Raw genomic sequence first — 42,601 nt, 5'->3', positions numbered from 1 at the left:
GCACCGGCCCCGCACGGCGCCCTGTGGGGCTGGTGGGGGGCGCGAGACCGGGCGGCCGCTCCTCACCAGGAGCGGCCGCCCGTTCACCGGCCTGTGCCGGGGCTGGCTCGTCGTGGGTGCGAGATTCAGCGCTCTTCTTCGGAAGCGGTGCCGGGAGCGGACGTCAGCCGCTCCGTCTCGTCCTGTATCTCAGCGGCGATCTTCTTGAGTTCCGGCTCGAACTTGCGACCGTGGTGGGCGCAGAAGAGCAGTTCTCCGCCGCTGAGCAGGACCACGCGCAGGTATGCCTGGGCGCCGCAGCGGTCGCAGCGATCGGCGGCCGTCAGCGGGCTCGCGGGGGTCAGAACAGTAGTCACGTCGCCTCTTCTCTAGCTCGACGAGCTGTCGTACCAGGGTCAACATCCAACCAGCCCGAAAACGTTCCCGCTCGTGGCTTTTCCTCGAAAGAATCTTTCCGGGGGCGGCTGTCTGCTGCCGGTTGGCGGCGAATGTGCCGTAGTGCGTCTCTTGTGTACTTACGGGTTCGCGCGGTTTTCGGTTCACATCCTCCCGGCTGGGTTGCCGGTTGTTCATGAGGACGTGCCCGGAGCCTAAATGGTTCATGCCTCCAAGGGAACGTGATATGTACTTCACTCCATCGAGGGATCGAACATGCATGCGAGCGTGGACTAGGCTGCGTTCATGACGAGGGTGGCGTTACAACGGCTCTACCAGGCCTCGGTACCCTCTGAGCGGCGACCGAAGCCGCCCCCTTACCCACGAGGGGGTTATCTGAAATTCAGCGAGGAGCGAACCGCGTGACCGCCGATACGTCCGTGCCGTCCACAGCGCTGCTGGCAGGAGCAGACCGGGACGGTTCCAACTACACCGCGCGGCACCTGCTCGTCCTCGAGGGGCTCGAGGCCGTGCGCAAGCGCCCGGGCATGTACATCGGCTCGACCGACAGCCGCGGCCTGATGCACTGCCTGTGGGAGATCATCGACAACTCCGTGGACGAGGCCCTGGGGGGCTTCTGCGACCACATCGAGGTGATCCTCCACGACGACGGGTCCGTCGAGGTGCGGGACAACGGCCGCGGCATCCCCGTGGACGTGGAACCCAAGACCGGCCTGTCCGGCGTCGAGGTCGTCATGACCAAGCTCCACGCCGGCGGCAAGTTCGGAGGCGGCTCGTATGCCGCCTCCGGCGGTCTGCACGGTGTCGGTGCCTCCGTGGTCAATGCGCTCTCGTCCCGTGTCGACATCGAGGTGGACCGCGGCGGCCACACCCATGCCATCAGCTTCCGGCGCGGTGTGCCGGGCGCTTTCCAGGGCGAGGGGCCGAACGCGAAGTTCGAGGCCAGGAGCGGCCTGGTCAAGGCCAAGAAGATCCCCAAGACCCGCAGCGGCACGCGCACGCGGTACTGGGCCGACCGGCAGATCTTCCTCAAGGACGCCAAGCTCGCCCTGGAGACGCTGCACCAGCGCGCGCGGCAGACTGCGTTCCTGGTGCCGGGCCTCACGATCGTCGTCCGTGACGAGTTCGGGCTCGGCGAGGGCGGCAGCAAGGGCGAGGAGTCGTTCCGCTTCGACGGGGGCATCAGCGAATTCTGCGAGTACCTCGCGACCGACAAGCCGGTCTGTGATGTCCTCCGCTTCTCGGGGCAGGGCACCTTCAAGGAGACCGTCCCGGTCCTGGACGAACACGGCCAGATGACGCCCACCGAGGTCACGCGCGAGCTGGGCGTGGACGTGGCGATGCGCTGGGGCACCGGCTACGACACCACCCTGCGCTCCTTCGTGAACATCATCGCCACCCCCAAGGGCGGCACCCACATGGCCGGGTTCGAGCAGGCCGTCACCAAGACGCTGCTCGAGACGGTGCGCGCCAAGAAGCTGCTGCGCGTGGCCGAGGACGACATCGCCAAGGACGACGCCCTGGAGGGCCTGACCGCGGTCGTCACCGTGCGCCTGGCCGAGCCGCAGTTCGAGGGCCAGACCAAGGAGGTGCTCGGCACCTCGGCGGCCCGCCGTATCGTGCTCAACGTGATCTCCAAGGAACTCAAGGCGTTCCTGACGAGCACGAAGCGCGACGCGGCGGCGCAGGCGCGGGTCGTGATGGAGAAGGTGGTCGCCGCTGCCCGCACCCGCGTCGCGGCGCGCCAGCACAAGGACGCCCAGCGGCGGAAGACCGCACTGGAGTCCTCGTCCCTGCCGGCCAAGCTCGCCGACTGCCGCAGCGACGACGTCGACCGCAGCGAGCTGTTCATCGTCGAGGGCGACTCCGCGCTCGGTACGGCGAAGCTCGCGCGGAACTCCGAGTTCCAGGCGCTGTTGCCGATCCGGGGCAAGATCCTCAATGTGCAGCGGTCGTCGGTGACCGACATGCTCAAGAACGCCGAGTGCGGCGCGATCATCCAGGTCATAGGAGCGGGGTCGGGCCGTACGTTCGACATCGACCAGGCGCGGTACGGCAAGATCATCATGATGACCGATGCCGATGTGGACGGCTCCCACATCCGGTGTCTGCTGCTGACGCTGTTCCAGCGCTACATGCGGCCCATGGTCGAGGCGGGCCGGGTCTTCGCCGCGGTGCCGCCGCTGCACCGCGTCGAGATCATCCAGCCCAAGAAGGGCCAGGACAAGTACGTCTACACGTACTCGGACCGTGAGCTGCGCGACAAGCTCATGGAGTTCCAGAGCAAGGGCGTCCGGTACAAGGACTCCATCCAGCGCTACAAGGGTCTGGGCGAGATGGACGCAGACCAGCTGGCCGAGACCACGATGGACCCGCGCCACCGCACCCTGCGCCGGATCAACCTCTCGGACCTGGAAGCCGCCGAGCAGGTCTTCGATCTGCTCATGGGCAACGACGTCGCTCCCCGCAAGGAGTTCATCTCCAGCTCGGCGGCGACGCTGGACCGGTCCCGCATCGACGCGTAGCCGAAGCGCCGGCTCGGGCCGACCTGACTGCCCGCTGGAAGCGGTCAGGTCGGTCGCGGGTGTTGGGCGCGCGATCCGGGGCTACGGCGGGGGCGTGAGCGGTCCTTGCGCCTGCCGACGGGCTCGGGGCGCGATTGTGATGCGCAGGTTGCGGCTGGCCGGGAAGAGCCGGCAGCCCGGCCCAGTGTTCACCAGCGACCGGCCCTGGTCGGCCGTGGTCCCCCGTGAGCACGTAAACCCGTATTGCACCGAGCAGCGGCAAGCACGTCGCCCGCGTCGCCCGTGTGGCTCGTCGGCGGTCTGTCCACCCGTGGGTGGAGGCGGACCACCTGCAGGGTTCCACCCGCGATCCACCCCGGCTCCGATCTCCTGACCTGCGAATTTCCGTAGCTTCGAAGGTGTCGGGCAGCGCTCGCTCCCGACGCCCCTTCTCGCTCACGGAGGCCGTGATGTCCGGGCTCGTCAACGTGTTGGTGACCGTGGCCGTGGTCGCCATAGTGATCGTGCGCCAGTTTCGCGCCCGTGCGATCGACACCGACCGGCGCTGGTGGCTGCTGCCCCTGATCCTCGGGGGCCTGGCCCTGCGCGAGCCCGGCATACTCGACGCCCACCACCGCATCGAATCCGCGGTGCTGCTCTCCGTGGAGGTGCTCATCGGCCTGGCCACCGGCGCCGGCTGGGCCTGGACCACGCGTATCTGGACTGGGCCGGACGGCGTCGTGTGGACCAAGAGCACCAAGGCGAGCGCCGCCGTATGGGCAGGCGGCATAGCCCTGCGGGTCGGCGTCTTCGCCCTCGGCATCCTGCTCGGTGTGCACCAGGACAGCTCGGCAATGATGCTCGGCCTGGCCGGTACCCTGCTCGTCCGGTCCGGGATCCTGGCCTGGCGGGCACAGTCCATCGGCTCCGCGAGCCGTCCCGCCCCGGCGTACGGTGACGGCATGGGGTCGGCGTGGAAGGAGCGCGTGTGACGGAGAACGCCTGGACGCGCTGGCCGTCACGAGAGGCGCTCGGCCGTGCGGGAACCCCCCGGCCCCGGCGCCTGCTCGCCTGGGCCATCAGGGTGCTGGTGCTCGCTCTGCTTCTCTGGGGGGCCTTCAGCCAGAAGCACGTCGGCATCTGGGCCGCGCTCGCGGCCGCAGCCGCGGTCCTGCTGGCCGCCTTCGTCTCCTGGGCCTTCTTCCGCAGCACCTACGAGCACCGGCTGGTGCTCTCCCTGGCGCTCATGAGTGTGCTCCTCGCCATCGCGGTCGCGGCCCAGGCCACGGGGTTCAGCGGACCGGCCCTGGTGATCTGGTGCGGCTGCGGGATCTCCGCCCTGGAGCGGCTGCCCCTGGGGGCGGCCCTGCCCGTGACGTCGGTGGCGCTGGCCTCGTACTCCGCGTTCAACAACGATGTGTGGCTGACCACCGCCGCCACGGTGGGGGGCATGGCCCTGGCCGGATACGTCATGCGGCTGGACGCGGAGGCCCGGGGGAGCGCACAGCGGCTGCTCGCCCAGGAGCGGGCCGCGAGGACCGCCGAGGCGGAGTCGGCGGCGCTGGCCGAGCGGGCGAGGATCGCCCGGGAGATCCACGACGTGCTCGCCCACAGCCTCTCCGCGCAGCTGGTGCACCTGGAGGCGGCCCGGCTGCTCATCGAGCGCGGCGCCGACCGGGAGCAGATCCTGGAACGGGTGGTGGCCGCCCGGGGCATGGCCCGTGACGGCCTCGCCGAGACCCGGCAGGCGCTGTCCGCGCTCCGTGGGGATCTGACCCCGCTGGAGGACTACCTGAGCGAACTCGTCAGTGCGGCCGACGGCGCCGAGGTCACCGTCACGGGTGAGCGCAGGCCCCTGTCGGCCGAGGCGTCCCAGGCCGTGCGCCGGGTGGCGCAGGAGGCGCTGACGAACGTCCGCAAGCACGCCCACGGCGCCAAGGTGCACCTGCGACTCGACTACGGCGAGCAGGAAGTGATGCTGGACGTGCGGGACTCGGGCGGTCGGCCGGGCGAACTCACGGGGGCGGGCGCCGGGTACGGTCTGCTGGGGATGCGGGAGCGCGCCGAACTGCTGGGCGGCTCGCTGGACGCCGGGCCGGACGAGGAGGGGTTCGTGGTGACGTTGAAGGTGCCTGTATGACGGAGACCGAAGGGGAGAAGAAGCCCGCGCGCGTGGTGGTAGCCGACGACCAGACCGTGGTCCGGGAAGGGATCGTGATGCTGCTCGGGCTGCTGCCCGGTGTGGAGGTCGTGGGCTCGGCGGGGGACGGCGAGGAGGCGGTGCGGCTGGTCGGGGAACTCGACCCCGACGTGGTGCTGATGGACCTGCGGATGCCCCGCTGCGACGGCGTGGAGGCCACGCGGCGGATCCGGGCGACGTATCCGGGGACCCAGGTCGTGGTGCTCACCACGTACGCGGACGACGAGTCCCTGTTCCCCGCGCTGCGTGCAGGAGCCCGGGGCTATCTCACCAAGGACGCCGGCGGCGACGAGATCGTGCGCGCGGTGGAGAGTGTCCTGTCGGGGGAGGCGGGGTTGTCGCCGAGCGTCCAGCGCCGGTTGCTGGAGAGGCTGTCGGAGCCGGAGCCCGCACCGGCGGCTGCCGAGGCGCCCGACGGGCTGACGGCGCGGGAGACCGAGGTCCTGGTACTGATCGCCGAGGGCCTGAGCAATCAGGAGATCGCCCGGGCACTGCATGTCTCCACCGCGACCGTGAAGACCCACATCAACAACCTCTTCGCCAAGACGGGCCTCAAGGACCGGGCGCAGGCGGTGCGTTACGCCTACGGAAAGGGGCTGGTGCGGCCGCCCGGGGAGTGAGTCACCTGATGGGGTGAAGAGCCCGGGGAAGAAGAGTCAGAGATCTTCCCGATCTGTCCATCCTTGGGCATGCAGTCAAGCGATGGTCGTTCCCGTGAAGCGGGGGACGGTCCCGGGAGTTCGGCCGCCAGGCGGGAAGAGCACGGAGTGCCCTCCCGCGACGCACGGTACGAGGACCCTTGGTACGACGCACTGGCCTCCGGCTGGGGCGAGGTGGACGGCACCGGGATGCCGGCGCGGGCTGTACCGTCCGCGCGCGGGGAGCAGGACGGGGCAGCTGTTCGTGCCCGCGACGTGTATACCGAGGTGCAGCGCAGCGAGGCTTTTCAGGAGGTGCGCAGCCGGTACCGGAGGTTCGTGGTGCCGGGAGTCGCCGCCTTCCTCGTCTGGTACGTGGGCTACGTGGTCGCCGCGACGACCGCGCCCACGCTCATGGCCCGTCCCGTGGCCGGGGCGGTGAACGTGGCGATGCTCGCGGGGCTCGGGCAGTTCCTCACCACCTTCCTGTTCACCTGGGCCTACGCCCGGCATGCGCGGCTGCGCCGGGACCGGGCCGCGCTGGAACTGCGCTGGGACACGCAGGAACTGACCCGCGGAGTCCAGGGAGGCGCCTCGTGACCGGTGGACATCAGACGCTGGCGCTTTTGCTGTTCAGCGGGTTCGTGGCCGTGACCCTGGGGATCACGACATGGGTGAGCCGCAGGCGGCACGGTTCGGCAGAGGAGTTCTATGCCGGAGGGCGGCTCTTCTCCCCGATGGAGAATGGTTTTGCCATCGCGGGGGACTACATGTCGGCGGCCTCCTTCCTCGGGGTCACGGGCCTCATCGCGCTCTACGGCTACGACGGGCTGCTGTATGTGGTGGGCTTCCTGGTGGCCTGGCTGGTCGTGCTGTTCCTGGTGGCGGAACTGGTGCGCAACTGCGGGCGGTTCACCCTGGCCGACGTGGTGGCCGCGAGGATGAGGGAGCGGCCGGTGCGGATCGCCGCGGGAACGTCCTCGGTGACGGTGTCCGTTCTGTATCTGGTGGCGCAGATGGTGGGCGCGGGCAGCCTGGTGGCGTTGCTGCTGGGGCGGACGAGCGGGACGGCCCAGGCCTGGACGGTCATCGGGGTCGGTGCCCTGATGGTGATCTATGTGTCGCTCGGCGGGATGCGGGCCACCACATGGATCCAGATCGTGAAGGCGGTCCTGCTGCTCGGCGGGACGGTCGTGCTGACCGTGCTGGTGCTGGTGCGGTTCCACGGCGACATCGACCGGCTGCTGGTGGCGGCCGCGGACCGCAGCGGTCACGGGAGCGCGTTTCTGGCGCCGGGACTGAAGTACGGCGGGAGCTGGACCGCTCGCCTGGACTTCATCAGCCTGGGAATCGCGCTGGTGTTGGGCACGGCAGGGCTGCCGCACATCCTGTCCCGCTTCTACACCGTGCCGACCGCGCGGGCGGCACGGCGTTCGGCCGTGTGGTCCATCGGGCTGATCGGCGGCTTCTACCTGATGACGATCGTCCTCGGGTTCGGGGCCGCCGCCGTGGTCGGGCCGGAGGCCGTGCGCGGCTCGAACGCGGCCGGGAACACAGCGGTGCCCCTGCTCGCCCTCGACCTGGGCGGCGGCGCCGGTTCCACTGGTGGAACGGTTCTGTTCGCCATCGTCGCCGCCGTCGCCTTCGCCACGATCCTCGCGGTGGTCGCCGGGATCACGCTCGCCTCCTCGGCATCCGTGGCCCACGACCTGTATGCGTCCCTGCGTCGGCCCCAGGGCAAGGCGCGCAGCGAGGTGAAGGCGCGCAGCGAGGTGGCGGTGGCGCGCATCGCGGCGGTCGGCATCGGGGTCGTCGCGATCGCGCTGGGCCTGCTGGCCCGCGACCTCAACGTCGCCTTCCTGGTCGGCCTCGCCTTCGCGGTGGCCGCGTCGGCGAACCTGCCGGTGCTGCTGTACTCGCTGTTCTGGCGCGGCTTCACGACGCGTGGCGCAGTGTGGGCCGTATACGGCGGGCTGATCCCCGCGCTCGGGCTGGTGCTGCTCTCCCCGGTGGTCTCCGGCAGCCCGGACTCGCTCTTCCCGGACGTCGACTTCCAGTACTTCCCGTTGCAGAACCCGGGCATCGTGTCCATCCCTCTCGGCTTCCTCGCCGGTTGGTTGGGCACGGTCACTTCGGACGAGGTCGCGGACGAGGCCAAGTACGCGGAGACCGAGGTGCGGTCGCTGACGGGCGCGGGGGCCGTGTAGCCGGCTCGGTGGGGCGTGCCGGGACAGGAGGACCGCCCTCAGGGGGCCACCCACGCGTACCGGTGCTCGGGGCGGCCGGTGTCGCCGTACTTCAGGGAGAGGCGGAGGCGGCCCGCCTGTTCCAGGGTGCGCAGGTAGCGCTGAGCCGTGGAGCGGCTCAGGCCGGTCTCGGCCGCGACCTCGTGGGCGGACAACGGGTGGTCCGCGCGATGCAGGACACCGCAGATGAGATCGGTCGTGGGCTCCGACTGGCCGCCGGGCAGGCCCGGCGCGGACGGTGCGGGGGCCGTGCGCAGGGCTCCGAAGATCCGGTCGACCTGCTCCTGGCCCGTCAGCCCCCGGCCGCCCACCCGGTCGACGGTGCGGCGCAGAGCGGCATAGGAGTCCAGACGGGTGCGCAGGGCGGCGAAGGTGAAGGGCTTGACGAGGTAGTGCAGCGCGCCGAGGCGCATCGCCCGCTGGACGGTCGTCACGTCGCTGGCGGCCGTGATCATGATGACATCGGTGCCGTGGCCCTGCTCCCGCATGCGGTGGACGAGTTCGAGGCCGGTCTGGTCCGGCAGGTAGTGGTCGAGCAGGACCAGGTCGATGGCGCCGCGCTCGACGGCGGCCAGCGCCTGGGCGGCGCTGTGCGCGCGGGCGGTCACCCGGAAGCCGGGAACCTTTCCCACGTACTTGGCGTTTATCTCTGCGACGCGGAAGTCGTCGTCCACGACCAGGACGTCAATCATCAGGCCTCTCCTTCAAGGCCGGCGAGCGTTAAGCCCGTGTTTCGTGCTCCGCAGTTGTAGCGCGAGCAAAATGAGCACAACAGGCCCTTGCGAGCAAAAGAACGGCTTGTGCTCACAAGACTGCTGCTGTGGCCGGCGCCACACCTACCGTCCCGGCCCATGAGCGCAGACACCAGCCCCGCCATCGAGCTACGGGGCGCGAGCAAAACCTTCAGGACCCCGTCCGGGGGTCTGCACACCGCCGTCCGGAACCTGGACCTCACCGTCGGACGCGGTGAGTTCGTGGCCGTCGTCGGCCCGACCGGCTGTGGCAAGTCCACCACGCTGACCCTGGTCAGCGGCCTGGAGGAGCCCACCGAGGGCGAGGTGCTGGTGGCCGGTGAGCCGGTCGACGGCGTCGGCGGCAAGGTCGGTTTCGTCTTCCAGCAGGACGCCACCTTCCCCTGGCGGACGGTCCTGTCCAACGTCATGGCGGGCCCGCGATTCCGCGGCGTGCCCAAGGCGGAGGCCAGGCAGAAGGCCCGCGAGTGGCTGGCCCGGGTCGGCCTCGCGGCCTTCGAGGACCGCTATCCGCACCAGCTCTCCGGCGGCCAGCGCAAGCGTGTCGCCCTCGCTGCCACCTTCGTCAACGACCCCGAGATCCTGCTCATGGACGAGCCGTTCTCGGCGCTCGACGTGCAGACCCGGGCGCTGATGTCGGACGAGCTGCTGGAGCTGTGGGAGGGCACCGGCGCCTCCGTCGTCTTCGTCACCCACGACCTGGAGGAGTCCATCGCGCTGGCCGACAGGGTCGTCGTGATGACCGCAGGACCGGCCACCGTGAAGCAGGTCTTCGACATCGACCTGCCCCGGCCGCGCAAGGTCGAGTCGGTGCGCCTGGAACCGCGGTTCATCGAGATCTACCGCGAGATCTGGGAGTCGCTCGGCGAAGAGGTCCGCATCACCCGCGAAAGAGGTGCCGCTCATGTCGCCTGACGTCCTCAGCACCCCGGTCGTGGAGACCGCCAAGACCACCCCGGACCGTGCGCGGACCCGCGCACAGGCCGCCCGCCGCCGCAAGATCGTCGTCATGGCCGCGCGCGTGCTGCTCCTGGTGGCCGTCCTCGGGCTGTGGGAGGGGCTGTCCCGGGCGAAGGTCATCGACCCGTTCAACTTCTCCATGCCCTCGAAGATCTGGGACCAGATCTACACCTGGGTGATGCACGGAACCGCGCTCGGTTCCCTCGGGGAGCAGATCTGGTACACGCTGTACGAGGCGCTGCTCGGGTGGGTCATCGGTGTGATCGCCGGTGTCCTCCTCGGTATCGCGTTCGGGCGGATCACCTTGCTCGCCGAGGTTCTTGGTCCATACATCAAGGTGCTCAACTCGATCCCCAGGATCGTCCTGGCGCCCATCTTCCTGATCTGGTTCGGGCTCGGCCCGTCCTCCAAGGTGGCCTCCGCCGTCGTGCTCGTCTTCTTCCCGGTGTTCTTCAACGCCTTCCAGGGCGCCCGCGAGGTGGACCGCAACCTGGTGGCCAACGCCCGCATCCTGGGTGCGAGCGACCGCAGGGTGACCCTTCAGGTCGTCATCCCGTCGGCGACCTCCTGGATCTTCACCAGCCTGCACGTCAGCTTCGGCTTCGCCCTGATCGGCGCGATCGTCGGCGAGTACATCGGCGCCACCAAGGGCATTGGCCTGCTCGTCGCGCAGTCGCAGAACACCTTCAACGCCGCCGGCGTGTACGCCGCGATGGTCATCCTCGCGGTGGTCGCCCTGGTCGCCGAAGGGCTGCTGACCTTCGCCGAGCGCCGCATCTTCCGCTGGAAGCCCGCCGGTTCCGACAGCTGATCCGCCTGTCCCGGCCCCCACTCGACCCTTCTCCCTGCCGCTCTTCGACAAGGACGTGAACCGCCATGCGCAAGACCGCCAGATACGCCTCGCTCGCCCTCTCGGGCCTGCTCGCCCTCTCCTCGCTCACCGCCTGCGCCAATGACGCGGCCAGCTCGACCGCCGACACCGGCAGCGGCGGGGGCGGCGGCAAGGGTGAGACCGTCAAGATCATGGTCGGCGGCCTGGACAAGGTCATCTACCTGCCCGCGATGCTCACCCAGCGGCTCGGCTACTTCCGGGCGGAGGGGCTGAACGTCCAGCTCCTGAGCGAGCCCGCCGGCGTGCAGGCCGCGACCGCGCTCGTCTCCGGCCAGGTGCAGGGAGCGGTCGGCTTCTACGACCACACCCTCGACCTCCAGGTGAAGGGCAAGTCGGTGGAGTCGGTCGTGCAGTTCTCGCACGCGCCCGGTGAGGTGGAGGTCGTCTCGGACAAGGCGGCGGGCGACCTCACCTCGCCCAAGGACTTCAAGGGCAGGAAGCTGGGCGTGACCGGCCTCGGTTCCTCGACCGACTTCCTGACCAAGTACCTCGCGGTCAAGAACGGTGTGAACGTCAGCGAGTTCACCCCGGTCGCGGTCGGGGCGGGACCGACGTTCATCGCGGCGCTCCAGAAGGGCGCGATCGACGGCGGCATGACCACCGATCCGACCGTCGCCACCGTCCTGGACAAGAAGGCCGGGAAGGTCCTCATCGACATGCGCACCCCCGAGGGCTCGCAGCAGGCGCTGGGCGGGCCGTACCCGTCGTCCAGTCTGTACATGCAGACGGACTGGGTGAACGGACACAAGGACACGGTCCAGAAGTTGGCCAATGCATTCGTCAAGACGCTCAAGTGGATGTCCACCCACAGCGCCTCGGAGATCGCAGCCAAGATGCCCGCCGACTACTCCCAGGGCGACAAGACGCTCTACGCGCAGGCCGTCAGGAGCACGCTGCCGATGTTCACCAAGGACGGCGTCATGCCCAAGGGCGGACCCGAGACCGTCGAGAAGGTGCTCAAGGCGTTCAACCCCAACATCAAGAACGCCAAGGTGGACCTGAGCAGGACGTACACGACCGAGTTCGTCGACAAGGCCGCCCAATGACCGATTGCTGAAGCCCGCTCAGGCGCGGGTCGCCCACACGTAACGGTGTTCCGGGCGGCCCGCGTCGCCGTACTTCAGGGTCAGCCGGGCCCGTCCGGTGCGCTCCAGGAGCTTGAGATAGCGCTGGGCGGTCTGGCGGCTCACCCCTGTCCGCTCGGCGACGTCCTGCGCGGACAGCGGCCCCTCGGCACGCATCAGGGACTGGCGCACCAACTCGGCCGTGGTGGGGGAGTGACCCTTGGGCAGTCCGGGCTCCGAGGGCGCGGAGAGGGCGCCGAAGATGCGGTCCACCTCCGCCTGCTCGGCCTCGCCGCCGCCGTCCAGTGTGCGGCGCAGCTCCGCGTACGCCTCCAGCTTGGCGCGCAGCCCGGCGAAGGCGAACGGCTTCACCAGGTACTGCAGCACGCCGTGCCGCATGGCCGCCTGGACGATCGACACGTCCCGCGCGGCAGTCACCATGATCACGTCGGTCCGGTGGCCGCGGCGGCGCATCTCCTGCACGACCGCGAGCCCTGTGTCGTCGGGCAGATAGTGGTCCATGAGGACCAGGTCGAGCCCCGGCATCGTCTCCAGCCGCTGCAGCGCCTCGGCCGCGTTGTGCGCCTCGCCGGCCACGTGGAAACCGGGCACCTTCTCGACGTAGGCGGCGTTGACCCGGGCGACCCGGGTGTCGTCGTCCACGACCAGGACCTCGATCATCGCCCGTCCTCCTCGGCGGGGTTCGGAATGTGTGCAGGGGCCGTGGCATCCGGTTCCGTGGATCCGGTGAGCGCGGGCTCCAGCTCCGGCTCGGTCAGTGCCTCGGGCAGGACGACGGTGAACTCCGCGCCCCCGCCGTCCGCCGCGCCCACGGCCGCGCTCCCGCCCTGCCGCTCGGCGAGCCGGCGCACCAGCGAGAGCCCGAGCCCCCGCTTGCCGTGCGCGGGCGGCTTCTTGGTGGACCACCCCTCCGTGAAGATCGACTCCCGCTGGTCCTCGGGCACTCCGGGGCCGGTGTCGCACACCCGGAGGACGACGGTACGTCCCTCGGTGCGCAACTCGACCTCCACGCGCGCGTGCGGGGTGCCACCGACCGCGTCGAGGGCGTTGTCGACGAGGTTGCCCACGACCGTGACCAGACCCCGGGGATCGATCAACCGGTCGGGGAGCCGGGTGCGTTCCGACACCCACAGGGCGACGCCGCGTTCGGCCGCCACGGTCGCCTTGCCGACCAGCAGGGCGGCGAGCAGCGGGTCCTGGATCTTCTCGGTGACCTGTTCGGCCGTGACCCGGTGGTCCCCGACGACCTCGCCGACGAACTCCACGGCGTCGTCGTACATCTCCAGCTCCAGCAGGCCCAGCAGGGTGTGCATGCGGTTGGCGTGTTCGTGGTCCTGGGCGCGCAGGGCGTCGATCAGGCCGCGTGTGGAGTCGAGTTCGCGGCCCAGCTGCTCCAGTTCCGTGCGGTCGCGCAGGGTGGCCACGGCGCCGCCGTCGTCGGTGGGCATCCGGTTGGCGACCAGGACGCGCTGGCCGCGTACGGTCAGCAGGTCGGTGCCGGTCACGCGCCCGGCCAGGACGTCCGTCGTACGGCCCTCGCCGAGTGCCTCGTCGGGGGACCGCCCGACGGCCTCGTCGCCGATGCCGAGCAGCCGCCGTGCCTCGTCGTTGAGCAGGCGGATGCGGCCGCCGTGGTCGAGGGCGACCACGCCCTCCCGGATGCCGTGCAGCATCGCCTCCCGCTCGGAGAGCAGCGCGGAGATGTCGGAGAACGCCAGATCCCGGGTCTGCCGCTGCACCCGGCGGGAGATCAGCCAGGCGGCCAGCGCGCCCACCGCGAGGGCACCGCCGGCGTACGCGAACAGCCCCGGGATCGCGCTGATCAGCCGGGCGCGCACGCTGTCGTACGCGATACCGACCGAGACGGCCCCGATGATCCGGTGGTCGGCGTCGTACAGGGGCACCTTGCCGCGGGCCGAGCGGCCCAGGGTGCCCTTGTCGATCTCCATGACCTCCCTGCCTCTCAGGGCGTCGCGGGGATCGGTGGAGACCGGGCGGCCGATCTCGCCAGGGGTGGGGTGCGACCAGCGGATCCATCGCCGGTCCAGCACCACGATGTACTCGGCGTGGGTGGCGTGACGGATCCGCTCGGCCTCCTTCTGCACCGGGCCGTTCCTGGTCGGCGGGGTGTCCCGGACGCCTTCGGCGATCTGCGGGTCCTGCGCCGTGGTCTGGGCGATGGCCAGGGCGCGGCGCATCGCCTCCTGGTCCAGCTGCTTGCTCAGCGGCGCCAGGAAGAGTCCGGTCGCGAGCACCGCCACTCCCGCCGCGATGGCCACCTGCATCAGCAGCACCTGCGAGAACATCCGCCGGGGCAGACCGAGACGCAGGCGGCGTGCGGGGGCAGTGGGGCGCATACCCACGACGGTACGTGGGCGGCCGGCGGCCACCGAAGGGATGTGGCATGGATCTCTTGACCAGTTCTTGAAGAATCGGGACCGCCCCGCGGCACCGCAGGGAGCCCGGCTCGGCTCGCCGGTGCCGCCGTCCGCAGCCGAGGGAACCCGGATCAGCTCGCCAGCGCCGCCGTCCGCAGCTCGTGCACCGCCACCACGTCCATCCGCGCCGGTGCCCCGAGCACCGTCGCCCCGCAGCTCTCCGGGCGCGGTGGCAGGGACGTGCCCTGCGCCACCGTGACGCGCCAGCAGCGCCCGTCGGTGTGGGCGACCGTGACCTCCCAGCGCGGGGCCCTGCCCTCGGTCCGCAGGACGCGCAGCGTGCCGGCCGTGTACTCGGCCGCCGTCGAGCGCACGGCCAGCTCGGCCGCCTGGCCGGGCCTCTCCCAGGCGGAGCACCCGCGGCATCCCTCGACCGCCACGCGCCCCTCCTGGACCGCGTGCAGGGCCTCCTTGACCGTGTGCGCCTCCGCGCGGCCGTACGCGTAGCCGTACGGCAGGACGAGCACGGTGGGCGAGAAGCGATGACCACCCAGATGGGTGACTTCCCAGACGCCGTGCACCCCCGATGCGGCCAGCTCGGCGGCGAGGGGGCGGCCCAGGAGGGCGCAGCAGCGGTCGCGCTTGCCGTTGGTGCACACGAGCGCGAGCGGGTCGCCCGTGTGCGGCCGGCCGTCGAGCGCCGCGTCGAAGGAGCGGGGGTCGCCCGCGCCGAGAGCTGCGAAGTCGAGGCCGAGCAGCAGCTGCGGATCGAGGGTGGTGGCGCTGTGCAGCCAGACGTTGCCGGGGACGGTGTGGGCCACGTACACCTGCCGGAGCGTGGCCGTGCCGGGGTCCGCGTGGCGGCCGGGGCGGCGGATGAGCGCGACGCGGACGCCGGTGCCCTCGGCGGCGGCCTCCAGGGCACGGCCCAGCGCGGGGTCGAGATGGCTCGACGTGAGCGCCTTGACACCCCATGGGCCGGGCTGTTCCAGCAGCAGCCAGGTCGTCGCCGTGGCAGCCGTGCCGGAAACGGGCTCGTCGAGGCTGCGGGAGACGGTTGCGCACCTACTCACAGAGGTGAGCCTAACCTGACTTTCCCCGGGGGTGACTTCCGGCCGTCCGGTTTTCCTACCCCGGCAGGGGCTGCGGAGGGCGCGGACCGACATAGTGACCGCTGGGGCGCATGCGCAGCGGACGCTCCCCGTACTCCTCCAGGACATGGGCGATCCAGCCCGCCGTCCGGGCGACGGCGAAGATGGTCTCACCGGCCGTGGCGGGCATGCCGCAGGAGGCGGTGAACACGGCCAGGGCCATGTCCACGTTGGCGTGTAGCGGGGTGTGGCGGGCGGCGGTGGCCACGATGTCGCGGGCCGCGAGCAGGGCGGGCTCCGCGCGCGGGAGCTGCTCCAGAAGCGCGAACAGCGCCTGCGCGCGCGGGTCCTCGCCGGAGTAGAGCCGGTGACCGAGTCCGGGGATACGACGCCCCGCACGCAGCTCGTCCGCGATCACCGGGACCGCGGTGCCCTGGTCGAGCACGTCCAGCAGCATCCGGTGGGCCAGGCCGCTGGCGGCGCCGTGCAGCGGGCCCTCCAGGACGCCGAGCCCGGCCGACACGGCCGCGTAGGCGTGCGCGCGGGCCGAGGCGGCGACGCGGACGGCGAGCGTGGAGGCGGCGAGGTCGTGGTCGACCAGCAGCGCGAGAGCGGTGTCCAGGACGCGCAGCGACTCCTCGTCGGCGGGTCGGCCGGTCAGCCGGCCCCACAGGCGGCGGGCCAGCGGGCCGTCGTCCTCGGGGGCGTGCAGGACCGGCGGCAGTGCGGCGACGAGCGTGGGGATGAGGATGCGCGCCGTGCTCAGCACGGCCTCCTCGGACAGGTCGAAGCGCAGCGGATCCTCGGCCGCCGCGGCGATCGCGGCCACCCGCAGCCGGTCGGTGGGGGAGGTGTGCTCGGGCAGGGCGTTCACGGCGTGGCGGGCGACCTCGACGGTGGTCCCGGGCGCGGTGAAGGTCACTCCCGGGGTCATCGTGCCGGTCCAGAGCCACTCCGCGACCTCCTCGTAGGAGTGGCGGGCGGCCAGCTCGGTGGCGTCGACGCCCCGGAAGTAGTAGCGGTCCTTGTCGATCAGTGTGATCCGGGTCCGCACGGACAGCTCCCCGCCGGAGCCCGGAGTCCCCGCCGCTTCCCGCCGGTTGCGCCGGGCGAGGGCTTCGACCTCCCGCGCCTCGAAGGTGCTGGCGCGGCCGCCCGGTTCGCGCCTGCTGCTGAGCAGGCCGCGGCTCACGTAGGCGTACACCGTCTCGGGCTTCACGCCCAGCAGTTCGGCGGTCTCCTTGGTGCTCAGCCTTCGCCCGGGACGGTCGGGAGCGGGTTCGTGATCGCGCATGGAGGCCACCGTAGCCCTCTCCGGACATGTTGATGGCTGCATATTGATTCAATCAATATTGACAGGCATCTGGTCAAGCATGGACAGTCGGATCAAGTTCAGGGAGGAAAGAGCATGTCCATCAACAGGACCGCACCCGTCGTCGACGTACCGCGTGGCCTCGCGGGGGTCGTCGTCACCGACACCGAGGTCGGAGACGTCCGCGGGCTTGAGGGCTTCTACCACTACCGCCAGTACTCGGCCGTCGAACTCGCGCGGACCCGAGGCTTCGAAGACGTCTGGCACCTCCTCGTGCACGGCACGCTCCCGGACGCGGAGCGCCGCGCCGCCTTCGCCGCCGAGACCGCTGCGCTGCGCCGGCTGCCCGCGGACGTCGAGGCCGCGCTTCCCGCTCTCGCACGGGCCGACCGCACCTCCGGCCCGCTCGCCGGGATGCGCACCGCGCTCTCGCTGCTCGGCGCGGCGAAGGGGTTCCGCCCGGTGTACGACACGGACGCGGACCAGCGCCGCGCGGACACCGTCGCCGCCTGCGCGGCCGTGCCGACCCTGCTCACCGCGCTGTACCGGCTCGGGCAGGGGCTCGACCCCGTCGCGCCGCGCGAGGGGCTGTCCTACGCGGCCAACTACCTGTACATGCTCACGGGCGAGGAGCCGGAGCCGCGGCGGGCGCGTGCGGTCGAGCAGTACCTGATCTCGACCATTGATCACGGATTCAATGCATCAACGTTCACCGCGCGGGTCATCGCGTCCACGGGCGCCGACGTGGCCGCCTGTCTGGTCGGGGCCGTCGGCGCGCTGTCCGGGCCGCTGCACGGTGGGGCGCCCAGCCGTGCCCTCGACACCCTGGACGCGATCGGGACCCCGGACCGTATCGACTCCTGGATCCGGGAGCGGGTGCTCGCCGGCGACCGCATCATGGGCTTCGGGCACGCCATCTACCGCACGGAGGACCCCCGTTCACGGATGCTGCGCGAGATCGCTCAGGGCTTCGGGGGCCCGCGCGTCGCCTTCGCGGTCGAGGTCGAGCGGCACGTCGAGGCGATACTCGCCGAGCTGAAGCCCGGCCGCGAACTGCACACGAACGTCGAGTTCTACGCGGGCGTCGTCATGGAACTGTGCGGCCTGCCCCGGGAGATGTTCACCCCCACCTTCGCGGCGGCTCGCGTGGTGGGCTGGAGCGCCAACATCCTGGAACAGGCGGCGGACTCGAAGATCATCCGTCCGGTGGCGCGGTACGTGGGACCGCGGCCCCCGGTCGCGGTGCCGGCACAGCTCTGAGGGACGGCGCGAGCCCCACCCGCTCTCCGCAGGCCGCCGACGGGCATGACGGCATGACGGCACAGAGCAACCCGCCTCGGGGCGCCGCGACGCAGAGCGCCCAACCCGGAGCGCCCGGTGCAGAGCACCCGGCCCCAGGGCACCCCGGCACCCGGCACAGAGCGCCCAACCCCGGGACCCCCCAGCGCAGAGCACCCGGACCCAGGGGACCCCGGCACAGAGCGCCCAACCCCGGGACATCCCGGCGCAGAGACCCGCCCGAGGGCACCCCGGCACACAGCACCCGGCACCCGGCACCCGGCCCCAGGGCATCCCCCGCAGGGCTCCCGGCCTCCGGGCGCCCCGCTCTTATGCTGGTCCGGCAGTCGGTCCACACAAGAGAGGGCGCCCGTTGGGCAGCAGCCGCACCCCGCAGCAGATCCCCGTCGTCGTTCTCGCCGGATTCCTCGGATCCGGGAAGACGACACTCCTCAACCACCTCCTGCACCGCAGCGGAGGAAGCCGTATCGGGGCCATCGTCAATGACTTCGGTGCCATCGAGATCGACGCGATGGCCGTCGCCGGAGCCCTCGGCGACTCGACCGTCTCGCTCGGCAACGGCTGTCTGTGCTGTGCCGTCGACGTGAGTGAACTCGACCTCTACCTGGACCGGCTCGCCGCGCCCGCCGCCGGCATCGACGTCATCGTCATCGAGGCCAGCGGGCTCGCCGAACCCCAGGAACTGGTGCGGATGGTGCTCGCCAGCGGGCATCCCGGCATCGTCTACGGCGGACTCGTCGAAGTCGTCGACGCGGCCGAGTTCGACGGAACCCGGTCCCGGCACCCCGAGATCGACCGGCACCTCGCCCTGGCCGACCTCGTCGTGGTCAACAAGCTGGACCGGGCGCCGGACCCCGACCGCGTTCTCGGCCTCGTCCGCTCGCTCACCGACCGTGCCGCCGTGGTCCCGGCCACCTACGGCCGCATCGACCCGGAGTTCCTCTTCGACTGCCGGCCGAGCCAGGAGCGCATCGGGCAGCTGTCCTTCGAAGACCTGCACGAGCACGGCGACGACGACCACGACCACGCCGGTCATCTGCACACCGGCTACGACAGCCTGTCCTTCGCCGCCGACCTGCCGATGGAGCCCCGCAGGCTGATGCAGTTCCTGGACAGCCGTCCGGACGGGCTGTACCGGATCAAGGGCTACGTCGACTTCGGACCCCACGACACCGTCAACCGGTACGCCGTCCACGCCGTCGGCCCGTTCCTGCGCTTCTACCCGGAGCCCTGGCCGCCCGCCGACGCCCGCCTCACCCAGCTCGTCCTGATCGGCTCCGGCATCGACGCGGGCGCCCTCGGCAAGGAACTGGAGGCGTGCAAGAACGACGCCCCACACGCCGACGAGCACGGCATGTGGGGCGTCCTGCGCTACGTACAGGGCCCGGACGACGCGGACCCGGAGGATCCGCCCGCCCCGAGCCCGGAGGATCCGCCCGCCCCGGGCCTTCAGGATGTGCCTGCCCAGGGCCTTCAGGATCCGCCGGCCTAGAGCACCGGTCCTGCGACGACCGCCACCGTCTTGGGCAGCGACGTGCCCGAGCCGTCACGGCGCGGGTCCAGGTCCGGCAGCTCGGCCGGTGTGCCGTTCTTCTGCGCTGCCATGGCCGGGACCGGACCCGCCCAGGCCAGCGACAGACAGTCCTCGCCCTTCAGGAAACGCTGACAGCGAACGCCACCGGTGGCCCGCCCCTTGCGCGGGTACTGGTCGAACGGCGTCATCTTGGCGGTCGTCTGCACCGAGTCGTCCAGCGTGCCGCGCGAGCCGGCCGCCGTGAAGACCACCGCGTCGGCCGCCGGGTCGATCGCAGTGAACGAGATCACCTTCGCGCCCTCGGTGAGCTTGATGCCCGCCATGCCGCCCGCCGGACGGCCCTGCGGGCGCACGATGGAGGCCTGGAAGCGCAGCAGCTGTGCGTCGTCCGTGATGAACACCAGGTCCTCCTCGCCGGTCCGCAGCTCCACCGCGCCGACGATCCGGTCGCCCTCCTTGAGCGTGATGACCTCCAGCTCGTCCTTGTTCGACGGGTAGTCGGGCACCACACGCTTGACGACGCCCTGCTCGGTGCCGAGCGCAAGGCCCGGGGAGGACTCGTCCAGCGTGGTCAGGCAGACCACCGTCTCGTTGTCGTCCAGGGAGACGAACTCCGCCAGCGGGGCCCCTCCGGCGAGGTTCGGGGCCGTCGCCGTCCCGGGCAGCTGCGGCAGGTCCACCACGTTGATCCGCAGCAGACGGCCCGCCGAGGTCACTGCCCCGATCTCACCGCGCGTGGTCGCCGCGACAGCCGAGACGATCACGTCGTGCTTGGCCCGGTGGGCGCCCGCGTCGTCCGGGAACGGCTCGTTGCCCGCCATACGGGCCAGCAGGCCCGTCGAGGACAGCAGCACCCGGCACGGGTCGTCGGCGACCTGGAGCGGCACGGTGGCGACCGGGGCGCCGGCGGACTCCAGCAGGACCGTGCGCCGGTCGGTGCCGAACTGCTTGGCCACGGCGGCCAGTTCGGCCGAGACCAGCTTGCGCAGCTCCGCGTCCGAGTCCAGGATCCGGGTCAGCTCCTCGATCTCCGCGGTGAGCCGGTCCTTCTCCGCCTCCAGCTCGATGCGGTCGTACTTGGTGAGCCGGCGCAGCGGCGTGTCGAGGATGTACTGCGTCTGGACCTCGCTCAGCGAGAAGCGCTCCATCAGGCGCTCCTTGGCCTGCGCGGAGTTCTCGCTGGAGCGGATCAGCCGGATGACCTCGTCGATGTCGACCAGCGCGGTCAGCAGGCCCTCGACCAGGTGCAGCCGGTCGCGGCGCTTGCTGCGGCGGAACTCGCTGCGGCGCCGCACGACCTCGAAGCGGTGGTCGAGGTAGACCTCCAGCAGCTCCTTCAGACCCAGGGTGAGCGGCTGGCCGTCCACCAGGGCCACGTTGTTGATGCCGAAGGACTCCTCCATCGGGGTCAGCTTGTACAGCTGCTCCAGGATGGCCTCCGGCACGAAGCCGTTCTTGATCTCGATGACCAGACGCAGGCCGTGCTCGCGGTCGGTCAGGTCCTTGACGTCGGCGATGCCCTGGACCTTCTTCGCGTTGACCAGGTCCTTGATCTTGGCGATCACCTTCTCGGGACCCACGGTGAAGGGCAGTTCGGTGACGACCAGGCCCTTGCGGCGGGCGGTCACGGTCTCGATCGAGACCGTCGCGCGCATCTTGAAGGTGCCGCGGCCCGTCGCGTACGCGTCCCGGACGCCGTCCAGGCCGACGATCCGGCCGCCGGTGGGCAGGTCGGGGCCCGGGACGTGCTTCATCAGCGCGTCCAGGTCCGCGTTCGGGTACCGGATCAGGTGGCGGGCGGCGGCGATGACCTCGCGCAGGTTGTGCGGCGGCATGTTCGTCGCCATGCCGACCGCGATGCCCGAGGAGCCGTTCACCAGCAGGTTCGGGAAGGCGGCGGGCAGCGCCACCGGCTCCTGCTCCTGGCCGTCGTAGTTGGGATTGAAGTCGACCGTGTCCTCGTCGATGGACTCGGTCATCAGGCTCGTCGCCGAGGCCATCCGGCACTCGGTGTACCGCATGGCGGCCGGCGGGTCGTCGTTGCCCAGCGATCCGAAGTTGCCGTGGCCGTCGACGAGTGGAACGCGCATCGAGAACGGCTGGGCCATGCGCACCAGGGCGTCGTAGATCGACGCGTCGCCGTGCGGGTGCAGCTTGCCCATGACCTCGCCGACGACACGGGCGCACTTCACGTAGGCGCGGTCGGGGCGCACGCCCATCTCGTTCATCTGGTAGACGATCCGGCGGTGCACCGGCTTGAGGCCGTCGCGGGCGTCCGGCAGGGCGCGCGAGTAGATGACCGAGTACGCGTACTCGAGGTAGGAGCCACGCATCTCGTCCACGACGTCGATGTCGAGGATCTTCTCCTCGAACGAGTCGTCGGGCGGCGGGGTCTTCGTGCTGCGGCGGGCCATCCTGCCTGGCTCCTTGCTGAAGCGTTTGACGGATCTGACGCGGACCATTGTGGACCGAGGTACTGACAACCCGGGCCGCGACCCGGTCTCCGCAGCCCGGCCCGGCACCGGAAGGAACCGCGGACCGGTACGGAGAGGACGGCGGACCGGTACGGAGAGGACGGCGGACCGGTAGGCGGAAAGCGCTCCGGAGCCGTCCCACGCCACCCACGACGCAGGCTACGCGATCCGCTGTGGGCGTACGCCCGGCGGGAACTTCGCCTACGCGTCGCACGCTTGCATACAGTGGCAGGAACGGCAGGAAATCCGCGGTTTCGACGACCGCCTCCGCTCGCGAAGGGACGTACATGCCCATGGGTCACACGACCACAGCCGAGGCAGGCTCCGGGGGCCTGACAGCGACCGAGTACCGCCTTGCCAACGGTCTGCGCGTGGTGCTCTCCGAGGACCACCTGACCCCCGTGGCGGCGGTCTGCCTCTGGTACGACGTCGGCTCCCGCCACGAAGTCAAGGGGCGTACCGGCCTGGCTCACCTTTTCGAGCACTTGATGTTCCAGGGCTCGGCGCAGGTCACGGGCAACGGCCACTTCGAGCTGGTGCAGGGCGCGGGCGGCTCGCTCAACGGCACGACCAGCTTCGAGCGCACCAACTACTTCGAGACCATGCCCGCCCACCAGCTGGAGCTCGCCCTCTGGCTGGAGGCCGACCGCATGGGCTCGCTGCTATCCGCCCTGGACGACGAGTCGATGGAGAACCAGCGGGACGTCGTCAAGAACGAGCGCCGCCAGCGCTACGACAACGTGCCCTACGGCACCTCCTTCGAGAAGCTGACCGCGCTCGTCTACCCCGAGGGCCACCCCTACCACCACACGCCCATCGGCTCGATGGCGGACCTGGACGCGGCCACCCTGGAGGACGCGCGCCGGTTCTTCCGCACCTACTACGCGCCCAACAACGCCGTGCTCTCCGTGGTCGGCGACATCGACCCCGCGCAGACCCTGGCCTGGATCGAGAAGTACTTCGGGTCGATCCCCGGCCACGACGGCAAGCCCGACCCCCGCGACGGCTCCCTGCCCGAGACCATCGGTGAGCAGCTGCGCGAGGTCCTCGTCGAGGAGGTGCCCGCCCGCGCCCTGATGGCCGCCTACCGGCTGCCGCACGACGGCACCCGCGAGGCGGACGCGGCCGACCTGGCCCTCACCGTTCTCGGCGGCGGCGAGTCCTCCCGCCTGTACAACCGGCTCGTGCGCCGCGACCGCACGGCGGTCACGGCCGGATTCGGCCTGCTGCGCCTGGCCGGCGCGCCCTCCCTCGGCTGGCTGGACGTGAAGACCTCCGGTGACGTCGAGGTTCCGGTGATCGAGAGCGCGATCGACGAGGAGCTGGCCCGGTTCGCAGCGGAGGGCCCCACGCCCGAGGAAATGGAGCGCGCCCAGGCCCAGTTGGAGCGCGAGTGGCTGGACCGGCTCGGCACGGTCGCGGGCCGCGCCGACGAACTGTGCCGGTACGCCGTCCTGTTCGGCGATCCGCAGCTCGCCCTCACCGCCGTCGAGCGGGTCCTGGCGGTGACCCCCGAAGAGGTCCAGGAGGTCGCCAAGGCCCGCCTGCGCCCCGACAACCGCGCGGTTCTCGTCTACGAGCCGAAGTCCCCGGAGACCGCGCAGGATGCCGACGTGCCCGAGGACCCGGAGCAGGAAGCGACCGTAGAGGCCGGCAACGACGACGAGGAGACGGCCAAGTGAGCGAGCTCGCCACCATGGACTTCCACCCCCAGCCGGAGCCCGGCGAGGCCAAGCCCTGGGCGTTCCCGGCCCCCGAGCGTGGCAGTCTGGACAACGGCCTGACCGTGCTGCGCTGCCACCGCCCCGGCCAGCAGGTCGTCGCCGTGGAGGTGCTGCTGGACGCGCCCCTGGACGCCGAGCCGGCCGGCCTGGACGGCGTCGCCACGATCATGGCGCGGGCCTTCTCCGAGGGCACCGACCGGCACTCCGCGGAGGAGTTCGCCGCCGAGCTGGAGCGGGCCGGCGCCACGCTCGACGCGCACGCCGACCACCCCGGCGTCCGTATCAGCCTGGAGGTCCCGGCCTCCCGGCTGGCCAAGGGCCTCGGCCTGCTGGCCGACGCCCTGCGCGCGCCCGCGTTCGCCGAGAGCGAGGTCGAGCGGCTGGTCCGCAACCGCCTGGACGAGATCCCGCACGAGCTGGCCAACCCCTCCCGCCGGGCCGCCAAGGAACTCTCCAAGGAGCTGTTCCCGGCGACCTCGCGCATGTCCCGACCGCGCCAGGGCACCGAGGACACGGTCGAGAAGATCGACGCGGCGGCCGTGCGCGCCTTCTACGACCGTCATGTGCGGCCCGTCACGGCCACCGTGGTGGTGGTCGGCGACCTCACCGGCACCGATCTGGACGCGCTGCTCGGCGACACCCTGGGCGCCTGGACCGGCACCCCCGGCGAGCCGCGGCCGGTGCCTGCGGTGAGCGCCGACGACACCGGCCGTGTCGTCATCGTGGACCGGCCCGGCGCCGTCCAGACGCAGCTGCTCATCGGCCGGATCGGCCCCGACCGGCACGACCGGGTGTGGCCCGCCCAGGTGCTCGGCACGTACTGCCTCGGCGGCACCCTCACCTCCCGCCTGGACAAGGTCCTGCGCGAGGAGAAGGGGTACACGTACGGCGTGCGCGCCTTCGGGCAGGTCCTGCGCTCCGCGCCCGACGGCACGGGCGCCTCGATGCTCGCCATCAGCGGCTCCGTGGACACCCCGAACACCGGTCCCGCGGTCCAGGACCTGTGGACGGTGCTGCGCACGCTAGCGGCGGACGGTCTGACCGACGCCGAGCGCGATGTCGCCGTGCAGAACCTCGTCGGCGTGGCGCCGCTGAAGTACGAGACCGCCGCGGCCGTCGCGAGCACCCTGGCGGACCAGGTCGAGCAGCACCTGCCCGACGACTTCCAGGCGACGCTGTATCAGCAGCTCGCCTCCACCGGCACGGTGGAGGCCACCGCGGCGGTCATCAACGCCTTCCCGGTGGACCGCCTGGTGACGGTTCTGGTCGGCGACGCGGCCGAGATCAAGGCGCCGGTCGAGGCGCTCGGCATCGGCGAAGTCACCGTCGTGGCGGCCGAGTAGAGCCCGGACGCCGCCACGCGCGGGGGCCCTGACGACCGACGGGTCATCAGGGCCCCCTGCCGTGCGCCGCCCTTCTCCAGATGTCCGAATTGGGGCAGAGCTGCCCGTCTGCCCTGTGGGATGTACTACAAAAGCGCGGATCCGTTTGGGGATCGAAAGCCGGGCCGCTTAGCGTCGTCCGGGCTGTCCGTCAGGCAGTGCGCCGCGCCCGCGGCACCGGACAGTCATCGCCGAGTCCCCGTACGGCGCGAGCCAGGGGAGCCGGGGACCCACCGCAGTCCCTGGGGTGAATCGGACGCCCGCGCGCGAGCGAGGGGGTCCGTAGGAGACCTTCCTGCTCCGAACCCGTCAGCTAACCCGGTAGGCGAGAGGGAAGGAAAGGACCAGCCATTTCATGGCGTTCATAGGTGCCACCGGGAAGCACCGCAGGCCCGGCCGGGCCAGGCGCACCTCCGTCCAGGCGGCCGGCATCGCGGCTCTCACCGGTACCGGTGTCATCGGCACCCTCGCGGCCACGCCGGCGCTCGCCTCGGACAGCTCCGCCGAGCAGACCGGCCTCACCCCGGTCATCACCGTGAGCGACTCGCTCGCGGAGCAGATCGACGAGCAGGCCACCGCCCAGAAGGAGGCCGCCGAGCAGAAGGCGGCCGAGGAGGCCGCGGCCAAGGCTGCCGCCGAGAAGGCCAGGGAGGACCGCGAGGCCCGGGCGCGTGCCGCCCGTGAGGCGGAGCGCAAGCGTCTGAACGCCTTCGTCGCCCCGATCGCGAACTCGTACGTCTCCACGGGCTACAAGACCGGCGGCTCCCTGTGGTCCTCCGGCTCCCACACCGGCATCGACTTCCACGCGGCCAGCGGCACGGTCGTCCACGCGGTCGGCTCCGGGACCGTCGTCTCCACCGGCTGGGGCGGGGCCTACGGCAACCAGATCGTGATCCGGATGGCCGACGGCATGTACACCCAGTACGGCCACCTGTCGTCCATCGGCGTCACCGTGGGCCAGAAGGTCACCCCGGGCCAGCAGATCGGCCTGTCCGGCGCGACCGGCAACGTCACCGGACCGCATCTGCACTTCGAGGCCCGTACGACGCCCGAGTACGGCTCGGACATCGACCCCGTCGCCTACCTCCTCAAGCACGGCGTGAACGTCTGACGCCTCCGCGAGCGCGGTGCCGGTGCCTCCTCCGCGAGCGCGGTGCGAGTGCCTGACTCCTCCGCGAGCGCGATGCGGGTGCCCGGCACCTCGGCTAGCACGGTGCGGGTGTCCGACGGCCGCGCGTACGGCAGCCCAAGCCCCGGCTCACGAGCCGGGGCTTTCGCCGTTTTTCACTGCGCCCGCCGCACCCGCTGTCCAAAAAATATCCATGGATTCCGGCCCGCCGTCGGAAATTCCGACTCATTGCAATAGAGTCACGGAACACACGTCCATCGTCGACGTTTCACGGGGATTAAGGCGGAGGTCGGTCATGCGTGTTCCGGCGCACTCGGTGTGCACGGCGATCCGGGACGACATCGTCGCCGGTGTCTACGAGCGCGGCAGCCGCCTCACCGAGGAAGTCCTGGCCCGCCGCTACGGCGTCTCTCGCGTCCCCGTCCGCGAGGCGCTGCGCACCCTGGAGGCGGAGGGCTTCGTGGTGACCCGGCGGCACGCGGGTGCCTGTGTGGCCGAGCCGACCGAGCAGGAGGCCGCGGACCTGCTGGAGATGCGCATGCTCCTGGAGCCCCTCGGTGCCTCCCGGGCCGCCCAGCGGCGTACCGAGGCCCATCTGAAGGTGCTGCGCGGTCTGGTCCGGCTGGGTCAGGAGCGGGCCAGGCACGGCAGCAGCGAGGATCTGCGCTCGTTGGGCGGCTGGTTCCACGAGACGCTCGCGCAGGCCTCGGGCAGCTCCTCGCTGACCTCGGTGCTGACCCAGTTGCGGCACAAGATCGCCTGGATGTACACGGTGGAGCCGCCGTCGAGCCCGGCGGAGTCCTGGGCGGAGCACGGCGCCATCGTGGACGCGGTGGCGCGCGGCGACGGCGAGCGCGCGCGGGCGGTCACGGCGCTCCACGCCGAGCGCGCGACAGCCGTGCACCGGCTGCGATTCCCCTCGCAGGGCGACCGCACGGAGCGTGTGAGGAATTCGCAACATGCCGTAAACATGCCGAGCCTGCGGCATTAACACGGGCGCCGTATACAAAGAGGAGATATTCGTTGGGCGTGTATTTCCGCTGCCCTTTTCCCGGTGCACCGGGAATTCTCGCTCGCGTGCCGTCCGTGCGCCTGCCGTGAATTCATCCGGCCGACCGCTCCCGGAGCGGGGGCTGCCGAAAACGCAGAAGCCGCGCCACCCGGAAATGGTGACGCGGCTCCGGCATGGATCAGACGGTCTCGGGCAGCTCTTCCAGGCCCTCGGTGACCAGCTTGGCCAGACGGTCCAGGGCGGCGTCCGCGCCCTCGGCGTCGGAGGCGAGGACGATCTCCTCGCCGCCCTGGGCGCCCAGACCCAGAACGGCGAGCATGGAGGCCGCGTTGACGGGGTTGCCGTCGGCCTTGGCGATCGTCACGGGAATACCGGAGGCCGTCGCGGCCCGGACGAAGATGGAGGCGGGGCGGGCGTGGAGACCCTCGGCCCAGCCGACGTTGACGCGGCGCTCAGCCATGTGTTGCTGCCCTTCACTGTTCAGGGTTGTCTAGACCAGTTTCCCATATCGCGAAGCATGCCCGGAGCGGGCCTTCGCCCCGCCCCTGTGTGTCGCCGGACCGCGGCCTCGGTCCGGCTTCCGTCCTCCACAGACTGCCTCGCGCCGTTGTCGTACGCGAGCCGTACTCTGGGGCCCATGCAGAGCCCGGCGGACCGGCGCGACCGGCATGAGTACCCCGCCCACTGGGAGGCGGACGTGGTGCTGCGCGACGGGGGTACCGCGCGCATCCGGCCCATCACCGTTGATGACGCCGACCGCCTGGTCAGCTTCTACGAGCAGGTCTCGGACGAGTCGAAGTACTACCGCTTCTTCGCGCCCTACCCGCGCCTGTCCGCCAAGGACGTCCACCGCTTCACGCACCACGACTTTGTGGACCGGGTGGGGCTCGCGGCCACCGTCGGCGGCGAGTTCATCGCCACCGTACGCTACGACCGCATCGGCGCCGACGGCCTGCCCGCCTCCGCGCCCGCCGACGAGGCCGAAGTCGCCTTCCTGGTGCAGGACGCCCATCAGGGCCGCGGGGTCGCCTCCGCCCTTCTGGAGCACATCGCGGCCGTCGCGCGCGAGCGCGGCATCCGCCGCTTCGCCGCCGAGGTGCTGCCCGCCAACACCAGGATGATCAAGGTGTTCACGGACGCCGGGTACACCCAGAAGCGCAGCTTCGAGGACGGCGTGGTCCGCCTGGAGTTCGACCTCGAACCCACCGACCGCTCCCTCGCCGTGCAGCGCGCCCGCGAGCAGCGCGCCGAGGCTCGCTCGGTACGGCGGCTGCTGGCGCCCGGCTCCGTCGCGGTCGTCGGCGTCGGCCGCGCGCCCGGCGGGGTGGGGCGCAGCGTCCTCGGCAACCTCCGGGCCGCCGGCTACTCCGGCGGCCTGCACGCCGTGAACCGGGCCTTCCCCGAGGACCTCAAGGAGGTCGACGGCGTCCCGGCGTACCGGTCGGTGCGGGACATCGAGGGGCCGGTGGACCTCGCCGTCGTCGCCGTACCGGCGGAGCAGGTGCCCGCGGTGGTCGCCGAGTGCGGCGAGCACGGGGTCCAGGGCCTCGTCGTCCTCGCCGCCGGGTATGCGGAGAGCGGGCCCGAAGGGCGCGAGCGGCAGCGGGCCCTCGTGCGGCACGCGCGCGCGTACGGCATGCGGATCATCGGCCCGAACGCCTTCGGCGTCATCAACACCGCACCCGGCGTCCGTCTGAACGCCTCGCTGGCCCCCGAGATGCCGCGCCCCGGCCGCATAGGCCTGTTCGCGCAGTCCGGAGCCATCGGCATCGCGTTGCTGTCCCGGCTGCACCGGCGCGGGGGAGGGGTCACCGGGGTCACCGGCGTGTCCACTTTCGTGTCCGCCGGGAACCGCGCCGACGTCTCCGGCAACGACGTCCTCCAGTACTGGTACGACGACGCGGAGACCGACGTCGTGCTGATGTACCTGGAGTCCATCGGCAACCCGCGCAAGTTCACCCGCCTGGCCCGGCGCACGGCGGCGGCGAAGCCGCTGGTGGTGGTGGAGGGGGTCGGTTCCGCGCCGCAGGGGCACGCGGTACGGGCGACACGGCTGCCGCACGCGACCGTCTCCGCGCTGCTGCGGCAGGCCGGGGTGATCCGGGTGGACACGATCACCGAACTGGTCGACGCGGGCCTGCTGCTCGCCCGGCAGCCGCTGCCCGCGGGGCCTCGTGTGGCGATCCTCGGCAACTCGGAGTCGCTGGGGGTGCTGACGTACGACCGGTGCCTTGCGGAAGGTCTTCGGCCGTCGCGCCCGCTGGACCTGACGACCGGGGCGACGGCGGGCGACTTCCATCGGGCGCTGGCGCGGGAGCTCGCGGACGACACGATCGACGCGGTGGTCGTCACGGCGATTCCGGCGATCGGCGAAGGGGTACCGGGGGACGCGGAGCTGGCGGAGGCGTTGAGGTCGGCTGCGGCGCGGGCGCCCGGGAAGCCGGTGCTCGTGGTGCATGTGGAGCTCGGCGGCCTTGCGCAGGCGTTGTCGGCTGCGGCGAGTACGGCGCCCCAGGCCGCTGCGAAGGCACCCGGCGTCGAGGGGGGTGCCCCCCCTCCCCTGCTCTCGCCCTCGCTCGAACTCCAGCGGGAGGACCCCCGCCGCCCTGCGGAACGACCGCGGCCGCCCACCGCGGCAGCGGGTGCTGGAACGGCACCCGGCGCGGTCGCGGGACCCGGCGAGCCCACCCCGGCGGAGGCCCTTTCGGGAGGCGGCCCCTCCGAAGGAGCTGCCGCTGAGGGCGCCGCCTCCGAAGGTGCTGCGGCTGGCGGCACTCGCTTGGCAGAGGCTGCCGCTGAGGGCGCCCCCTCCCGCCTCATCCCCGCCTACCCCGCCGCCGAGCGTGCCGTGCGGGCGCTCGCCGAAGCCGTGAAGTACGGGCAGTGGCGGCGGGAGGCCGAGAACCCGGGCAAGGTGCCGGAGTACGACGACATCGACGAGAAGGGCGCCGCCCGGCTGATCACGCAGCTGCTGGAGCGCGGGCAGGGGTTCACGCTCGGGCAGGCGGAGACCTGCGACCTGCTCGGGAAGTACGGCATCCCGGTGCGCCGGGCGCTCCCCGCACCCGCCCCGGACGCCGCCGCCGAGGCCGCCCGCACCCTCGGCTATCCCGTGGCCCTCAAGGCCACCGCCCCGCACCTGCGCCACCGCGCCGACCTGGGCGGGGTCCGGCTCGACCTCGCGGACGAGGAGCAACTGCGCCGAGCCTACGCCGAGTTGACCGAGCTGTTCGGGGAACCCGAGGAGCTGCGGCCGGTCGTGCAGTCGATGGCGCCCCGGGGAGTCGACACCGTCGTACGTGCCGTGATCGACCCGGCCGCCGGGGCCGTGCTGTCCTTCGGGCTCGCCGGGGCCGCCTCGCAGCTGCTCGGGGACATGGCGCACCGGCTGGTCCCGGTCACCGACCGGGAGGCGACCGGGCTGGTGCGGTCGATCCGTACGGCACCGCTGCTGTTCGGATGGCGAGGCTCCACGCCGGTGGACACGCCCGCGCTGGAGGAGCTGCTGCTGCGGGTGTCCCGGCTCGTGGACGACCACCCCGAGGTGGTCGCCGTCACCCTGGAACCGGTCGTCGTCGCCCAGCACGGGGTGAGCGTCCTCGGCGCCACCGTGCGGCTCGCGCCGCCGCCCGCCCGCGACGACCTCGGTCCGCGCACACTGCCGGCCTACTGAGCGGGGGAGGGGGCGCATGGAGATCGCCGGGCGGGAACTGCCCGAAGGCAGCTGGTGGGACTGGGAGGTGATCGTCTGGGACGCCGGACAGCTGCGGCTGGCCGCCGGACACGACCTCACCTACCACCACGGCCTGGAGCTGGTCTTCGTCGCCCCGGCCTTCGTGTCCTGCCCGTCCGACTTCCAGGACCCCGTCTTCCGCCCGCCCACGGCGGAGGAGACGATGCGTCTCGCGCGAACGCTCGGCGAAACACCGCCCCTCGTGGTCGCGTTCGAAGCGGACGCCGGCGGCCGCGAACCCGTCTCCTGTCTGGTCGCCGCCGAGCGGCTGGACATCCTGCCGGGGCTCGTCCTGCGGCAGCCGCACGCCGGTGGCGAGGCCGCCCGGCGTGCCCGCGACTGGCCCGGACCCCCCTTGCCCACGGATTAGGATGGACGCCATGGCCAAGACCAGTACGACGACCCAGGGGCTGCGCACGGCGATCGAGCGCAGCGGCTACTACCCGGCCCTCGTGGCCGAGGCGGTGGAGGCCGCTGTGGGCGGCGAGCCCATCCGGTCGTACCTGGTCCACCAGGAGACCACGTTCGACCAGAACGAGGTGCGCCGGCACGTGACCGTCCTGGTCCTCACCGGCAACCGCTTCATCGTCAGCCACACCGACGAGCAGGCCGCCGACACCACCTCGCCGACGCCGTACGCCACGACGTCCACGGAGTCCGTGAAGCTCGGCAGGATCTCCTCGGTCGTGGTCAGCAGGGTGGTCGCGAACCCGGAGCAGTACACGCCGGGCTCGCTGCCCCGCGAGGTCGTCCTGACGATCGGCTGGGGCGCGGTCAGCCGTCTCGACCTGGAGCCCGCCGCCTGCGGCGACCCCAACTGCGAGGCGGACCACGGCTACACGGGCAGCTCCACGGCTGACGACCTCAGCCTGCGTGTCAGCGAGGCCGGGGACGGCCCCGAGACGGTGCGCCAGACGCTCGCCTTCGCACAGGCCATCTCCGAGGCGACCGCGGACGTCACGCGCTGATGTCCCACCCGTTTCCCCCCGCCGCCCATGATCGAGGGCGCTCCGTGCCCACCCCTCCCGGCTCTTCCCACTGGGACCACCCGGAACCGCTCGCCCTCGACACCGCGCCGCTGCCCGAGTACGGCAGCGGCTCGCTCGCCGACCTGCTGCCCACGCTGGCCGCCGGCCTCGGTGTCCCCGGTACGACCGCCACGATCACGGAACTGACCCCGGCCGACCGGGTCTGTGTGTTCCTCATCGACGGGCTCGGCTGGGAGCAGCTCAGGGCGCACCCCGAGGAGGCGCCCTTCCTGACCTCGCTGATTCCCGGCTCGCGCGGGGGCACCGGACGCCCGCTCACCGCCGGCTACCCGGCGACCACCGCCACCTCCCTCGCCTCGGTCGGCACCGGCCTGCCGCCGGGCGCCCACGGCCTGCCCGGCTACACGGTGCGCAACCCGGCCACCGGCGAGCTGATGAACCAGCTCCGCTGGCAGCCGTACACCGACCCGCGCCCCTGGCAGCCGTACCCCACGGTCTTCCAGCTGGCCCACGAGGCCGGTGTGCACGCCGCGCAGGTGTCCTCGCCCACCTTCCAGCACACCCCGCTGACCAAGGTCGCGCTCAGCGGTGGCACCTTCCACGGACGGCTGACCGGCGAGGACCGCATGGACCTGGCCGCCGAGCAACTGGCCGCCGGTGACCGCTCCCTGGTGTACACCTACTACGCCGAGCTGGACAGCGCCGGACACCGCTACGGGGTCGCCTCCGACACCTGGCGCGGACAGCTCATGAACGTCGACCGGCTCGCCCAGCGCCTCGCCGAGCAGCTGCCGCCGCGCAGCGCGCTGTACGTCACCGCCGACCACGGCATGGTCGACATCCCCTTCGACGAGCAGCACCGCATCGACTTCGACGAGGACTGGGAGCTGCGCGCCGGAGTCGCCCTGCTGGGCGGCGAGGGACGGGCGCGGCACGTCTATGCGGTGCCGGGCGCGCAGGACGACGTCCTGACCGTCTGGCGCGAGGTGCTCGGCGAGCAGTTCTGGGTCGCCTCGCGGGACGAGGCGATCGCGGCGGGCTGGTTCGGGCCGCCCGGTGAGTGCGACGAACGCGTGTACGCGCGCATCGGGGACGTGGTCGCGGCCGCCCACGACGACGTCCTGATCATCGCCTCCGAGCGGGAGCCCAAGGAGTCGGCGCTGGTCGGCAACCACGGTTCGATGACCCCTGCCGAGCAGCTGGTCCCGCTGCTCGAAGTACGCTCCTGACGTCCCTGCCCTCCGCCCCCTCGCCGAAAGGTGCTCAACTCCTCATGCCCGAGCTGGTGTTCTTCTCCGGAACGATGGACTGCGGGAAGTCGACGCTGGCTCTGCAGATCGAGCACAACCGCTCCGCGCGCGGTCTGGCCGGCATGATCTTCACCCGGGACGACCGGGCGGGCGAGGGCAAGCTGTCCTCCCGGCTGGGTCTGGTCACCGACGCGGTGGAGGTCGAGGACGGCCAGGACCTCTATGCGTACCTGGTCGAGCACCTCTCCCAGGGCGGGCGCGCGGACTACGTGATCGCGGACGAGGCGCAGTTCCTCGCGCCCGAGCAGATCGACCAGCTCGCGCGCGTGGTGGACGACCTCGGCCTGGACGTCTACTCCTTCGGGATCACCACCGACTTCCGCTCCAAGCTCTTCCCGGGCTCCCAGCGGCTGGTGGAGCTGGCCGACCGTATCGAGGTGCTCCAGGTCGAGGCGCTGTGCTGGTGCGGCGCCCGCGCCACGCACAACGCCCGCACGATAGGCGGCGAGATGGTGGTGGAAGGCGCCCAGGTGGTCGTCGGCGACGTCAACCAGTCCGCGGGCGAGATCGGCTACGAGGTGCTGTGCCGCCGCCATCACCGGCGCCGGATGACCGCCGCAACGGCCCGCGCCGCGGCCCTGTCCCCGGACGTCCTGCCCGTGTCCACGGGCTGAGGCAGGCCGCGAGCGGCTCACTGAGGGTTGTGGACCACCGAGAACACCGCCCCCTCCGGATCCGCCACCGTGCCGACCCGGCCGTGCTCGCTGTCGTGGGCCGGCCGGAGCACTTGGCCGCCCAGCTCCGCGACCTGCCGCAGCGTCCGGTCGGTGTCCGCGACCTCGAAGTACGTCAGCCAGTGCGGCCCCCGGTCCCGGGGCAGCCCATGGCCGACCCCGTGGAGACCGGCCACCGGACGGCCCCCGACGCGCAGGGTCACGTAGTCGAAGCCGGCGGCGGGCACGGGCTCCTCCCCGTACCCGAAGACGGTCTCGTAGAACTTGGTGACGCTCTCGGTCTCGAAGGTGAGCAGCTCGTTCCAGGCCGGTGTGCCGGGTACGCCGCTGATCGCCGTGCCGAGGTGGGCGGCCCCCTGCCAGATCCCGAACACCGCCCCGGACGGGTCGGAGGCGATGGCCAGCCGCCCGGCCTCGGCCGCGTCCAGCGGGCCGACGGCCACCGTGCCGCCGCACAGCCGTACGGTGTCGGCCGTCTGGTCGACGTCGTCCGAGGCGAAGTAGGGCGTCCAGGCGATCGGCAGCCGGCGGTCCGGGGGCAGCTGGCCGATGCCGGCCACCTCGTGCCCGTCCAGCAGCGCCCGCACGTAGGGGCCGAGCTGCTGCGGGCCCGGCCGGAACTCCCAGCCGAACAGCGCCTCGTAGAACTTCTCGGTCGCGGCCAGCCCGTGCACCATCAGGCTCACCCAGCTGGGCGTGCCGGGCGTGCGCCGCGCGTGTGGACCGGCCGACTCCCGTGCCTCGGTCATCGATCACTCTCTCCCCGGCCCCTCACGGTGGCCGTGTCGCTTCCGCTCCCCGGAGGGCGGTGCCGCTGGTGCGTGCACGCCCGCTCCGGTACCCGCATCCCCCGGTGTACCGCGTGCCGTGCCGCGCCGTTGCCCGGGCGGTACCCCTCGGAGGATGTCCGGTCTGCCGTCGTACGCGGCTTCCTGACGATGGACGACGGGTGTCCGTCGGCTGTACAGCGTGTACTCGATCCCGTACGCCTGGTGATCGACCCTGTACGGCGGAGCAGAGTAGCCGGACCTGGACGCCGCGGCCACCCCTGGCGTAAGGATGGACGCCATGACAGTCATCATCACCGCAACCGAACTGGCCCAGGACCTGACCGCGCAGCGCCCGCCCGTCCTGCTGGACGTCCGCTGGCAGCTGAGTGTGGCGAAGGCGGCGGGCGCCCCGTCCTTCGACGGCCGCGCCGAGTACGCGGCCGGGCACATCCCCGGCGCGGTCTTCGTCGACCTGGACCGGGAGCTGGCTTCGGCCCCCGGAGACCGTGGCCGGCATCCGCTTCCGGACCTCACGGAGTTCGGCGCGGCCATGCGCCGTGCGGGCGTGTCGGCCGACCGTCCGGTCGTCGTCTACGACGGCGGGCAGGGCTGGGCGGCGGCGCGCGCCTGGTGGCTGCTGCGCTGGACGGGTCACCCGGACGTGCGGGTCCTCGACGGTGGATTGCCCGCCTGGGAAGGCCCTCTTTCGACGGACGTGCCGGCCCCGTCCGAGAGCGCCTTCCAACCGGCGCCGGGCGCGGCCGGGTTGCTCGACGCCGACGGGGCCGCCGCCCTGGCCCGCGCGGGCGTGCTGCTGGATGCGCGCGCGGGGGAGCGGTACCGCGGTGAGGTGGAGCCGATCGACCGGGTCGGCGGCCACATCCCGGGCGCGGTGTCGGCGCCGACGAACGAGAACGTGGGCCCGGACGGCCGTTTCCTGCCCGCGGCGGAACTGCGTGACCGGTTCAAGGCCCTGGGCGTGTCCGGCGACGCGGAGGTGGGCGTGTACTGCGGCTCGGGCGTCTCGGGCGCGCACGAGGTGCTGGCCCTGGCGGTCGCGGGCATTCCGTCGGCCCTGTACGTCGGCTCCTGGTCGGAGTGGTCCTCGGACCCGTCCCGCCCGGTCGCGGTGGGCGCGGACCCGCAGTAGGCAGCAGGAAGAGTGGGGGCACGCACCTGTGCCCCCACTTCAAACGGCCGTACGGCCGGTTTACTCCTGCTTCTTGCGCCGTGTGCCGAACACGATCTCGTCCCAGCTCGGCACGGCGGCACGGCGGCCTGGGCGGACACCGTCGGCCTCGGCCTGACGGTCGGTCGCACCGATGAGCCGGTCGCGGTGGCTGCCCACCGAACGGGGCATGAGGACGTCCGCGTAGGCGGAGCCGGCCGAGGCGGCGGACGCCGGGGGCTCCTCCGCCTCGGGCTCGTCGACGGGCTCCTCCGGGCTCTCCGACGGCCGTTCCGGAACCACCAGGTCGCCCCGGAAGCTCGGCACCGCCTCCAGGAGGCTGGTGAGCGAGTCGCGTTCGCCGGTGTTCTCCTCGACGGGCTCGGACGGCTGTGCCGGCAGGCTGGGCCGCTCCCGGTCGCCGCGGTCGAGGGCCCGGTCCATCGAACGCTCGCGCGGCAGCCGGGCGATGCGCGGGACGAACGGGAAGCTCGGCTCCGCCACGGCGAGGTCGTCGGACTCGCCGATCAGCGAGCGCGCCTCGTCGTCGACGGCCTGGACGAGCCGCCGGGGCGGGTCGTACGTCCAGCTCGCCGAGTGCGGTTCGCCCGCGACCCGGTAGACGAGGAGGACCTCCCAGGTGCCGTCGTCGCGGCGCCAGGAATCCCACTGCACGGAGTCCTTCTCGGCGCCGCGCAGCAACAGCCGCTCCTGGACGGCCTCGCCGAGCAGCGGGCCGGAGTTCTCGCCGGGCCTGCGCACCGGGGTCTTGCGGGCCCGCTCGGCCATGAAGGCACGCTCGGCCAGCACGGGTCCCTCGAAGCGCCGGACCCGGTCGACGGGAATGCCGGCGAGCTGGGCGACCTCTTCCGCGGTGGCACCTGCACGTATACGGGCCTGGATGTCACGGGGGCGGAGATGGCTCTCCACCTCGATCTCGATCTGGCCGAGGCGTGGGCGGTCGCCGCGTACGGCGGCGCGCAGCCGCTCGTCGATCGGAAGCGTGTACTCCGTTGCGTCGGCAGCCTTCAGCACCAGCCGTGTGCCGTCATTCGAGACGGCCACGACACGCAGTTCGGGCATGGGGACCTCCCGGGTGGTGCCTGCCGACGTCACGTGCGTCGCTGCTTCCGCTAGTCGAGTGTGGCCTGCCCGGGTGCAGCCTGCCACAACCTTGCCGAGTTGCCCGGCGTGTCGGGCACGGGCCCTGGGTCGCCGTTATGGCACGGTGACCTGTTCGCAACGCTAAGTGACCAAAGCCGTCACCCTGTGCAACTAGCCCCCTCCCGGCGGTCCTGCAAGGCCGCGGACACCCTGGTGGGAGACCGGACCCAGGGCTCGCAACAGTACTCCATTCGGACCACGTGCGTGGATCGGCGCGCCGCCCAACTTCTGGCAAGGCGTGCAACTTGGCCGTCCGTCAACGGGTTTCGGTGATCGCGAACGTGGCGAACTTCACGCAATCCACAGAAACGGAACTAATGGTTTCGCTCGCACGTCCCTTTCTCGTGCAGTCGGCCGATCTGTTCGTTCAGGTCGCTCAAGCACGGGAAAGGGAGGCAAGTTCCGGGTATGCGTGAAACACCCGATCCGGGTCGGAAGCGGATCGATCTGAACGTCCCCCAGGTCGCAGGCGGCGCCCTGGCGGCGGTCGTGGCGGCCAAACTGGCTTCGTACTTCGGGGTGTACGGCACGATTCTCGGCGCCGGGCTCGTCAGTGTCGTCGCCACCTGCGGCGGCAGCGTCTTCCAGCACTTCTTCAAGCGGACCGGCGAGCAGATCCGGGAGGTCACGGTCACCCCCCGGCCGAAGAGCCAGGAGCCGCCGGGCCAGGAGCCGCCGGGCCAAGTGCCGGCCGCCTCGGGCGGGTTCACCGAGGGAACCGTCTACCGTGCGCGGGTCAGGAGCTGGAGGCGCCCGGTCCTCGCGGCCGCCCTCGTCTTCGGCGTCACCATGTCCGGCATCACCACGTACGAGCTGGTGAGCGGCAGCAGCTTCAGCGGCGGTACGGGCACGACGGTCAGCGACGCCGTCGGCGGCCGGGGCTCGTCCTCACCCGGGACCGACGAGGAGAAGGCCCCTTCGCCGGCTCCGTCCCCCTCGTCCCCCGCGTCTTTCGCGCCGTCCTCGCACACACCGGCGACAGGTCCCCACGACGGTGGTGCGGCCGGCAGTGCGACACCCGCGCCGGGGAAATCGGCGAGCGGGGAGCCGAGCGGCGACCCGGCCACCCCGGCCCCCACGCCCGGCGGGTCCACGGCGACGCCTACGCCCCCAGAACCCTCCGCAAGTAGTCGTTCTGGAACAGCCGTTCCGGGTCAAGACGGTCCCGCAACGCCGTGAACTCGCCGAAGCGCGGGTACGCCTCGGCGAGGTACTCCGCGTCCCGGGTGTGCACCTTGCCCCAGTGCGGCCGGCCCTCGTGCGCGGTGAAGATGCGCTCGGCAGCGGTGAAGTAGGCCTGGTAGGGCGTGCCGCGGAACATGTGGACGGCGACGTACGCGCTGTCCCGTCCGGAGGCGGTGGACAGGGTGATGTCGTCGGCCGGGGCGGTGCGCACCTCGACCGGGAAGCTGATGCGCAGACCGGAGCGCTCGACCATGGCCTTCAGCTCACGCAGCGTCTCGGCCAGGGCCGCGCGCGGGACGGCGTACTCCATTTCGACGAAGCGCACCCGGCGCGGCGAGGTGAAGACCTTGTAAGGGATGTCCGTGTACGTCCGCGCGGACAGGGCCTTGCTGGAGACCTGGGCGATCGCCGGAATGGCCGCGGGCGCGGCGCGGCCGACCCACTGGGCCACCTGGAAGACGCCGTTGGAGAGGAACTCGTCCTCGAACCAGCCTGCCAGCTGTCCCACCGGCTGCTCGGGCCCGGCGCTGCGGTTGTTGCGCTTGGTGTTGGTGTTGCCGGTGTGCGGGAACCAGTAGAACTCGAAGTGCTCGTTCTCGGCCCACAGCTGATCGAACTCGGACAGCACCCGCTCGAAGGACATCGGCTCCTCGCGTGCGGTGAGCAGGAAGAGCGGTTCCACGGCGAAGGTGATCGCGGTGACGATGCCCAGGGCGCCGAGGCCCGTCCGGGCCGCCGCGAAGACCGCCCGTTCCTCTTCGGTCCCCTTCTCGGAGCAGGTGATCACCGAACCGTCGGCCGTCACGAGTTCGAGCGCCTTGATCTGGGCCGCGATGGAGGCGGACTCCCGGCCGGTGCCGTGAGTGCCGGTGCTCGTGGCCCCGGAGACGGTCTGCTCCATGATGTCGCCCATGTTGGTGAGCGACAGACCCTCGCGCGCCAGGGCCGCATTGAGTCTCTTGAGCGGGGTGCCCGCCTCGACCGTGACGGTCATGGCGTTCCGGTCGATGGCGCGGATCCCGGTCAACAGTTGAGGGCGGATCAATACACCGTCGGTGGCGGCGATCGATGTGAACGAGTGCCCGGTCCCGACCGCCTTCACCTTCAGGCCGTCCTCCGCGGCCCGGCGCACCGCGGCGGCCAGCTCCTCCACCGACGCCGGCGTTTCCTGCCGTACGGGGCGGGCGGCGACGTTGCCGCCCCAGTTACGCCAGGTGCCGCTCTTCGCGCTCACTGTGGTGCTCAACGGTGCCTCCCCGACCCGCGGCCGGCCTGCGGAGCCGGCGGTACCCGAGGAAACCGACCGCGACCGCGACGGCCCCGGACACGGCCGGGACCCCGTACCCGGCCCGCGCCCCGGCTGTGTCGATCACCCAGCCGGCCACGGACGAGCCGAGCGCGACCCCGACCGCGAGGCCGGTGCTCACCCAGGTCATGCCCTCGGTGAGTTTCGCGCGAGGTACGTGCTCTTCGATGAGGGACATCGTCGTGATCATCGTCGGTGCGATGGACAGCCCCGCAACGAACAGTGCCACGGCCAGAAGCGGCAAGTTTCCGACCAGTAGGAGGGGGATCATACTCACGGCCATCGCGCCCACGCCCAGGAGCCAGCGACGTTCCGGTGCCCCCGTGAACCGCAGCAGCCCGAAGACCACGCCCGCGGCGCAGGATCCGGCCGCGTACAGCGCCAGCACCACGCTCGCGGCGCCCTTGTGGCCGCGCTCGTCGGCGAAGGCCACGGTGACCACGTCGACCGAACCGAAGATCGCCCCTGTGGCCGCGAAGGTCGCCACCAGCACCTGGAGCCCGGCCGACCGCAGGGCGCTGCCGCCGCCGTGCCGCTCGCGCGGGTGCGGCTCCGGTTCGGTGGCGCGCTGGGCGGTCAGCCAGACGACGCCGGCGGCCAGGAAACAGGCGGCCAGCAGGGGGCCCGCCTCCGGGAACCAGGCCGTGGACAGGCCGATGGAGATGATCGGCCCGAAGATGAAGCAGACCTCGTCGACCACCGACTCGAACGAGTAGGCGGTGTGGAGCTTCGGCGTGCCCCGGTACAGGGCCGCCCAGCGGGCCCGGATCATCGCGCCCAGGCTCGGCACCGAGCCGATGCCGGCCGCGCAGACGAACAGCACCCAGTCCGGCCACCGCAGATGCGCGGCGAGCAGCAGTCCGAGGGCGGCCACGAGTGCCGCGAGAGTGGCGGGGCGCAGCACCCGGCGCTGGCCGTGCCGGTCCACCAGCCGGGATATCTGGGGCCCGATCGCGGCGGCGGACAGCGCGATGGTGGCCGACAGCGCGCCCGCGAGGCCGTAGCGCCCGGTGAGCTGCGAGACCATCGTGACCACGCCGATGCCCATCATCGACAGAGGCATCCGGCCGAGGAACCCCGCGGCCGAGAAGCTCTTGGTGCCGGGCTCGTCGAACAGGGCGCGGTAGGGGCTGGGCACGTGGTCTCCGGGGCGGGTCGGTAAGGCGCGAAGGCTGCCGATACAGCTTACGAGTTAGGGGACCCTAATTGCACCGGGAATGACAGCGGGAAATACCGGACTAAACCCACTGGAACTCGACTCTTCACCCCGCTGTTGCCCCGCCGTCGGTGCCGGGTGGCAGGATCGAGTCATGCCAGACGCGCTCGATGCCACCCCGTACGACGCCCTGCTCCTGCTCTCCTTCGGCGGCCCCGAAGGCCCGGACGACGTGGTCCCGTTCCTGGAGAACGTCACCCGCGGGCGCGGCATCCCCAAGGAACGCCTCAAAGAAGTCGGGCAGCACTACTTCCTGTTCGGCGGGGTCAGTCCCATCAACGACCAGAACCGCGCCCTGCTGGACGCCCTGCGCAAGGACTTCGCCGAGCACGGCCTGGACCTGCCGGTCTACTGGGGCAACCGCAACTGGGCCCCGTACCTGACGGACACCCTGCGCGAGATGGCCGCCGACGGCCGCCGCCGCATCCTGGTCCTCGCCACCAGCGCCTACGCCTCCTACTCGGGCTGCCGCCAGTACCGGGAGAACCTCGCCGACGCGCTGGCCACCCTCCAGGCCGAGGGCGTCGAGCTGCCGAAGGTCGACAAGCTGCGGCACTACTTCAACCACCCCGGCTTCGTCGAGCCCATGATCGACGGGGTGCTGCGCTCCCTCGCCGACCTGCCCGAGGACGTCCGCGGCGGCGCCCACCTCGCCTTCACCACACATTCCGTCCCGGAAGCCGCCGCCGACAGCTCCGGCCCGGTCGAGGCGCATGGGGAGGGCGGTGCCTACGTCGAGCAGCACCTGGACGTGGCCCAGCTGATCGCCGACGCCGTCCGAGAGCGCACCGGCGTCGACCATCCGTGGCGGCTGGTCTACCAGTCCCGCTCCGGCGCCCCGCACATCCCCTGGCTGGAGCCGGACATCTGCGACCACCTCGAAGAGCTGCACGGCAACGGTGTCCCGGCCGTCGTCATGGCGCCCATCGGCTTCGTCTCCGACCACATGGAGGTCCTCTACGACCTCGACACGGAAGCCTCTGCCAAGGCCGAGGAGCTGGGGCTGCCGGTGCGCCGCTCGGCCACCGTCGGCGCCGACCCGCGCTTCGCGGCGGCGATCCGTGAGCTGATCCTGGAGCGGTCCGCCGTGGAGCGCGGCCGGGAGGTCACGCCGTGCGCCCTGGGTGCGCTCGGCGCTAGCCACAACCTCTGCCCGGTCGGCTGCTGCCCGGCCCGTGCCCCCCGCCCGGCCGCCGCGGGCGCCGACAGCCCCTACGTGTGAGGAGACCCGTGACCGACCCCCTGCACAGGGAACTGCTCGACCTGGCCCAGGAGGCCGCCCGCCGCGCCGGTGAGCTGCTGCGGGACGGCCGCCCGGCCGACCTGGCGGTGGCCAGGACCAAGTCGAGCCCGATCGACGTCGTCACCGAGATGGACATCGCGGCGGAGAAACTGATCACCGATCTGATCTCCGGCCGGCGCCCCGCGGACGGCTTCCTCGGCGAGGAGGGCGCCGACACCGAGGGCACCAGCGGCATCCGCTGGGTGATCGACCCGCTCGACGGCACCGTCAACTACCTGTACGGGCTGCCGACCTGGGCCGTGTCCATCGCGGCCGAGCAGGACGGCGAGACCGTCGTCGGGGTCGTCGCAGCCCCGATGCGCGGCGAGACGTACCACGCGGTGCGCGGCGGCGGTGCCCGGGCCACGGGCGCGTGGGAGGGTGAACGCGCGCTGTCCTGCCGTCCCGCGCCCCCGCTGGACCAGGCGCTGGTCTCCACCGGCTTCAACTACGTGGCCGAGGTCCGCGCCCACCAGGCCGAGGTGGCCGGGAGGCTCGTCCCGCTGCTGCGTGACATCCGGCGCAGCGGCTCGGCGGCGGTCGACCTGTGTGACGTGGCCTGCGGCCGGCTGGACGGGTACTACGAGCGCGGGCTGAACGCCTGGGACTTCGCGGCGGGCGACCTGATCGCCCGGGAGGCGGGCGCCCTGACCGGCGGACGGCCCGGAGAGCGGCCCTCGCGCGATCTGACCGTCGCCGGTACCCCGGGGGTTTTCGAGCCCCTCCAGCGGCTGCTGGAGGACTTCGGGGCCTGGCACGACTGAGTCGTGACCGGGCGGGGCCGAATCCCCGGGCC

At 71.7% G+C, this 42,601-nt stretch carries 36 protein-coding genes and 1 riboswitch; of the genes, 24 read left to right on the top strand and 12 right to left on the bottom strand.

Annotated features, from left to right (window positions below; all coding sequences use genetic code 11):
- Positions 1-125: 125 nt before the first annotated feature.
- Positions 126-356: a hypothetical protein gene (locus tag AB0H32_RS24235; protein WP_361124201.1), complete on the bottom strand. Its 231-nt coding sequence runs from the start codon at positions 354-356 to the stop codon at positions 126-128.
- Positions 357-797: 441 nt separating this feature from the next.
- On the opposite strand from AB0H32_RS24235, the gene AB0H32_RS24230 reads away from it, so the two are divergent.
- From AB0H32_RS24230 to AB0H32_RS24205, 6 genes are all read left to right on the top strand, one after another.
- A complete protein-coding gene (locus AB0H32_RS24230; RefSeq protein WP_361124199.1) occupies positions 798-2,921 on the top strand; it encodes a DNA topoisomerase IV subunit B in 2,124 nt (707 codons plus the stop codon).
- Positions 2,922-3,370: 449 nt separating this feature from the next.
- On the top strand, positions 3,371-3,892 hold the full coding sequence (locus AB0H32_RS24225) for a DUF1453 domain-containing protein (RefSeq protein WP_361124197.1): 522 nt from the start codon (positions 3,371-3,373) through the stop codon (positions 3,890-3,892).
- Positions 3,889-5,040, top strand: coding sequence for a histidine kinase (locus AB0H32_RS24220; protein WP_361124196.1), 1,152 nt, complete (start codon positions 3,889-3,891; stop codon positions 5,038-5,040). The genes AB0H32_RS24225 and AB0H32_RS24220 overlap by 4 nt, the downstream gene beginning before the upstream one ends.
- Complete coding sequence (locus tag AB0H32_RS24215; protein ID WP_361124194.1) at positions 5,037-5,720, top strand: response regulator transcription factor; 684 nt, start codon at positions 5,037-5,039, stop codon at positions 5,718-5,720. Before AB0H32_RS24220 ends, AB0H32_RS24215 begins: the two co-directional genes overlap by 4 nt.
- A 69-nt stretch (positions 5,721-5,789) precedes the next feature.
- Positions 5,790-6,338, top strand: coding sequence for a DUF485 domain-containing protein (locus AB0H32_RS24210; protein WP_361124192.1), 549 nt, complete (start codon positions 5,790-5,792; stop codon positions 6,336-6,338).
- Entirely contained in the window at positions 6,335-7,945 is a 1,611-nt protein-coding gene (locus AB0H32_RS24205; protein WP_361124190.1) for a cation acetate symporter, read from the top strand. Before AB0H32_RS24210 ends, AB0H32_RS24205 begins: the two co-directional genes overlap by 4 nt.
- A gap of 38 nt (positions 7,946-7,983) precedes the next feature.
- Here the strand turns inward: AB0H32_RS24205 and AB0H32_RS24200 are convergent, their stop codons facing one another.
- Positions 7,984-8,676: a response regulator gene (locus tag AB0H32_RS24200; RefSeq protein WP_361124188.1), complete on the bottom strand. Its 693-nt coding sequence runs from the start codon at positions 8,674-8,676 to the stop codon at positions 7,984-7,986.
- A gap of 159 nt (positions 8,677-8,835) precedes the next feature.
- Here AB0H32_RS24200 and AB0H32_RS24195 point away from each other — a divergent pair, with 159 nt between their 5' ends.
- From AB0H32_RS24195 to AB0H32_RS24185, 3 genes are all read left to right on the top strand, one after another.
- The gene (locus AB0H32_RS24195; protein ID WP_361124187.1) at positions 8,836-9,651 is read left to right on the top strand and encodes an ABC transporter ATP-binding protein; all 816 of its coding nucleotides are present in this window, start codon (positions 8,836-8,838) and stop codon (positions 9,649-9,651) included.
- Positions 9,641-10,507, top strand: coding sequence for an ABC transporter permease (locus AB0H32_RS24190; protein ID WP_361124185.1), 867 nt, complete (start codon positions 9,641-9,643; stop codon positions 10,505-10,507). The genes AB0H32_RS24195 and AB0H32_RS24190 overlap by 11 nt, the downstream gene beginning before the upstream one ends.
- A 65-nt stretch (positions 10,508-10,572) precedes the next feature.
- Positions 10,573-11,634: an ABC transporter substrate-binding protein gene (locus AB0H32_RS24185; protein WP_361124183.1), complete on the top strand. Its 1,062-nt coding sequence runs from the start codon at positions 10,573-10,575 to the stop codon at positions 11,632-11,634.
- 18 nt (positions 11,635-11,652) lie between these two features.
- Here AB0H32_RS24185 and AB0H32_RS24180 read toward each other — a convergent pair whose 3' ends face one another.
- The 4 genes from AB0H32_RS24180 to AB0H32_RS24165 form a co-directional block, all read right to left on the bottom strand.
- Positions 11,653-12,333: a response regulator gene (locus AB0H32_RS24180; protein WP_361124181.1), complete on the bottom strand. Its 681-nt coding sequence runs from the start codon at positions 12,331-12,333 to the stop codon at positions 11,653-11,655.
- Positions 12,330-14,030 carry a sensor histidine kinase gene (locus AB0H32_RS24175; protein ID WP_361124179.1) on the bottom strand — a complete coding sequence of 567 codons (1,701 nt, stop codon included), beginning with the start codon at positions 14,028-14,030 and terminating at the stop codon, positions 12,330-12,332. Before AB0H32_RS24175 ends, AB0H32_RS24180 begins: the two co-directional genes overlap by 4 nt.
- A gap of 152 nt (positions 14,031-14,182) precedes the next feature.
- The gene (locus AB0H32_RS24170) at positions 14,183-15,124 is read right to left on the bottom strand and encodes a sucrase ferredoxin (RefSeq protein ID WP_361124177.1); all 942 of its coding nucleotides are present in this window, start codon (positions 15,122-15,124) and stop codon (positions 14,183-14,185) included.
- A 55-nt stretch (positions 15,125-15,179) separates the two neighbouring features.
- Positions 15,180-16,436 carry a citrate synthase gene (locus AB0H32_RS24165; RefSeq protein ID WP_361124175.1) on the bottom strand — a complete coding sequence of 419 codons (1,257 nt, stop codon included), beginning with the start codon at positions 16,434-16,436 and terminating at the stop codon, positions 15,180-15,182.
- 114 nt (positions 16,437-16,550) lie between these two features.
- On the opposite strand from AB0H32_RS24165, the gene AB0H32_RS24160 reads away from it, so the two are divergent.
- Positions 16,551-17,714: a citrate synthase/methylcitrate synthase gene (locus AB0H32_RS24160; protein ID WP_361124174.1), complete on the top strand. Its 1,164-nt coding sequence runs from the start codon at positions 16,551-16,553 to the stop codon at positions 17,712-17,714.
- A 391-nt stretch (positions 17,715-18,105) separates the two neighbouring features.
- Entirely contained in the window at positions 18,106-19,245 is a 1,140-nt protein-coding gene (locus tag AB0H32_RS24155) for a CobW family GTP-binding protein (protein WP_361124172.1), read from the top strand.
- Here AB0H32_RS24155 and AB0H32_RS24150 read toward each other — a convergent pair.
- Complete coding sequence (locus AB0H32_RS24150) at positions 19,242-21,701, bottom strand: DNA topoisomerase IV subunit A (protein WP_361124170.1); 2,460 nt, start codon at positions 21,699-21,701, stop codon at positions 19,242-19,244. The two genes, AB0H32_RS24155 and AB0H32_RS24150, sit on opposite strands and share 4 nt — an antisense overlap.
- 347 nt (positions 21,702-22,048) lie before the next feature.
- On the opposite strand from AB0H32_RS24150, the gene AB0H32_RS24145 reads away from it, so the two are divergent.
- The 4 genes from AB0H32_RS24145 to AB0H32_RS24130 all read left to right on the top strand — a co-directional run bounded on the left by AB0H32_RS24145 (position 22,049) and on the right by AB0H32_RS24130 (position 26,987).
- Complete coding sequence (locus AB0H32_RS24145) at positions 22,049-23,443, top strand: pitrilysin family protein (RefSeq protein WP_361124168.1); 1,395 nt, start codon at positions 22,049-22,051, stop codon at positions 23,441-23,443.
- Positions 23,440-24,828, top strand: a complete 1,389-nt coding sequence (locus tag AB0H32_RS24140) for a pitrilysin family protein (protein WP_361124166.1) — start codon at positions 23,440-23,442, stop codon at positions 24,826-24,828. The genes AB0H32_RS24145 and AB0H32_RS24140 overlap by 4 nt, the downstream gene beginning before the upstream one ends.
- A 218-nt stretch (positions 24,829-25,046) precedes the next feature.
- A riboswitch (cyclic di-AMP (ydaO/yuaA leader) is annotated at positions 25,047-25,210 on the top strand.
- Positions 25,211-25,222: 12 nt separating this feature from the next.
- Entirely contained in the window at positions 25,223-25,978 is a 756-nt protein-coding gene (locus tag AB0H32_RS24135) for a M23 family metallopeptidase (RefSeq protein WP_361124164.1), read from the top strand.
- A gap of 313 nt (positions 25,979-26,291) precedes the next feature.
- Positions 26,292-26,987 (top strand): GntR family transcriptional regulator, encoded by a 696-nt coding sequence (locus AB0H32_RS24130; protein ID WP_361124162.1) that lies wholly within the window; start codon positions 26,292-26,294, stop codon positions 26,985-26,987.
- A gap of 199 nt (positions 26,988-27,186) precedes the next feature.
- On the opposite strand, the gene AB0H32_RS24125 is transcribed toward AB0H32_RS24130, so the two are convergent.
- The gene (locus AB0H32_RS24125; RefSeq protein WP_361124161.1) at positions 27,187-27,468 is read right to left on the bottom strand and encodes an HPr family phosphocarrier protein; all 282 of its coding nucleotides are present in this window, start codon (positions 27,466-27,468) and stop codon (positions 27,187-27,189) included.
- 177 nt (positions 27,469-27,645) lie between these two features.
- Between AB0H32_RS24125 and AB0H32_RS24120 the strand changes: the two genes are divergently transcribed.
- From AB0H32_RS24120 to AB0H32_RS24100, 5 genes are read left to right on the top strand one after another with little or no spacing between them, the layout of a single operon-like run.
- Entirely contained in the window at positions 27,646-30,681 is a 3,036-nt protein-coding gene (locus AB0H32_RS24120) for a GNAT family N-acetyltransferase (protein ID WP_361124159.1), read from the top strand.
- Between the two features lie 16 nt (positions 30,682-30,697).
- Positions 30,698-31,111: a hypothetical protein gene (locus AB0H32_RS24115; protein ID WP_361124157.1), complete on the top strand. Its 414-nt coding sequence runs from the start codon at positions 30,698-30,700 to the stop codon at positions 31,109-31,111.
- Between the two features lie 10 nt (positions 31,112-31,121).
- Positions 31,122-31,709, top strand: coding sequence for a DUF5998 family protein (locus AB0H32_RS24110; RefSeq protein ID WP_361124155.1), 588 nt, complete (start codon positions 31,122-31,124; stop codon positions 31,707-31,709).
- Positions 31,709-32,959, top strand: a complete 1,251-nt coding sequence (locus tag AB0H32_RS24105; protein ID WP_361124153.1) for a nucleotide pyrophosphatase/phosphodiesterase family protein — start codon at positions 31,709-31,711, stop codon at positions 32,957-32,959. Before AB0H32_RS24110 ends, AB0H32_RS24105 begins: the two co-directional genes overlap by 1 nt.
- 44 nt (positions 32,960-33,003) lie before the next feature.
- Positions 33,004-33,654, top strand: a complete 651-nt coding sequence (locus AB0H32_RS24100) for a thymidine kinase (RefSeq protein ID WP_361124152.1) — start codon at positions 33,004-33,006, stop codon at positions 33,652-33,654.
- Between the two features lie 17 nt (positions 33,655-33,671).
- Here AB0H32_RS24100 and AB0H32_RS24095 read toward each other — a convergent pair whose 3' ends face one another.
- The gene (locus AB0H32_RS24095; protein WP_361124150.1) at positions 33,672-34,463 is read right to left on the bottom strand and encodes a VOC family protein; all 792 of its coding nucleotides are present in this window, start codon (positions 34,461-34,463) and stop codon (positions 33,672-33,674) included.
- Positions 34,464-34,782: 319 nt separating this feature from the next.
- Between AB0H32_RS24095 and AB0H32_RS24090 the strand changes: the two genes are divergently transcribed.
- Positions 34,783-35,634, top strand: a complete 852-nt coding sequence (locus AB0H32_RS24090) for a sulfurtransferase (protein ID WP_361124148.1) — start codon at positions 34,783-34,785, stop codon at positions 35,632-35,634.
- 60 nt (positions 35,635-35,694) lie between these two features.
- Here the strand turns inward: AB0H32_RS24090 and sepH are convergent, their stop codons facing one another.
- The gene (sepH, locus tag AB0H32_RS24085) at positions 35,695-36,735 is read right to left on the bottom strand and encodes a septation protein SepH (protein WP_361124146.1); all 1,041 of its coding nucleotides are present in this window, start codon (positions 36,733-36,735) and stop codon (positions 35,695-35,697) included.
- A 489-nt stretch (positions 36,736-37,224) separates the two neighbouring features.
- On the opposite strand from sepH, the gene AB0H32_RS24080 reads away from it, so the two are divergent.
- The gene (locus tag AB0H32_RS24080; RefSeq protein ID WP_361124144.1) at positions 37,225-37,995 is read left to right on the top strand and encodes a hypothetical protein; all 771 of its coding nucleotides are present in this window, start codon (positions 37,225-37,227) and stop codon (positions 37,993-37,995) included.
- On the opposite strand, the gene AB0H32_RS24075 is transcribed toward AB0H32_RS24080, so the two are convergent.
- Complete coding sequence (locus AB0H32_RS24075; RefSeq protein ID WP_361124143.1) at positions 37,919-39,247, bottom strand: D-arabinono-1,4-lactone oxidase; 1,329 nt, start codon at positions 39,245-39,247, stop codon at positions 37,919-37,921. The genes AB0H32_RS24080 and AB0H32_RS24075 overlap by 77 nt on opposite strands.
- Entirely contained in the window at positions 39,207-40,445 is a 1,239-nt protein-coding gene (locus AB0H32_RS24070) for an MFS transporter (RefSeq protein ID WP_361124141.1), read from the bottom strand. Before AB0H32_RS24070 ends, AB0H32_RS24075 begins: the two co-directional genes overlap by 41 nt.
- A gap of 172 nt (positions 40,446-40,617) precedes the next feature.
- On the opposite strand from AB0H32_RS24070, the gene AB0H32_RS24065 reads away from it, so the two are divergent.
- Both AB0H32_RS24065 and AB0H32_RS24060 read left to right on the top strand, forming a co-directional pair.
- Positions 40,618-41,745 carry a ferrochelatase gene (locus tag AB0H32_RS24065; protein ID WP_361124139.1) on the top strand — a complete coding sequence of 376 codons (1,128 nt, stop codon included), beginning with the start codon at positions 40,618-40,620 and terminating at the stop codon, positions 41,743-41,745.
- A gap of 8 nt (positions 41,746-41,753) precedes the next feature.
- Complete coding sequence (locus AB0H32_RS24060) at positions 41,754-42,569, top strand: inositol monophosphatase family protein (protein WP_361124137.1); 816 nt, start codon at positions 41,754-41,756, stop codon at positions 42,567-42,569.
- Positions 42,570-42,601: the final 32 nt, after the last annotated feature.

This window comes from Streptomyces sp. NPDC020362 (genome assembly GCF_040642095.1).
Taxonomy (GTDB): Bacteria; Actinomycetota; Actinomycetes; order Streptomycetales; family Streptomycetaceae; genus Streptomyces.
The sequence above is the reverse complement of the archived record's forward strand: the minus strand, read 5'-3'. Positions and strand labels throughout refer to the sequence as shown.

Bases quoted from the DNA above. Each gene is read 5' to 3' on its own strand.
- AB0H32_RS24225 (WP_361124197.1), top strand. From the start codon at position 3,371: ATGTCCGGGCTCGTCAACGTGTTGGTGACCGTGGCCGTGGTCGCCATA.
- AB0H32_RS24215 (WP_361124194.1), top strand. From the start codon at position 5,037: ATGACGGAGACCGAAGGGGAGAAGAAGCCCGCGCGCGTGGTGGTAGCC.
- AB0H32_RS24210 (WP_361124192.1), top strand. From the start codon at position 5,790: ATGCAGTCAAGCGATGGTCGTTCCCGTGAAGCGGGGGACGGTCCCGGG.
- AB0H32_RS24200 (WP_361124188.1), bottom strand. From the start codon at position 8,676: ATGATTGACGTCCTGGTCGTGGACGACGACTTCCGCGTCGCAGAGATA.
- AB0H32_RS24195 (WP_361124187.1), top strand. From the start codon at position 8,836: ATGAGCGCAGACACCAGCCCCGCCATCGAGCTACGGGGCGCGAGCAAA.
- AB0H32_RS24190 (WP_361124185.1), top strand. From the start codon at position 9,641: ATGTCGCCTGACGTCCTCAGCACCCCGGTCGTGGAGACCGCCAAGACC.
- AB0H32_RS24185 (WP_361124183.1), top strand. From the start codon at position 10,573: ATGCGCAAGACCGCCAGATACGCCTCGCTCGCCCTCTCGGGCCTGCTC.
- AB0H32_RS24180 (WP_361124181.1), bottom strand. From the start codon at position 12,333: ATGATCGAGGTCCTGGTCGTGGACGACGACACCCGGGTCGCCCGGGTC.
- AB0H32_RS24175 (WP_361124179.1), bottom strand. From the start codon at position 14,030: ATGCGCCCCACTGCCCCCGCACGCCGCCTGCGTCTCGGTCTGCCCCGG.
- AB0H32_RS24165 (WP_361124175.1), bottom strand. From the start codon at position 16,436: ATGCGCGATCACGAACCCGCTCCCGACCGTCCCGGGCGAAGGCTGAGC.
- AB0H32_RS24160 (WP_361124174.1), top strand. From the start codon at position 16,551: ATGTCCATCAACAGGACCGCACCCGTCGTCGACGTACCGCGTGGCCTC.
- AB0H32_RS24150 (WP_361124170.1), bottom strand. From the start codon at position 21,701: ATGGCCCGCCGCAGCACGAAGACCCCGCCGCCCGACGACTCGTTCGAG.
- AB0H32_RS24145 (WP_361124168.1), top strand. From the start codon at position 22,049: ATGCCCATGGGTCACACGACCACAGCCGAGGCAGGCTCCGGGGGCCTG.
- AB0H32_RS24135 (WP_361124164.1), top strand. From the start codon at position 25,223: ATGGCGTTCATAGGTGCCACCGGGAAGCACCGCAGGCCCGGCCGGGCC.
- AB0H32_RS24130 (WP_361124162.1), top strand. From the start codon at position 26,292: ATGCGTGTTCCGGCGCACTCGGTGTGCACGGCGATCCGGGACGACATC.
- AB0H32_RS24125 (WP_361124161.1), bottom strand. From the start codon at position 27,468: ATGGCTGAGCGCCGCGTCAACGTCGGCTGGGCCGAGGGTCTCCACGCC.
- AB0H32_RS24120 (WP_361124159.1), top strand. From the start codon at position 27,646: ATGCAGAGCCCGGCGGACCGGCGCGACCGGCATGAGTACCCCGCCCAC.
- AB0H32_RS24115 (WP_361124157.1), top strand. From the start codon at position 30,698: ATGGAGATCGCCGGGCGGGAACTGCCCGAAGGCAGCTGGTGGGACTGG.
- AB0H32_RS24110 (WP_361124155.1), top strand. From the start codon at position 31,122: ATGGCCAAGACCAGTACGACGACCCAGGGGCTGCGCACGGCGATCGAG.
- AB0H32_RS24105 (WP_361124153.1), top strand. From the start codon at position 31,709: ATGTCCCACCCGTTTCCCCCCGCCGCCCATGATCGAGGGCGCTCCGTG.
- AB0H32_RS24100 (WP_361124152.1), top strand. From the start codon at position 33,004: ATGCCCGAGCTGGTGTTCTTCTCCGGAACGATGGACTGCGGGAAGTCG.
- AB0H32_RS24095 (WP_361124150.1), bottom strand. From the start codon at position 34,463: ATGACCGAGGCACGGGAGTCGGCCGGTCCACACGCGCGGCGCACGCCC.
- AB0H32_RS24090 (WP_361124148.1), top strand. From the start codon at position 34,783: ATGACAGTCATCATCACCGCAACCGAACTGGCCCAGGACCTGACCGCG.
- sepH (WP_361124146.1), bottom strand. From the start codon at position 36,735: ATGCCCGAACTGCGTGTCGTGGCCGTCTCGAATGACGGCACACGGCTG.
- AB0H32_RS24080 (WP_361124144.1), top strand. From the start codon at position 37,225: ATGCGTGAAACACCCGATCCGGGTCGGAAGCGGATCGATCTGAACGTC.
- AB0H32_RS24065 (WP_361124139.1), top strand. From the start codon at position 40,618: ATGCCAGACGCGCTCGATGCCACCCCGTACGACGCCCTGCTCCTGCTC.